This window comes from Paenibacillus sp. FSL R7-0179 (assembly GCF_038002265.1).
Classification (GTDB): Bacteria; Bacillota; Bacilli; order Paenibacillales; family Paenibacillaceae; genus Paenibacillus_AQ.
Map to the genome: position 1 here is coordinate 2,497,373 of NZ_JBBOCC010000002.1, position 57,671 is coordinate 2,555,043.

At 52.7% G+C, this 57,671-nt stretch carries 46 protein-coding genes and 1 pseudogene (2 of these 47 running past the window's edge); 37 read left to right on the forward strand and 10 right to left on the reverse strand.

Features of this window, described 5'->3' with window-relative positions; all coding sequences use genetic code 11:
- The 3 genes in view from MKX63_RS27340 to MKX63_RS27350 are tightly spaced (at most 43 nt apart) and all read left to right on the forward strand, a layout consistent with a single transcriptional unit that may run on beyond the window.
- Nucleotides 1-1,172, forward strand: partial view of a hypothetical protein gene (locus MKX63_RS27340; RefSeq protein WP_341021619.1) — the 3' portion only. It extends 163 nt beyond the left edge of the window; the window shows 1,172 of its 1,335 coding nt (coding positions 164-1,335); its start codon lies beyond the left edge, outside the window; its stop codon occupies nucleotides 1,170-1,172.
- 43 nt (nucleotides 1,173-1,215) lie between these two features.
- Entirely contained in the window at nucleotides 1,216-1,458 is a 243-nt protein-coding gene (locus MKX63_RS27345; protein WP_341021621.1) for a MerR family DNA-binding transcriptional regulator, read from the forward strand.
- Nucleotides 1,424-1,897 carry an alpha/beta hydrolase gene (locus tag MKX63_RS27350; RefSeq protein WP_341021623.1) on the forward strand — a complete coding sequence of 158 codons (474 nt, stop codon included), beginning with the start codon at nucleotides 1,424-1,426 and terminating at the stop codon, nucleotides 1,895-1,897. Before MKX63_RS27345 ends, MKX63_RS27350 begins: the two co-directional genes overlap by 35 nt.
- On the opposite strand, the gene MKX63_RS27355 is transcribed toward MKX63_RS27350, so the two are convergent.
- From MKX63_RS27355 to MKX63_RS27365, 3 genes are all read right to left on the reverse strand, one after another.
- Nucleotides 1,877-2,203: an AzlD domain-containing protein gene (locus MKX63_RS27355; RefSeq protein ID WP_341021626.1), complete on the reverse strand. Its 327-nt coding sequence runs from the start codon at nucleotides 2,201-2,203 to the stop codon at nucleotides 1,877-1,879. The two genes, MKX63_RS27350 and MKX63_RS27355, sit on opposite strands and share 21 nt — an antisense overlap.
- Nucleotides 2,194-2,913 (reverse strand): AzlC family ABC transporter permease, encoded by a 720-nt coding sequence (locus tag MKX63_RS27360; protein WP_341023310.1) that lies wholly within the window; start codon nucleotides 2,911-2,913, stop codon nucleotides 2,194-2,196. The genes MKX63_RS27355 and MKX63_RS27360 overlap by 10 nt, the downstream gene beginning before the upstream one ends.
- Before the next feature lie 646 nt (nucleotides 2,914-3,559).
- Entirely contained in the window at nucleotides 3,560-5,623 is a 2,064-nt protein-coding gene (locus MKX63_RS27365; RefSeq protein WP_341021628.1) for a beta-galactosidase, read from the reverse strand.
- A 144-nt stretch (nucleotides 5,624-5,767) separates the two neighbouring features.
- Here MKX63_RS27365 and MKX63_RS27370 point away from each other — a divergent pair, with 144 nt between their 5' ends.
- From MKX63_RS27370 to MKX63_RS27390, 5 genes and pseudogenes are all read left to right on the forward strand, one after another.
- A complete protein-coding gene (locus MKX63_RS27370) occupies nucleotides 5,768-6,601 on the forward strand; it encodes a helix-turn-helix transcriptional regulator (protein ID WP_341021629.1) in 834 nt (277 codons plus the stop codon).
- Between the two features lie 184 nt (nucleotides 6,602-6,785).
- Complete coding sequence (locus MKX63_RS27375) at nucleotides 6,786-9,404, forward strand: hypothetical protein (protein ID WP_341021630.1); 2,619 nt, start codon at nucleotides 6,786-6,788, stop codon at nucleotides 9,402-9,404.
- A gap of 47 nt (nucleotides 9,405-9,451) precedes the next feature.
- Nucleotides 9,452-10,117, forward strand: a pseudogene (locus MKX63_RS27380) (ABC transporter ATP-binding protein); the annotation flags it as partial.
- 257 nt (nucleotides 10,118-10,374) lie between these two features.
- A complete protein-coding gene (locus MKX63_RS27385; RefSeq protein ID WP_341021631.1) occupies nucleotides 10,375-11,763 on the forward strand; it encodes an ABC transporter permease in 1,389 nt (462 codons plus the stop codon).
- Nucleotides 11,764-11,790: 27 nt separating this feature from the next.
- On the forward strand, nucleotides 11,791-12,891 hold the full coding sequence (locus tag MKX63_RS27390; RefSeq protein WP_341021632.1) for an efflux RND transporter periplasmic adaptor subunit: 1,101 nt from the start codon (nucleotides 11,791-11,793) through the stop codon (nucleotides 12,889-12,891).
- 154 nt (nucleotides 12,892-13,045) lie between these two features.
- Here the strand turns inward: MKX63_RS27390 and nagZ are convergent, their stop codons facing one another.
- Complete coding sequence (nagZ, locus tag MKX63_RS27395) at nucleotides 13,046-14,386, reverse strand: beta-N-acetylhexosaminidase (RefSeq protein WP_341021633.1); 1,341 nt, start codon at nucleotides 14,384-14,386, stop codon at nucleotides 13,046-13,048.
- 123 nt (nucleotides 14,387-14,509) lie between these two features.
- Between nagZ and MKX63_RS27400 the strand changes: the two genes are divergently transcribed.
- The 12 genes from MKX63_RS27400 (at nucleotide 14,510) to MKX63_RS27455 (ending at nucleotide 26,344) form a co-directional block, all read left to right on the forward strand.
- Nucleotides 14,510-15,013: a ferritin gene (locus tag MKX63_RS27400; RefSeq protein ID WP_036694058.1), complete on the forward strand. Its 504-nt coding sequence runs from the start codon at nucleotides 14,510-14,512 to the stop codon at nucleotides 15,011-15,013.
- A 379-nt stretch (nucleotides 15,014-15,392) separates the two neighbouring features.
- Nucleotides 15,393-16,256 carry a cation diffusion facilitator family transporter gene (locus MKX63_RS27405; protein ID WP_341021634.1) on the forward strand — a complete coding sequence of 288 codons (864 nt, stop codon included), beginning with the start codon at nucleotides 15,393-15,395 and terminating at the stop codon, nucleotides 16,254-16,256.
- Between the two features lie 187 nt (nucleotides 16,257-16,443).
- Nucleotides 16,444-17,349, forward strand: coding sequence for an NUDIX hydrolase (locus MKX63_RS27410; protein WP_341021635.1), 906 nt, complete (start codon nucleotides 16,444-16,446; stop codon nucleotides 17,347-17,349).
- Between the two features lie 120 nt (nucleotides 17,350-17,469).
- Nucleotides 17,470-17,883 carry a bacteriohemerythrin gene (locus MKX63_RS27415; protein ID WP_341021636.1) on the forward strand — a complete coding sequence of 138 codons (414 nt, stop codon included), beginning with the start codon at nucleotides 17,470-17,472 and terminating at the stop codon, nucleotides 17,881-17,883.
- Between the two features lie 16 nt (nucleotides 17,884-17,899).
- A complete protein-coding gene (locus MKX63_RS27420; RefSeq protein WP_341021637.1) occupies nucleotides 17,900-18,406 on the forward strand; it encodes an HIT family protein in 507 nt (168 codons plus the stop codon).
- Nucleotides 18,407-18,802: 396 nt separating this feature from the next.
- Nucleotides 18,803-19,993 carry a metallophosphoesterase gene (locus MKX63_RS27425; protein ID WP_341023312.1) on the forward strand — a complete coding sequence of 397 codons (1,191 nt, stop codon included), beginning with the start codon at nucleotides 18,803-18,805 and terminating at the stop codon, nucleotides 19,991-19,993.
- Between the two features lie 169 nt (nucleotides 19,994-20,162).
- On the forward strand, nucleotides 20,163-20,615 hold the full coding sequence (locus MKX63_RS27430) for a MarR family winged helix-turn-helix transcriptional regulator (RefSeq protein ID WP_341021638.1): 453 nt from the start codon (nucleotides 20,163-20,165) through the stop codon (nucleotides 20,613-20,615).
- A gap of 55 nt (nucleotides 20,616-20,670) precedes the next feature.
- Nucleotides 20,671-21,486 carry an SDR family oxidoreductase gene (locus tag MKX63_RS27435; RefSeq protein ID WP_341021639.1) on the forward strand — a complete coding sequence of 272 codons (816 nt, stop codon included), beginning with the start codon at nucleotides 20,671-20,673 and terminating at the stop codon, nucleotides 21,484-21,486.
- A 718-nt stretch (nucleotides 21,487-22,204) separates the two neighbouring features.
- Nucleotides 22,205-22,882: a response regulator transcription factor gene (locus MKX63_RS27440; protein WP_341021641.1), complete on the forward strand. Its 678-nt coding sequence runs from the start codon at nucleotides 22,205-22,207 to the stop codon at nucleotides 22,880-22,882.
- 17 nt (nucleotides 22,883-22,899) lie between these two features.
- A complete protein-coding gene (locus MKX63_RS27445; protein WP_341021643.1) occupies nucleotides 22,900-24,270 on the forward strand; it encodes a sensor histidine kinase in 1,371 nt (456 codons plus the stop codon).
- A gap of 275 nt (nucleotides 24,271-24,545) precedes the next feature.
- A complete protein-coding gene (locus tag MKX63_RS27450) occupies nucleotides 24,546-25,670 on the forward strand; it encodes an ABC transporter permease (RefSeq protein WP_341021645.1) in 1,125 nt (374 codons plus the stop codon).
- Entirely contained in the window at nucleotides 25,667-26,344 is a 678-nt protein-coding gene (locus tag MKX63_RS27455; RefSeq protein ID WP_341021647.1) for an ABC transporter ATP-binding protein, read from the forward strand. Before MKX63_RS27450 ends, MKX63_RS27455 begins: the two co-directional genes overlap by 4 nt.
- Before the next feature lie 36 nt (nucleotides 26,345-26,380).
- Here the strand turns inward: MKX63_RS27455 and MKX63_RS27460 are convergent, their stop codons facing one another.
- The 3 genes from MKX63_RS27460 to MKX63_RS27470 form a co-directional block, all read right to left on the reverse strand.
- On the reverse strand, nucleotides 26,381-26,788 hold the full coding sequence (locus MKX63_RS27460) for a hypothetical protein (RefSeq protein WP_341021649.1): 408 nt from the start codon (nucleotides 26,786-26,788) through the stop codon (nucleotides 26,381-26,383).
- Between the two features lie 135 nt (nucleotides 26,789-26,923).
- Nucleotides 26,924-27,778 carry an SDR family oxidoreductase gene (locus MKX63_RS27465; RefSeq protein WP_341021651.1) on the reverse strand — a complete coding sequence of 285 codons (855 nt, stop codon included), beginning with the start codon at nucleotides 27,776-27,778 and terminating at the stop codon, nucleotides 26,924-26,926.
- 47 nt (nucleotides 27,779-27,825) lie between these two features.
- The gene (locus tag MKX63_RS27470) at nucleotides 27,826-28,518 is read right to left on the reverse strand and encodes a GntR family transcriptional regulator (RefSeq protein WP_341021653.1); all 693 of its coding nucleotides are present in this window, start codon (nucleotides 28,516-28,518) and stop codon (nucleotides 27,826-27,828) included.
- 154 nt (nucleotides 28,519-28,672) lie between these two features.
- On the opposite strand from MKX63_RS27470, the gene uxaC reads away from it, so the two are divergent.
- Nucleotides 28,673-30,082 carry a glucuronate isomerase gene (gene uxaC / locus MKX63_RS27475; RefSeq protein ID WP_341021654.1) on the forward strand — a complete coding sequence of 470 codons (1,410 nt, stop codon included), beginning with the start codon at nucleotides 28,673-28,675 and terminating at the stop codon, nucleotides 30,080-30,082.
- 522 nt (nucleotides 30,083-30,604) lie between these two features.
- On the opposite strand, the gene MKX63_RS27480 is transcribed toward uxaC, so the two are convergent.
- Complete coding sequence (locus tag MKX63_RS27480; protein WP_341021655.1) at nucleotides 30,605-31,438, reverse strand: AraC family transcriptional regulator; 834 nt, start codon at nucleotides 31,436-31,438, stop codon at nucleotides 30,605-30,607.
- Between the two features lie 158 nt (nucleotides 31,439-31,596).
- Here MKX63_RS27480 and MKX63_RS27485 point away from each other — a divergent pair, with 158 nt between their 5' ends.
- Genes MKX63_RS27485 through MKX63_RS27500 form a run of 4 tightly spaced genes read left to right on the forward strand, consistent with a single transcriptional unit; the run spans nucleotide 31,597 to nucleotide 35,730 of the window.
- A complete protein-coding gene (locus MKX63_RS27485; protein ID WP_341021656.1) occupies nucleotides 31,597-32,760 on the forward strand; it encodes a Gfo/Idh/MocA family protein in 1,164 nt (387 codons plus the stop codon).
- A 53-nt stretch (nucleotides 32,761-32,813) separates the two neighbouring features.
- Nucleotides 32,814-33,590, forward strand: coding sequence for a sugar phosphate isomerase/epimerase family protein (locus tag MKX63_RS27490; RefSeq protein WP_341021657.1), 777 nt, complete (start codon nucleotides 32,814-32,816; stop codon nucleotides 33,588-33,590).
- Nucleotides 33,587-34,675 (forward strand): Gfo/Idh/MocA family protein, encoded by a 1,089-nt coding sequence (locus MKX63_RS27495; protein WP_341021658.1) that lies wholly within the window; start codon nucleotides 33,587-33,589, stop codon nucleotides 34,673-34,675. Before MKX63_RS27490 ends, MKX63_RS27495 begins: the two co-directional genes overlap by 4 nt.
- A 38-nt stretch (nucleotides 34,676-34,713) precedes the next feature.
- The gene (locus tag MKX63_RS27500; RefSeq protein ID WP_341021660.1) at nucleotides 34,714-35,730 is read left to right on the forward strand and encodes a Gfo/Idh/MocA family protein; all 1,017 of its coding nucleotides are present in this window, start codon (nucleotides 34,714-34,716) and stop codon (nucleotides 35,728-35,730) included.
- Between the two features lie 182 nt (nucleotides 35,731-35,912).
- Here MKX63_RS27500 and MKX63_RS27505 read toward each other — a convergent pair whose 3' ends face one another.
- Nucleotides 35,913-36,473: a TetR/AcrR family transcriptional regulator gene (locus MKX63_RS27505; RefSeq protein WP_341021661.1), complete on the reverse strand. Its 561-nt coding sequence runs from the start codon at nucleotides 36,471-36,473 to the stop codon at nucleotides 35,913-35,915.
- Nucleotides 36,474-36,833: 360 nt separating this feature from the next.
- Between MKX63_RS27505 and msrA the strand changes: the two genes are divergently transcribed.
- A complete protein-coding gene (gene msrA, locus MKX63_RS27510; protein WP_341023316.1) occupies nucleotides 36,834-37,349 on the forward strand; it encodes a peptide-methionine (S)-S-oxide reductase MsrA in 516 nt (171 codons plus the stop codon).
- Nucleotides 37,350-37,552: 203 nt separating this feature from the next.
- Nucleotides 37,553-38,923, forward strand: coding sequence for a glycoside hydrolase family 64 protein (locus MKX63_RS27515; RefSeq protein ID WP_341021662.1), 1,371 nt, complete (start codon nucleotides 37,553-37,555; stop codon nucleotides 38,921-38,923).
- On the opposite strand, the gene MKX63_RS27520 is transcribed toward MKX63_RS27515, so the two are convergent.
- Nucleotides 38,904-39,959 (reverse strand): hypothetical protein, encoded by a 1,056-nt coding sequence (locus tag MKX63_RS27520; RefSeq protein ID WP_341021663.1) that lies wholly within the window; start codon nucleotides 39,957-39,959, stop codon nucleotides 38,904-38,906. The two genes, MKX63_RS27515 and MKX63_RS27520, sit on opposite strands and share 20 nt — an antisense overlap.
- A gap of 116 nt (nucleotides 39,960-40,075) precedes the next feature.
- Here MKX63_RS27520 and MKX63_RS27525 point away from each other — a divergent pair, with 116 nt between their 5' ends.
- The 10 genes from MKX63_RS27525 to MKX63_RS27570 form a co-directional block, all read left to right on the forward strand.
- Complete coding sequence (locus MKX63_RS27525) at nucleotides 40,076-40,744, forward strand: HAD family hydrolase (protein ID WP_341021666.1); 669 nt, start codon at nucleotides 40,076-40,078, stop codon at nucleotides 40,742-40,744.
- A 447-nt stretch (nucleotides 40,745-41,191) separates the two neighbouring features.
- Nucleotides 41,192-43,105: a threonine--tRNA ligase gene (gene thrS, locus MKX63_RS27530; protein WP_341021667.1), complete on the forward strand. Its 1,914-nt coding sequence runs from the start codon at nucleotides 41,192-41,194 to the stop codon at nucleotides 43,103-43,105.
- Between the two features lie 60 nt (nucleotides 43,106-43,165).
- A complete protein-coding gene (locus tag MKX63_RS27535; RefSeq protein ID WP_341021669.1) occupies nucleotides 43,166-43,762 on the forward strand; it encodes a GNAT family N-acetyltransferase in 597 nt (198 codons plus the stop codon).
- A gap of 585 nt (nucleotides 43,763-44,347) precedes the next feature.
- Nucleotides 44,348-45,427: a hypothetical protein gene (locus tag MKX63_RS27540; RefSeq protein ID WP_341021671.1), complete on the forward strand. Its 1,080-nt coding sequence runs from the start codon at nucleotides 44,348-44,350 to the stop codon at nucleotides 45,425-45,427.
- Nucleotides 45,424-46,929: a hypothetical protein gene (locus MKX63_RS27545; protein WP_341021672.1), complete on the forward strand. Its 1,506-nt coding sequence runs from the start codon at nucleotides 45,424-45,426 to the stop codon at nucleotides 46,927-46,929. The genes MKX63_RS27540 and MKX63_RS27545 overlap by 4 nt, the downstream gene beginning before the upstream one ends.
- Nucleotides 46,930-46,941: 12 nt before the next feature.
- Complete coding sequence (locus MKX63_RS27550) at nucleotides 46,942-47,700, forward strand: DUF6063 family protein (RefSeq protein ID WP_341021673.1); 759 nt, start codon at nucleotides 46,942-46,944, stop codon at nucleotides 47,698-47,700.
- Nucleotides 47,687-52,210, forward strand: coding sequence for a hypothetical protein (locus MKX63_RS27555; protein WP_341021674.1), 4,524 nt, complete (start codon nucleotides 47,687-47,689; stop codon nucleotides 52,208-52,210). The genes MKX63_RS27550 and MKX63_RS27555 overlap by 14 nt, the downstream gene beginning before the upstream one ends.
- Nucleotides 52,211-52,249: 39 nt before the next feature.
- A complete protein-coding gene (locus MKX63_RS27560; protein ID WP_341021675.1) occupies nucleotides 52,250-53,080 on the forward strand; it encodes an aldo/keto reductase in 831 nt (276 codons plus the stop codon).
- Between the two features lie 127 nt (nucleotides 53,081-53,207).
- Complete coding sequence (locus MKX63_RS27565) at nucleotides 53,208-54,710, forward strand: TPM domain-containing protein (protein WP_341021677.1); 1,503 nt, start codon at nucleotides 53,208-53,210, stop codon at nucleotides 54,708-54,710.
- A 201-nt stretch (nucleotides 54,711-54,911) separates the two neighbouring features.
- Nucleotides 54,912-57,671, forward strand: partial view of a hybrid sensor histidine kinase/response regulator gene (locus MKX63_RS27570; protein ID WP_341023318.1) — the 5' portion only. 363 nt of this gene lie beyond the right edge of the window; 2,760 of the gene's 3,123 nt are visible here — the first part of the coding sequence; the start codon lies at nucleotides 54,912-54,914; its stop codon lies beyond the right edge, outside the window.

Below are 57,671 nucleotides of genomic sequence, written 5' to 3' on the forward strand. Positions count from 1 at the left end.
CCGCAGCTGGTGTACTGCTGCGGAAGCTATGCAACCGCCGCTGGAAGCAGCTGCTGGCTGCACTGGTTCTCGGAGTTATAGCAGCTGCACTAACCGGTACGCTGACACTTATAGGTCTGCCGCTGGCAGCCGGAGCGGCAGTATCCGCCTTCCTTGGCATGACAGCAGCTACAAGGGCGAACCGGCTGTGGCTGTATATCAGCGGGATTATACTTTATTTTGTTGCTTCTATTGTCTTCTCGCGTGTACCCGGTCTCCAGCCGAGTGCAGCGGTGCTCACCTGGAGCGGCAGCTTGTGTCTGATCCTGGCACTGCTGGCTACGAATAGCACCCACCTGCGTTATAGCTCCTTGAACGGAGGTGCAGGAAATCTGCCTCAAGGCCTGCGGCGGCATAACAGGATGTTCGTGGGCGGTTTCATTATACTGGCAGCACTGCTTGCAGCGGGGGGCGGCAAGGCGGCAGGAATGCTGCTATGGAATATGACACGGGCATTCTTCGCCTGGCTCAGCCGGTTATCCTCCGGTTCTGAGGAGACACCGCCAGCAGAAGCACCGCCTGAGACCATCCCTTCCATGCCTGCTGCGGAGCCGGGTGAACCGGGCCTGCTGTCGATGATTCTAAATATAGGCTTCTATATTCTGGGAGCGGCAGCCATTCTTGCGGTACTGTATTTTATCCTGCGTTGGTTATACAGAAATACAGGCGGTATCCTGCGCAGAGCGATGGACAGGCTGTTGTCCCTGCTGCGCAGGGAGACGCCAGCAGTTTCGGGGTATCAGGATGAGGAGACCAGCCTCTTCAACTGGGAGCAGACTGTTCAGGACTTCCGGCAGTACGTGCGTTCCAAGCTGACACCAGCCAGCCGCCGGGACCGCTGGGAGGGGATGGACGGAAGCCGCGAACGCATCCGTTGGCTCTACCGGCACTGGCTGCGGGCCAGACATGCGGAAGGGTATGAGGTGAAGCCCTACCTGACTCCGCAGGAGACAGCTGCGGATGTAGCTGCCTGGTCGCAAGGCCAGAAGCGTACGAACAAGCACCCTCGCAGCGGTCAACCCATTCAAGACCGGCTGCTCGGTCTATATAATAAGGCCCGTTACACCGAGGAGGAGCTGCCTGAACTAACTGCCGCTGAGGTGGCAGCGCTTAAGGAGCAGTTGAAGCTGTAGCTGAATCATCTCATTCAGCGAATATGGGAGAGGAGCGGCAAGGATGACCCCTTATCTGCGCAGTGAGCTGGCAAAAGAGGCTCAGCTTAATATGGAGACGCTCAGGTTCTATGAGAAAAAGGGGCTGATCCCGCTGCCGCAGCGTTCAGCAGGCGGGTATCGGCTGTATCCGGAGGAGACGCTTCTCCGGATTGCTTTTATCCGTAATGCCAATACTCTGCGGAGATTCCATCGGAGCCACGCTTGCGCTGATGACCTTAATTACGCTGCGGGAGCAGGGGGATAGGCTCCCTGCTGCTGCCTGCCTTCTATCTCCCCATGCCGATCTTGTTCATTTGGACGGGGAGTCTTATGACAGCTGTGCGGGAACGGACCCGACAGGAAGCCGGGAAGCGAATCAGAAGATTATTCTGGAATATATGGGGGACTTTGGCGGTGCGTGGCCTGCGATATTGTCACCGCTAAGAATGGATCTCCGGGGCTTGCCACCCTTGCTCATACAGGCGGGGAATCATGAGGTGCTGCTGAGTGATGCAGAGCGCTTGGCTGAACAAGGAAGGGCGGCGGGCATCACTGTAGAGCTTCAAGTCTGGGAGAACATGTGGTGCGCCTTTCAGCTGATGGCTGCCATGCTTCCTGAAGCGCAGCAGGCCATCGGAAATATAGGCAGCTTCATTAAGAGAATAGCGTATCAGTCAACAGAGTCAGAACAGCAGACGCAGTAGCATCAGCGTCACAATACCGGTTATTACAGTGGCCAGCAGACTGCGGGTCTTGACGGCTACCCAGAAGGTGGGGAGGGCGGCGATTAGCTCCACATTGGTGGACAGGACTGCGAACCTGCCGCCGGTTACGAGCAGCTCTTGGGCAACCAAAGCAGCCATGACTGCAATCGGCACATAGCTCAGCCAGCGCATGCCCCATTCCGGGATCGTGATCCGGCTTAGCAGCATCAGCGGAAGGACACGCGGAATGAAGGTAACGAACGCGGCTCCGAGAATGATCATAGCAATATCAAGTCTTATTTCCATTGTTCCATCACTACTCCAATCGTTGAGGCTACCAGCGCGGCAGCTATGACACCCATACTGGGTGACCACAGCACAGAGACGAGCACGGCCACCGCAGCAGCTGCTATTCCGACAGTGATATCCCGTCTATACTTGCGCCGTCCCATAATGGTCAGGACCAGCAGTCCGATGAACATAGCCGGAAGGGCGAAATCCAGTCCCCACTTCTCGGGGCTGGATATCCATTGACCGAGAATAGCGCCGGCGATATTGGCCAGGAACCAGTTCAGATAGGCGGTAATATTCAAGCCGTGCATCCATCTCTCGCTGATTTGCTTCCTTGCGGCACTCTTCTGAATGGCTACGCCGAAGGTCTCATCTGTGAGCAATGAGCCGATCAGCAGGTTGCGCAGCGGGGGCAGATGCCGGAAGTAAGGCGACAATGCTGCGCTTAACAGCAGATGACGCAGGTTAACCAGCAGAATCGTAATGACAATCCCGGAGGCGCTGCTCCCGGAGGCAATCATACCAGCGGCAATAAACTGGGCCGAACCGGCATACAGGATAATTGAGATCATGGCGATTTCGGCAAGGGTCAGCCCCGCTGTTTTCTCCACAACTCCTGCGGCGAACCCGATACTGAGATAACCGAGCAGAGTGGGGAGGCAGTCCTTGACCCCTTGCCAGAACGTATCGCTGCTCTCCGGCACACTTGGGCTCTCTGTAACCAGGCTGCCGCCGGATAGCGGCTCCTGATGAATGGATTCTGGCTTCACAGGCATGCTCCTTCCGGGTAATGGAATAATGACTAGAACAGAGTTAGCTTGAAAACTGTAAAAAATGAACCTCAGGGGTGTTAAAGTCTGAGAATGAACAATGAGCTGCTATTAGGACGATCCTGCCCCGTCTGCCGTCTGCTACTCTTACATATAAATAGGTGATTGTATTTCATGCAATAGAAAATGCATAGCTGACCGTGAAATGAGAATCTATTGTATTTCATACAGTAGAATGTTGTGTTTTGGATGAAAAATAGCCCTTTCTCAACATTCAATTGTACAGAATACAGTAGATTCTATTTCAAAGTCTTTTTTACAGTATTCTAATGTACAAAATGCAGTTGCTATCACTCCAGCGCCAACATACAGCATACGAATGACTGCTGCGGGATTAGCACTGGCTCATTAAGGTCCGGTAATGATCATATTCACACGTTTAAATCTATGGATTAGGCGCCGGTAATAAATACATTGTATTAATATCTAATAATTCATAGCGAATTGCAAGGGAATATTAGCTGTAACTGTAAAAACTGTGAAAAGGGTTCCGCCGTCCGCAGAGCGATCTGCGGCAGCGGAACCCTTTTGGAGTTCACGGTTATTTCAACACCAGTACGCCGAATCCTTCCATCGTATAGCTCCCCGACAGGGTCTGGCCGCTTAAGAGATCCGTCTTGGCTGTCTTAAGCACAATCTGTGCCGGTTCTTCGCTGTAGTTGAGCAGGAACGCAACACCGGAAGAGACGTCTTCCCCTGTGGAGCGAATCTGCAATTCAACCTCAGGCGGCAGCTCCGCCCAATCTGCGGCTGGCGAGACCAGACCCAGGCTGCCAAGCATCTGCAGCACAGCAGGCTCATTGAACACAGCCCCGTAATACCACACCTCGCCTTGGCCCCGGGTGTTACGGGTTACTGCCGGTTTGCCGGCATAGTAATCGGTCGCATAGGTTGCCATAATCTCGACACTATCCTCTTCCACCTGCAAAATGTCATTGAAGGCATCTGCACCCGTCAGCGCTTCAGGGTCATGGTTCCACCGGATGGAGGTCGGCTTGCGCGTTCCTTTGACCAGCGTGAATTCTTCAACCGTAACCCCGCACATCTCCTGCGCCGCTCCGGGAAAAGGCCGCATGTAGCATTGTCCGGTAATATCCTTATAGCCTGTGCGGCAGCCGAAGACCAGCTTCCCGCCTTGCTGTACATACTGGTCCAGCAGGGCTGCCGTATCATCGGTCATAATCGCCGGATGCGGGTAGACCAGCACCTCATAGCGGGCAAGCTCTGCAAGGGTGGTATGGCTGCGCAGGTACAGCACGTCATTCGGAATATGCTTCCGCTGCAGAGCCTTGAACCATTCCTTGTTGCTCTGCCACATGAACGGGCCGTGCCAGACATCATATTCCCCGTCCCACTCATTGTCATAATCACGCACGATGGCAATGCTCGCCTGAGTCCGGCTGCCGATGAACTGCGGACCGATGCTCGCCAGCTCGCGGCCGATCTGCTCCGCCTCTCTAACTCTCCGGTTAGGCTGGTTATGGTAGTCGTTCAAGCCATGCCAATAGATCTCATTGCCCATCGTGGCGGTCCGCCAGCGGAAATAGAGCAGCATGTCTGCGCCGTGGGCGATGGACTGGTACGTCCAGAGCCGCATTTGTCCAGGCTTTGGTGAAGGCATGTCCAGCCGGTTAACCCAGCCTCCCGGACCGGATTGCTGCTCCATGACACAGAAGTTGCTGCTGACCGAACGTACAGCCGACAGGGACAATCCCCAGCCGCGGTCAAGCATCGGGTTCACCTCAGCCGGATCGAAGCCGATGGTGGAGAACTGCGGGTACGAGTCATAGCTGAAGAAATCCAGCAGCTGATCATTCAGCTCATGGCTGTCCAGGTGTCCGAACAGACCGTTCGTGGTCACCCACTGATTAGGGGCCAGTTCCCGGAGGATATCAGCCTGGATTGTGGCGAAATGGATGGTGTTATCTGAGATGAAGCGCTTCTCATCCAGAGCCTGGTGAGGGTTCGGCTGGTTCGGTGAAGGGGTAGGCCGGGTGAGGCAGACCTGTGACCAGCTCGTATACGTCTGATTCCAGAACACCGTGCCCCAAGCCTGATTAAGCTTGTCCAGGGTGACATACTTGTCCTGAAGCCAAAGGCGGAAGGCCTGATGATCACTCTCCGAGTAGAACACATTGATCTCACAGTTCAGCTCGTTGTCAATCTGCCAGCCGACAACACCCGGATGATTGCCGTAATGTTCAGCGAGCTTCGTTACGATTCGGGCACAGAGCTCGCGGTATTTGGGACTGCTGTAATTGTAATGGCGGCGCATGCCGTGCTGTAGCGTCACACCTTCATAAGTAACATTCAGAGCCTCTGGGTACTTCTCGGTAAGCCAGGCAGGCGGAGTGGCCGTAGGCGTTCCCAGAATGACCTTCAGCCCGTGGCTGTGCGCCATGTCGACCGCGCGGTCAAACAGATCATATTGAAACACGCCTTCTTCCGGTTCAAAAATGGACCAGGCGAACTCAGCCAGACGTACAATGGTGAATCCGGTTTCAATCATACGGCGGTAATCGTCAGCCCACATGGATTCAGGCCAGTGCTCGGGATAATAGCAGACGCCCAGTTCAAATCGTTCTGCTGCAACAGGTTTCTTCATCATAACCTCCAAGTGTAAAAATATGCTTTATTTAAGCTACCAATCTATTGTATTATCAGCAGTGTATCCACTTATATAACAGAATATTGCTATTATATGATTATATTGCGTGCTTGAGTCAGCGCATGGCAGGAGGAGATTCACATGAGAAAGCACTGGGTTCTGCCGCAGCCCGCTTATGCCCACTATGTATGTTATCCTGAGATGCTGGGGCATTACAGCGACTTCCCGGAGCATGCAGAACGCAGAAGCGAGGGGTTCCTGAACAGCTACAATCTCCACATGGTTTTCGGCGGAGAAGGGTACGTATTTCAGGGAGGGGAGCGGATATCCATGAGGCGGGGCAGCGGGTTTCTTTTCCCCAGGGGAGCTTATCAGCAGTATGGTTCTGATCCCGGAGACGCCTGGGATGTGCGCTGGATGCACTTCACCACGGCGATGCCTCTGACTATGCTGGAGGAGGCGGATCAGACACGCGGCTACTTCTTCACCTTCGATCCCGCCACCGGCTATGAAGCGCTCTTCGAGGAAATGTACCGGCTCAGCGCAGGCTATGAGACCCGGAGTGAACCGCGCCTCTCTACACTGCTCTATGAGATTCTGGTTACGCTGATGCAGAACTCCGAGCCGCTCCACGGCTCCGTTCCGCTGGAGATCCGGCATTCCATCCGGCTTACCGCCGACAGAATCTACAGTGAGTGTGAGCGGTCCTGGACGCTGGAGTCCATGGCCAGCCTTGCCGGTTACAGCAGCTACCATTTTCTCCGTCTGTTCCGCAGCATTATGGGCAAGACGCCGAACCGGTATTTAAGCGATTGCCGGATGGCCCGGGCCAAGCTGCTGCTGGCTTCCACCAAGCTGTCCGTTGCGCAAATTGCGCTGCAGAGCGGTTTTCAACAATCCAGTTATTTCATCAAGGTGTTCAGACAGCTCGAAGGGATGCCGCCGAACCAATACAGACGTTCCTTCAACTCATAGAATCAAGCTTTTTTAGGACCAAGTATCAAGAAAGTTTGTTACATTTATGGCAGTTTTCACACCGTGGCAGCCTTGGTTGAGTAAGAGAAGGTTACAAATGGAAACAAAGGGTTACAAAGTGGATACAAATTCCACGCGCTGAGCAACTATACTATTGCTAGTAAATACATCTGGAGGGAAATAAATGAGAAAGTATAGAGTTACATATGCTGCATTGCTGGTGAGTTCACTCGTTGCCGGCCAGGTGGCTGGAAGTATCACTGCGCCTGCTGCACATGCAGCCCCGGCGGCGAAGCCCCCCGCAGTATCCGCTCCGGCGGCATTCAAGTTCAATTCCGTTCCCATGGGTGCCGGAGTGACCGCAGTACTGGAGAATATCAACATATGGAGCCAGCCTGGCGGGAGCATTTTGTCATACACACTTAAATATACGAATTCAGGCAATTCAAGCGCCAGCTTAATGCACTATTTCTCACGTGTGGTCACTCCGGGAGGTTCAGTGCTTCCGGGTAATCCCTTAGGTGCGGATGCCCTGAAGAAGAAAGTCGGTGCCAAAGAAAGCCTTAGCGTGACCTATTATGTAAATGTGGGACAAACCTCCTCTTTGCAGGGGATTAAAATCTCGATGCTGGTCTGGGATGCCAAGACGAAAGGGTATCTGAAGCAGGCGGGATCTTTTGGAGTGCCCGCTAATTATTCAACTACGGCTGCAGTTGGAACAAGCCTAGGTACAGTCATGAACGACATTCCCGTCGCAGCCAGTGCAGACTCTCTCCAGCTCTATAAATACAGCGGAAAGGTCTATGCCAAAGTAGGAGTCAGTCTAACCAACAAGGGCAATAAGGTCCTCAGTGATCCGGGTTATTCGGCGTATCTGGTATCTGCCAGCGGCACTTCCTTCGAGCTGGCGCTGAGCGGCACACAGGCGGATTACAAAATTCAGCCGCAGGAGAAGCGGAGCATTTATTACATTACCGAAATCCCGGCCTATCTCAAAACAGATAATATGAAGCTGCAATTCACGAAGAAGGATGAAACCGCGAAGCTGGAGCTGGCCAAGTCCTCTTATAAGCTGCCTGCAGCAAGCTCGCCTAATCTGGTTGTCGGCAGCGGGGTAGTCAAAAAGATTGTAGTCAATAACAACACAGTAGACACGCTGCTCCGCAATGCCAATGTGTACGCACAGGATGCAGATGCGGTATGGACGTTCCAGATGCAGCTTAAGAATACCGGCAACAGGGCGGTAACCCTGCCTAGCTACGACCTGGCGGTCAAATCGGTCAAGGGCAAGGTCTTTCCGGTGAGCTCCAAAGGTGTAAGCGGAGTAACCCTCAAGCCGCTAGAGACCAAAATTGTACCGCTTACGGTCAAGGTGCCGCTTGAAGTCGATCAATCCGGGTTGCAGCTTATGATGATAGAGTCGGTAGGTGCTGAGAGCATTAATGTACCTGAATCAAACGGGACCGGCGAGTCAACCGGAAATACCGGTAATACCGGTAATACTGGGACTCCATCCGCTGCGGCTCCTGCAACACCGACTGCCAAAATGATTTTTCCGGTAGCCTACTTTGTCATTCCATATGCACTGCGTACGGAAGTCACGACTGGCCAGGAGTATATGACCACGAATTCATACGGCTCCTTCTCGTACAGTATAGAGTCTCTGCAGCGTTATCCTTGGAGAGATGATGATATGCTGGCTGCCAGACTGAGAATCACCAATACCCAGAACGTATCTCTTACGCTGCCTGAGCTGAAGGGAACCATTAAGCTGGATAAAGAAAGCCTGCCCGTGACTACAGAGCTGTATATGGACAATAAGGATACTTCTGTCCTTGCGCCAGGGAAGTCGGCAGAGCTGTATGTACTTGGCAAAATCGCCTATACGTCAGAGTTCCAGGATATGCGGATTGTCCTGAACGGCACACAGAATTCAGAGACCGCTGCGTTCCTGGATGTCAGTGTCAGCAACTCGATTAACAGTATTCCGACCATCGAGCAGGGCAAGAGCTACACCATTAGCGGCAAAGGCAAAACGGCCAGCGTACAGGAGAACCGGACAACGGTCTACCAGGGAGAAAGCCACAATCTGGTATACACAGAGCTCTATTTGAGCAGTGAAGAGAAAAGACAGAGCAAAATGGCCCGTCTCCAGGCTTACTTTAAGACCAAGGACGGACAGTATTTCGAGGCAGGCACCAGCCAGTCGGAGAACAGCGCGTCTCCGGGCGCCAAGCAGCTCGTGGTCTTATGGGCTAAGGTGCCTAAGGCTACGGACCTCGCGGATGTCTCGCTCTACCTGGGTGCCGGTATCAAAGAAGGCAAGCTGATTGAGGCCAAGGAAGAAGCTACCGGATTCGTCAATGTGGCTGCGCTTCAGCTGAATCCGCAGGCGAATGTACCGAAGAATACACTGGAATCCACGGTATTATATCCTTATACGATTTCTGTTCTGACCTCTGAAGGCAAGCGGATGAAATCATCAGACACTATAGATATTACAATGAATTACAGCCTGAGGAAGGATAATATCTACGATGCAGGGGTTCTGGAGCATAAGCTGATTCTGCAGATTACCGATCCGTTAGGCATCGCTACCGAGAAGGTTCTTACACTGGGCACAGACCTGATCGAAGGGACGAACAACCAGTATTCCTTCTCCCTCAGCAGACCCTTGTACAAGACGATGGACGGCGGCGCTTATAAGTTAGCTTTCTATGATGAATTCCAGGGTGAACGTCTGATGCTGGGCAGCCAGTCCTTTATAGTCACTAACGTGGTTCCGAACAAGACACAGGAATAACCGTCATCCGCTCAACTAAATATACCGCCAAAAAAGGAGCAGCTTCCATGTTGCGTGTTGAAGATATTACGCATTCGTACAAAAGCGGTAATGAATGGACCTCCGTTCTTCATAAAATCAATTTCGCCGTCAAAAAGGGAGAAATGGTTGCCCTGCTGGGCAGTTCAGGCTCCGGTAAGTCAACGCTACTCAACCTGATGGCCGGCTTGATGAAGCCCACCGAAGGTCATATCTACATTGCTGATCAGGACATTGTGAAGATGGGCGAGAATAAGCTTGCCGAGTTCCGCCGCAAGAACATCGGATTTATCTTTCAGGCGTATGAGCTGATTACCAGCCTGACGGTCCGCGAGAACGTGGAGCTGCCGCTCGTCTTCCAGTCAGTCTCTCCCAGGGCCCGTAAGGCCAAGGCGCTTGCGCTGCTGGAACAGGTGGGGATTCCTGACAAGGCAGATCTCTTCCCCTCGCAGCTCTCCGGGGGACAGCAGCAGCGTGTCAGTATCGCCCGGTCACTGATCACAGAGCCGTCGGTCATCTTCGCAGATGAACCTACAGGAAATCTGGATTCCAAGACTGAGGAAGAGATTATCGGCATTCTGCTGAACCTGAACCGTACGATGAAGACGACATTTATTGTCGTTACGCATGAATATAAGGTGGCTGAACAAATGCAGCGGATTTTCACGCTGAAGGACGGCTTCCTGGTCACCGAATCGCAGACAGAACCGCACTCAGTAACAGAGCCGCAGAGCGAACCGCAGCTTGAGCTGCAGACAGAAGTACAGATGGAAGAGCAAATTGCTGAGGAAGCTGAACCGCAGACCATGGTAGAGGTCGAAGAACAATTAGCTGCAGGAGCTGAACAGGAAGCTGTAGAGCCGCAGACAGCAGCAGCGGATGAAGATCCGCCGGCTGAGGAACCTGAACACCAGACCGCTGCGGAAGCTGATCCTCCAGAGGGAGGGAAACCGTGAAGATCAGAGACATTTCACGGATGGCCTGGGAACAGGTCAAACGGCGAAAGGTAGTTACAGGTCTGTGTATGACCGGGATATCCATCGGCTGCGCAGCCATTATCGTAGCCTTGAGTGTGGGCCAGTCGGCACAGGTCTATGTGACTGAACAGGTGAATGCCAACTTCAAAATGGATGAGATTATGGTCTCGCCTGGCGGAGGAATTCCGTCGAACGGTGGCCAGAGCGCAGGCGGCGGATCGGGAGGTGGGGCCGAGAACCTTGATCAGGGCAAGCTGACTGACCAGAAGCTGGAGATTATCCGCGGACTGAACCATGTGAAGGCGGCTTCGCCTTTTCAGGAGGCCGGATATCTCCAGATACTAACGGTAGACAACAAGATCTCGGATGTGAAGATTGTGGTGACTGATCTCCAGAAGCTGACAGCCTATGATCACAAATTCAAACAGGGCGGGGCGAACGACCAGGTTGGAACGGTAGTGCTTAATCACGGGGCTACCCTGGGCCTGATTGATCTGGAGACCCGGGAGAAGCTGTTCGAGCAGATGAGCAGCGGGCCGTATAACCCCGAGCTGTATCAGCAGTATGAGAAATTGTCCACAGTACCGTCCGAGTTGTACCGTAAGCAAGTCCAGATTCAGGCTCAGGATTACAGTTCTACTTCACAGACAATCAAGCTTAGCTCGCCGCTTCAGGTCGGCGGCATTCTGGCGCTTCCCAAGGGAATGGATGATCAGCGGGCCTCTTACGACAAGATTATGTATATGTCGCCGGAGACCGCCCAGCAGCTCGCCAAGGAGCTGACCTTCGATAATTCTACTTCCAGTTCACTCAGTCTCCCGCCGGAAGGAAGCTACAACTCGGTTACGGTCAAAGTAGACGATGTGGCGAACATCAAGCCGGTGGAGCAGATGATTCAGAAGCTGACCCTGAACGCTCAAGATAATCTGTACCAGCAGGAGATGCTGAAGGAGCAATTTGATATGATCAAAATGGCGGCGCTCGGCATCGGGGTATTCATCCTGATCATCGCCTCCATCTCGATCATAGTGGCCATGACCATGTCCACTCATCAGCGGCGGCGCCAGATTGGTATTATGAAGGTCCTCGGGGCTAACATGGGGCAGATCCGCAACATGTTCATTACCGAAGCTGCACTTCTGGGACTGCTCGGGGGTATGCTGGGTGTCGCTTTCTCCTATTTAATTGTCATGGCACTTAACAAGCTGGTAGGCAGCGCAGGGGAGGGGATGAATTTCTTCATTCCGGTGATGAATCTGCCGGTCGGAATGTCCTTTGCCATTATGACCGGTGTGCTGTCGGGGATCTATCCGGCGATCAGCGCCTCCAGAACCGATGCATTAACCGCTATTAAACGTGACTAACCCTAAGCTAGAAAGGAAGCCGAAACGATGAAGAGGACTCTAAAGAAGAGCCTGAAATGGATTATAATCTTAGGTATTATCGGAACTGCGGGTTATTTCGGATATACCAAATTCTTCAAGGCTGATGAGACTGCGGATCTCCCGCCTGAACCGATGCAGGTAATTAGCTTCCCGGTAACAGAAGAGACGTTGACCAGCTCAGTGCAGATCAAGGGCAGATCGCAATACCAGCAGGAGACGCTGGTGTATGCCCCCTTTGCTTCCAAGGTCACTTCCTGGAAGGTGGAGAACGGGGCACAGGTGAAGAAGGGCCAGGTGCTCTTCACTCTGGATCAGAGCACACTCCGTAATGAGATTGCTACAGCGGAAGCGACTGCCCGTAAGGCGAAGCTGGAGGGGGAGCTGAACGCTTTTGTCAGCCAGCAGGAGGATGATTCCTCGGCCCCGGCCGGAACAGAAGCAGAACGGCTAAAAGCCTTGGCTGCCCAGGAAACCGCCCGTCTGAGCGATGAGCTGAACCAGGTGAATGCCGAGATTCAAGCCAAAGAGCTTGCGGAGAAGAAGGCGAAGCTGAACACTGCGGTATACCATGCACCGGAGAACGGGATCTTCCTCTTCGACAGCAGCACGGAGCGGCCGCAGACCGTCACCGACAATCAGTACATTGGTAAGATTGTGGACACGAACAAGGTAGAGTTCATTGCGCAGGTCGGGGAGCAGGACATCTTCCGCATCAAAAAGGGTATGAAGGTAAAGGTGAAGATGACCGCCGTAAAAGATCTGGTCCTGAACGGAGAGGTAACCGGAGTGGCCAAGTTCGCCACAACGACTACCGGACAGAACACAACCGGCCAGCTTCCGCAATTTGAGGTAGTCATCTCCATGCAGCCGGACGAGCATTTGATTGGCGGCCTTAGCCTGAGCGGAGACGTGGAGACCTCGCGCAAAGAGAAGGCGGTGGTTGTATCCAATATCGCCGTCATCCGCGAAGGGGATCTGGCCTTCGTGATGGTGGACAAAGGAAACGGCCAGTACGAACGCAAAGAGATCAAGACCGGAATGGAAACGACTGATAAAACTGAGGTGTTATCGGGACTGAAGGCAGGAGACACCGTGGTTCTGCAATAGTTAGAAGCAGTTGATAGCAGTTGAAAGCAGTTGAAAGCAGTTGAAAGCCCCAAGCCCGGGTGATTTCCGGGTTTGGGGCTTTTCTGCGGATTGTAGCCTGTGTGGAGGACAGTAGCAGGCTGGCCCCACTTATTGCTGAAAGCTTGGAGTATTTTTACTTTCGCATGAACGGCTTGCGCCAAGCCTGGATGTCACTGTTCAAGCCAGCAAGATCAGGCAAGGGCACCGCTTCGTCCGTTAACTGATACTTGTCCTTCAGCGCCAGAATACGATAGACACTCTCGTCAATCCGTGCTTCGGAGATGCTGCCGTTCTTGACACTGTCCAGCAGTGCGGCACGCACGGCTTGCTCGTTCTTGTATTCATGGGCGACCAGCAAGATATCGCTGCCGGCCAATACGGATTCTATTGCTGCAGCAGGGAGGCTGTAATTCTTAATGATCGCACCCATGGTCATGTCATCCGTAATGACTACTCCTTCGTATCCCATCTGTCCGCGCAGCTGCTGGCCGATAATCACTTGAGACAGCGACGCTGGCTTGTCCGGGTCGAGCTTCGGATATAGAATATGGGCCACCATTACAGCATCGGCCTTCTCCCGGATCGCTGCCTGGAATGGCTGCCATTCCAGTTCTGCCAGCTGGGTCTCTGTCTTGTTGATCACAGGCAGCTCCAGATGTGAATCCACCGAGGTATCGCCATGGCCTGGATAATGCTTGACCACGGGAATGACGCCTGCGTGCTCAAGCCCCTTCATCTCGGCAATGCCTAGCCGGGTGACCAGCTCTGCGCTGTGGCCGAAGGAACGGTCACCAATTACCGGATTATCCGGGTTGCTGTTGATATCGAGCACCGGCGCGAAGTCCATATTGAAGCCGGAGGATTTCACCGCCCGTCCGAGCAGCTCGCCCATCTTTCCGGCAGCGTCGGCATCGTCTCCTCTGCCGACAGCTGCGTTCGAAGGGAAAGCGGCATAGTCATCAGGAAGACGGCTGACCTTGCCGCCTTCCTGATCGACACTCATGAACAGCGGCGCGGGATTCCCCGCATTGCTCTGCTTCAAGGCGTTGGTCAGCTGCACCAGCTCCTTCAGGCTGCCGACATTACCCGAATACAGAATGATTCCGCCCACCTTGTCTTCGGCAATCATCTTCCGCGCTTCAGCACCTGCTGATTTGCCTTGGACGCCGACCAGCAGCATCTGCCCGATCTTCTCCTCCAGGGTCATCCCGGCGAGCTTCCGGGAGACGGGGTCAGGAGTGGCCGAAGCCTCAGGTGACGGTGTCGCTTCTGCTTCGGTTGCCGCAGGTGTCTGTGCAGCAGCCGGAGAGGCAGACGCCGCTGCCGGGGCGGAGCCGGTACCGGTGCTGACCTGTGCGGAATTTCCATTCCCCTCACAGCCGCTTGCCAGAAGCAGGCAGGCGGAGGCGGCGAGCGGGAGGAGAGAGCGGCGGAGGGGACTATTGTTTATCTTTTGAAGGCTGAGCCATTTCATCAGGGGAATCTTCCTTTCGATTGCGGTTTGGCGGATAAGGATGATAGAATGAACAAGACATTACATATGAACTGCAGAACTGCTTCAAGCATTATCAATACTATAGGATGAGGTGACCTGTCAATGAAAGAGCAATTAATGAACACGCTTAATGAACAAATGAATTTCGAATTCTATTCTGCGCATGTCTATCTTGCGATGGCTGCGTATTGTTCCGGTGAGAGCCTGGACGGATTCGCCAATTTCTTTTTGGTGCAGGCTGAAGAAGAACGGTTCCATGCCATGAAGATCTACAAATTCCTGAATGACCGTGATTACCGGGCGACCCTTGCGGCGATGCCTGAACCGAACAATGAGTATAGCTCCATGCTGGATGCGTTCGAGCATGCCTTCGCGCATGAGCAGCAGAATACGAAGAAATTCTATCATCTGGCGGATCTCGCCCTGGATGAACGGGAGCATGCGACGATCTATTTCCTGAAATGGTTCATTGATGAGCAGGTGGAAGAAGAGGCGCTCTTCAGCAACATTATCGCCAAGCTCAAACGGATCGAAACTGACAGCAATGCCTTCTATATGCTGGATGCAGAATTTGCAGCACGTTCGTTCACTCCTCCAGCGGAGTAGTAGACAGCCAGTGTAACCAATCATGCGCAAGCTCAGCGGCATTCTCCTTTAAGAGGGGGAGCCGCTTTTTTTGTGCAAATAGATGAATTTATACGGTACCGTCCTTCAAAGGACGGCAATGCCGCTTCCACTTAGCCGGCTTAGGGTCACCGTATAGTTAGACTTCGTTTTGCGGGAAAAGTTACACGGCCTGTCAGCAGCAGAACAGCAGCGAAGTTGAACAAGGGCAAAGAATGTTGGGGGCCGCAACTTACTTCCGGGCTCCCAACTCTATTTAGCGGGGTTAACTCTTACGCTGTCCGGCAACACTGTTTCTCTAGACCCACCTGTAACTCAGCGTGTAGTATGGAACAATACTAATCTTTGGAGGTCCTTTTTCTTGGATAATTACAGCGATATCAAACAAAGTGAAAAAGGAGCATGGCTAAGTCTATTAGCATACATACTCTTATCTGCCGTCAAATTATTCATAGGAACGGTGTCAGGCTCTCAGGCTCTTCTTGCGGACGGGCTGAATAACAGCACCGACATTATTGCTTCTCTGGCCATTCTGACCGGGCTTAGGATTTCCCGCAGACCCCCGGATTCCAACCATAGCTATGGTCATTTCAGAGCAGAGACAGTTGCCGCACTGGTCGCCTCTTTTATCATGATTGCTGTAGGCTTCCAAGTGCTCTATCAGGGTGTGAACAAATTCATTCAGCCTGTGCTGGAGACCCCTGATCTGATTGCCGCGTGGACGGCAGCTGCCTGTGCTGTGGTTATGATTGCAGTCTACCGCTACAACATCAGACTTGCCCGCAGCCTGAACAGCAATGCAATGCATGCAGTGGCGCAGGACAACCGTTCGGATGCGCTGGTCAGCTTGGGAGCCTTCGTTGGCATTATCGGCTCACAGTTCGGAATTCCCTGGTTAGATCCGCTTACTGCCACGATTGTCGGATTGCTGATCTGCAAGACGGCCTGGGATATTTTCCGCAAAGCTACACATGACCTCACCGACGGCTTCGATGCCGGTAAGCTGGAGATGATGAAGCAGACGGTAGCTGAGATTGAGGGTGTGGAGTCGATTAAGGATATCAAAGCCCGTATTCACGGCAATAATGTGCTGGTCGATACTACAGTGCTGGTGGATTCCAACCTGAATGTGGTGCAGAGTCACGATATTACGGAGGAGATCGAAGATCAGCTAAAGGACCGTCATCAGGTCTCTACCGTGCTCGTCCATATCGAACCGATGTGACCAACAAGTGCGCAATAAGAATAGGTTACATGAATTGCCTTGCTTTCGGGTGGGGCAATTTTTTTTATATGGGCAAAATAGTGCTTCTTCCCGGCAGACTTGCCCGCACTCCAGCAACATGTATATAATATCAATATGTTATTAACAACCGTAACTTATTAATTGATTCAAGACAAGGAGAATATCCATGCCAAATCAACCAGTCACCGACCCTAACGGCTTAAACGAGGAGCAATTCCTGAAAAATTATAATGCCGGCAACTACGAACGTCCGTCTGTCACCGTCGATATGCTGATCTTCACGGTAATGGAGCAGGAGCAGGATAACTACCGCAAGCTGGCGGAGAAGTCCTTACAGCTGCTGCTGATTCAGCGCGGGGAGCATCCTTTTCTGGGACAATGGGCTTTGCCCGGAGGGTTCGTAGGGATCAGTGAGAGCGTAGAGGAAGCAGCCCGCCGGGAGCTCTACAGCGAGACTAATATTGATAACATTTACATGGAGCAGCTATACACCTGGGGCGATGTGGATCGTGATCCGCGGATGAGGGTGATCAGCTGCTCCTACATGGCGCTCGTGGACCGAATGGCTCTGGACGTACAGGCAGGGGATGATGCAGCCGCAGCCGCCTGGTTCAACGTCTCGTACCACATATTGGAGACCCGCCGCGAGGTGCTGGAGCAGGACATCCGTCAGGAGACACTGGTGGAGATTATACTGGAGAATGAGCAGGAGAAGCTAAGCGGGGTGGTCAAGCTTACGGAGACTATTCAGGGGCATGTCCGCCAGGTCAGCCGTGAGATCGTGCGCAGCGCGGGGTTTTCTTTTGACCATCTGCTCATGGTGCAGTATGCCATTGAACGTCTGCGCGGCAAGGCGGAATATACGGATATTATCTTCAATCTCATGCCGCCGCTCTTCACCCTGTCCGAGCTGCAGCGGGTATATGAGATCATCCTTGGCAAGGAGCTGCTCGCTGCCGCCTTCCGCCGAAAAATCGCAGAGCGGGTCATTGAGACGGATCAGAGCACCCGGGATGCCGGACACCGTCCCTCGAAGCTGTACCGGTATAACCGGGAGTGGAATTTATTCTGAGACTGCCCTCCTGTCCGGTAATGCCGCCCTGTGATGTTCTTAATAGAACTTTCATAGGGAAAAGCAGACAATTAGTTATATTTTTACTATTGTGTTTATGGCAAAGGACAGGGTGAGCCTATGATTAGCTGGAAAGATTCGTATGATATCGGTGTAGAGAAGATTGACTGCCAGCACAGGCAGCTGCTTGTGAAGCTGAATGATTTTTTTGAAGCTTGCAGCAACCAGCAGGGCAAAGAAAAGATCGAAGAAACGCTGAAGTTCCTCAAGGACTATACCGTGGAGCATTTCGGCAGTGAAGAGCAGCTGATGAAGGATATCGACTTCCCGGAGCTGACGGAGCATCAGAAGACGCACGCAGAGTTCGTGCAGACAGTGTTGGAGCTGGAGGAGACGGTTAAGAGCAAAGGGGTATCCGTATTATCCACAATCAAGCTGAACCGCACGCTCACAGACTGGCTGATCAATCATATTCACAAATGCGACAAGCTAATCGGTGAATGCATCGCTGCCAAGGGGAACCGGGCGGTCTAAAGGGGAGAAGACCAAAGTGGATTGCCTCGGATGTAGAATTGCAAATGGAATAGAACCCGGCCTTAATATCGTCTATGCGAATGAATATATCACCTGTGTACTCGATATCGATCCCTTCAATGAAGGCCATACTCTGATTCTGCCGAAAAAGCACTATTGGGACGTCGATGAGATGGATGCGGAAACTGCTCATGCCGTTATGGACGCTTCACAGAAGCTCTCCGCGCTGTTCAAACGTCTATATCAGCCGGACGGGATTAGAATCATTGCCGATGGCGGTAAATTCAACGATCTGACCCACTACCACATGCATGTGCTTCCCAGATACGAGGGGGATGGCCTACTGTGGGGAGAACCGCTGCATCCGGACGGAGCCGGGGGACGGCTGGGCGAAACCAGACTGAGAATGGTAGAAGCGCTGATAGAGAAAGAGCCGATGCTGAAAAAAGCCATGGACACGCTGGAGTTCCTGAGCCAGGACGCTGCAAGTAATGAGGCTAGTTCAACAAGCAGTAAGGTTTGAAACTGCGTTCGATGTGAATATTCAGGGATTAGTGTATTTGATACAACTAAAAACAGTGAAACGGAAGGCAATTCCCTTCTAACTGTAGTCTGTACAACTAAATCTGCCCGGATGGGTGAAGCTCCTGATAAATAGGCATTTTAATTGCACGAAATACAGCTAAACAGAGATTTGGTGGCAAATCGGGCGATATAGTTGTACAAATTGCAGTTATGCATTCCTGATTTAAGTATTCATCAACGGCAGCCGCAGGGCTGTCTTTCTTTTTTCCAAGGGGAAGCACTCAGGTTTATCACAGGTCGGCGGCACAGTTTATACCTGGTGAATACTTTGTGTTATGATTTGAAGTGGATAAGATAGAAACTTACTTTAAGGGAGTGGGATGAATTGAAAAACATGCGGATGCTGGCCGGGGCTGCGGTCATGGTGCTGGTGCTTGGACTGGTGAATGTCTACATTGGATGGCATCTGTCCGTATTGCTCCAGGCATGGCTGCCGGGGATAAATACTGCTGCGTATTGGACTGTCTTTCTTGTCATTTCCTTCTCTTATATGATTGGACGGGTGCCGCTGCCGCAGGCGCTCAGACCGGTAGGCAGGTTGTTCAAGGTGATCGGCTCATATTATCTGGCTTGTATGGAGTTCGCCGTGATCATGCTGCCGCTGACCGATCTGCTCTATGGTGTGCTGGCGCTCGCAGGCGCGAATCTGTCCGCATTCGTGACTGAAGCCGGGACTACAGTGCTGGTATTGCTCGCCGTCTTCCTGATCTGGGGATCGCGCAATGCCTGGAGTACTGTGGTGCGGACCCACCGGCTTAAGGTGGACAAATCCATCGGAACCAGCGTTCCACTGACGGTAGCTGTAGCCTCCGACCTCCATCTGGGCAACATTGTCGGCAACCGCCATCTGCGCAGAATGGTCAGGGAGATGAACGCGATGAACCCGGATATCATTCTGCTGGCCGGAGATGTGCTGGATGACAGCATTGAGCCTTTTCTCCGCAATGGAATGGAGCAGCAGCTGAAGCAGCTGAAGGCACGTTATGGGGTCTACGCTGTGCTGGGCAATCACGAATACTACGGCGGATCGATTGCGCAGTATACGGAGGTTATGCGGAGTGTCGGCATTCAGGTGCTACAGGATGAAGTGGTAGAGACTTCGGGAGTCTACGTGGCCGGGCGCAAAGACAAGACTGCTGAAGCTATGGAGACAGGTGGACGGCTAAGCGTGGAAGACCTACTTACGGGACTTGACCGCAGCAAGCCGATCCTGATGATGGATCATCAGCCGACAGGCTTCGGCATCGCTTCTGAGGCTGGAGTGGATGTGCTGCTGTCGGGTCATACCCACCGGGGGCAGATTGCACCGAATCACTGGATTACCCGGCGCCTGTTCGAACTGGATTGGGGTTATCTGCTCAAAAACAAGCTGCATGTCATCGTCTCGTCCGGCTACGGAACCTGGGGACCGCCGATCCGGCTGGCCAGCCGCTCGGAGCTGATTAAGCTGGAGCTAGTGCTGGATGGCAGCATGAGCTATGGTGAAGACAAGGTCTCTCCTACGGCTAAGCCTATTTTAATTTAACGGAAACCCGCATGCGGCGTATCGAACCCTCTGCCTTCCTTAAGAAGGATAGGGGGTTTTGTTTCGTTACGGAGGAGCTGTGCGTTTTCTTTTGACAATCCTGACAGGATCAGATAATCTATCTGTAAATATAGTTAAGCCATTAACTAAATGGAGCTGAAATTAACAAATGGATGATTTACAAAAGGTTGTGCTTGAGCTGCCGCTGGAAAATAGGGTCTTCTTCGCCTTGGTGGGAGCGACAGCCGGCACGGTGGCCGTCTCCGAGAAATACTGGCAGGCGCAGGGGCTGAACGGGGCAAGAATTCGCGTTCTGGTTGAGATTGCGAAGCACGGGGGATCGATCCTTCCCTCACTGCTTGCTGAGCGAATCGCGGTAACCAAAGCCAATATCAGCCTGCTGCTGACTCCGCTGGAGAAGGATGGCTATATTACGCGGGCGGCTCATGCACAGGATGGCCGTAAGACCGTCATTTCGCTGACCGAAGCAGGTAAGCGACTGCTGATGGAACAGCTGCCGGGGAACCGGGAAGCGGTTGCGGCGGTAATGAAGCGGCTAGATGAGCCGGAGCTGCACCTGCTGCTGGAGCTGCTGAATAAGCTGGGCCGGGAACAAGGCTAGCAGAACTGGCAATTATTCGTTACCCGAACCCGATAAGATTGAGGAGGAATTACTTATGAAAATCATGATTACAGGGGCCACTGGTCAGCTGGGACGTCTGATTATTGAACAGTTAAGTCAGCGCCTGCCGGCCCGGCAGATCGTTGCCGGGGTCCGCAGGATGGAGCAAGCGCCTCTTTTCTTGGAGCCGGAAATAGAAGTCCGCAAGGTGGATTACGACCTGCCGGAAACACTGGATGAAGCCTTCCACGGAATTTCCCGGCTGCTGCTGATTTCCAGTTCGCATACAGACGACGATGTACGTCTCGCCCAGCATAAGCGTGTTATTGATGCAGCGAAGCGAGGCGGGGTCCGGCATCTGCTTTATACGGGTTTTGCTTTTCCGCAGCACAGTACGGATCGGAGTACGCCAGGGAATGTGCATACTCTGACGGAGCAGGCAATCATAGAGTCCGGTATGGGCTATACTTTTTTGCGTAACGGATTGTATATGGATTTCGTAGGAGTACTTGGCCTGAAGGAGGCTATCTCCACTGGACAGCTGGCAACAGCGCCGGGAGACTGGAGGTTCAATTCGGTAACACGCGCAGACCTGGCTCTGGCTACGGCTGCTGTGCTTGGCAGTGGAGAGTCCGGCAATCAGGTGTATGAGCTGGCTGCTTCCCGAACCTGGGATTTCGCAGTTCTGGCTGAAGTGTTGACTGCGGTTGCCGGGAAGCCTGTTGTACATGTTCAGGACGCGAGTGTACAGCACTGGATCTATACTTGGCTCCGCAAGCTGGATACGGCTTCCACCTCCGGGGATTTGGAGCGGCTTATGGGCAGACCGGCCACCCCGCTGAGGGACAGTATTTTGTATTTTATAGTGTAGAACGTAGTGGGCTAACACAGCATCAGATTAAAAAGGATGGATAAGCTTGTTAAACCCTATCCACCCCAAATCTAACGGACCAGCGAGATCTTATCCCCGCGAAAACGCCACTTTTTGCAGCGTAACGGACTCAGTGGACCTTAGAGTCTCTCTATGAGACGTTTCGGAGCTGAAGTGCAAAGGATAAAGCCTGTGGAGTCCGTTACTCGCCCAATTGGCGACGTTCTTCCCAAAGAAGAGCACCTCAGTCCGTTACGCCAAGCCAAACGCCCCTGAAGAACAACGCCCACTAACGAGCCAGCGCCTCATTCCCGCAGCAGTTATACAGATGCTGTAGGCGCTGGAACGATAGCAACTGTAGTTTGTACAATAGAATACGTAAAAAAAGGCTTCGAATTACAATCTATTGTATTCCGTACAATGGAATGTTGAAAAAAGGCCATTTTTCACCCAAAACACAACATTAGACTGTATGAAATACAATAGAATCTCATTTTTCGGTCAGTAATGCGTTTTCTATTGCAGGAAATACAATTACCTACTTAAAGTCGGTAAAGGGTGCGGTATCAGCCAAATATTAACTCGATGTTCATTCTTACCGTTTTAAAGCTGATTATGTACTAGTAGAGCTCGTTGGGGTGGAGTCCTATTGTCTTAAGTAACGTTTGTTGCTAGTATGATGACATTAATCAGGCAAGCCGGAGGGAGCGTATGTAAGTTGAAAAAGATACTGGTAGCCGACGACGATGTTCATATCCGAACGCTGCTGCGGCATGTTCTTACGAGAGAGGGATACCAAGCAATCGAAGCCGGAGACGGGCTGGAAGCGGCGGCACGGATGAAGGAGCAGACGGTCGATCTGGCGGTGGTGGATGTGATGATGCCGCATATGGACGGATTGGAGCTGTGTGCATACATAAGGGAGAACTATGATATTCCCGTCATTCTGCTGACGGCCCGTCAGCAGCTTAGCGATAAGGAGCAGGGGTATCTGCACGGCACGGATGATTATGTGACCAAGCCTTTTGAGCCGGAGGAGCTGCTCTTTCGCATTAAGGCCTTGTTCCGCCGTTATTCCATCGCCTCAGATGACCGGATTCGCCTGAATTCGCTTGTGATAGACCGTAAGAATTACGAGATCAGTGACGGAAATGAGGTGCTGCTGCTGCCGGTAAAGGAGTTCGAGCTGCTGGCCCAGCTGGCCCAATATCCTGGACGCCTGTTCACGCGCGGTGAGCTGATTGAGCTGGTCTGGGGGGCAGACTATGAAGGGGACGAGAGGACGGTGGATGTGCATATCAAGCGTCTGCGGCAGCGGTTCAGCGAATATCAGAATGATTTTACCATCCGCACGGTTCGGGGAATTGGCTACAAAGTGGACATGGTGAACTCATGAGATCGCTCTATGTAAGGATGAGTATCATCTTCTGCTCGGTGATTATGATCAGCAGCGTGCTGGGGTTTCTGGTCTCTAACCTGTATTACCAGTCCCAAGTCAAGCCGAAAAATGATGCTAAGCTGACCCGTATGGCCATAGGTTTGCAGCAGTTCATCGAGGATCACCCGGATGCGGTGGAAGAATATCTCCTGAGTACAGCATCCCTGGGGTATAAGATGTATCTGGTCAACGCTGACGGGGAAGAACGCTTCTACGGCCTGCCTTTCCGCAAAAATGACCTCAAGGAGGAGGCGCTGCGCAGTGTGCTGGCCGGCGAGATCTACCATGGGGTGGGGAATTTCCCCGGCCAGCTGTTCGTGACCGGCTTTTTCGATAACCAGCTCAGCAATTCCATTGGGGTGCCGGTCCATATTAACGGGGAGACCTATGCCTTGTTCATGCGTCCGGATGCCCAGGTGCAGTTCGGGGAGCTGCGGATCTTTTTTGTCGTGATTATCGGGGTCATTATTCTGCTAAGCCTGTGGTTCATGCTGATTACTGTATTTCATGTGGTGCGACCGATCACCCGGCTGACCGAGGCCACGCTTCTAATCTCCAAGGGGCGCTACGACATCAAGCTCTACACCGCACGCCGCGACGAGATTGGCCAGCTGGCTTCCCACTTCATGACGATGAGCCGCGAGCTGGAGCGCACGAACCGGGCAAGACAGGAGTTTGTCGCTAATGTCTCGCATGAGATCGAGTCGCCGCTAACCTCTATTCAGGGCTTCGCCCATGCGCTCCAGGACGGTACTCTGCCGGAAGCCCAGCGTCTGGAGTATCTGTCCATTATCGGGGATGAGAGCCGGCGGTTGTCCATGCTCAGCACGCAGCTGCTCACCTTGTCCTCACTGGATTATGACGAGCATGCTCTGCAGAAAAGAAGCTTCGATCTGCGCGCCCAGCTGCGGCAGGTGATTCAGATAATGGAGTGGCATCTTACGGAGAAGGAGCTGGCGGTACGGCTGCATGCAGAAGACATCACGCTTACGGGCGATTCCAATCTGCTCTATCAGGTGTGGATGAATCTGGTGACGAATGCGATCAAATACACTCCTACAGGCGGGACCCTCAGCATTGCAGCACAAGTGGAGGGCCAGCAATGTATTGTAACAGTGACCGACAACGGTGCGGGCATTCCGGCAGAGCAGCTGCCGATGATCTTCGACCGGTTCTACAAGGTGGATCAGTCGCGATCCCGTGAGCCGGGTAGCAGCGGGCTGGGGCTGGCCATTGCCCAAAAGATCGTCCAGGCGCATGGCGGAACCATCGAGGTGACGAGCACAGTAGGGGAAGGAACTACGTTCACTGTTTCTCTGCCCCGCTACCCTAACGATATAGATTGATTAGTCATTCATAAAATAGATGAAAGCAACGGAGGGGAATTTGGAACTGTAGGAGCTAAGCGTACGCCTTTGTTACCGGATTTCTACCGCGAAGAGCGGTAGAAATCAAGAAATCTGGGAACAACAGCGGCCGGAAGTCCAATATTCACCGCAGTTGCGCCTGCCATCTGTTTTGGAAGCGGCTATGTTCAATCTATATAGTGTAATTCTTTATTCATACTCCGTTCATCTTCACTCTCTAAACTGTGATTATACAGATTAGAAGGAGTGGTACTATGTTCTTGGCAATTCGGGAGATGAGGCACTCCAAAGCGCGTTACGGCCTCATTATGGTAATTATGCTGCTGGTTTCGTTCCTGGTGCTGTTCGTCACCGGACTGGCCAGAGGTCTGGCTTATGCCAACATTTCAGCGCTGAAAAATATGCCCGCTAATTATTTTGCCGTGCAGAGCGACGCGGATCATACCTTCAGGCGTTCACAGTTAACAGATACGGAGCTTGCGGCTACCCGGTCGTTAGCCGGAGAGGCGAACGCGACTCCGCTGGGGGTACAGACCAGTACAATTACAGCGGCCGGTGCGGATGTGAAGGCAGATATTACGTTTTTTGCCGTAGATATGACGGGGATGCTGGCTCCTGATGTAACGGAAGGTGCCGGATTCACCAATGAGGTTCAAGGGAGCGCGGTTGCAGACTCCAAGCTGGAACAGTCCGGCGTTACCATTGGCAGTACGATCCGTGATCAGGCCTCCGGCATGAGCTGGACGGTTACCGGCTTCGTGAAGGACAGCTCCTACAGCCATACGCCGGTGGTGTATATCAATCAGCTGGACTGGCAGGCGATGAAGCAAGGAGCGGTTAAGGAAGGCGACAGCTCAGGCAATACCAATGCCCCGTACAATGTGATCGCGCTGGATGTAACGGTGGCTCAAGCTGCGCAGCTTGCAGATCAGCAGCAGTCTATAGAGGTAATTACGCAAAAACAGGCAATCTCCAGTGTTCCCGGTTACTCCGCCGAACAGAATTCGCTGCTGATGATGATTGTGTTCCTGTTCGTGATTGCTGCAGTAGTTCTTGCTGTATTCTTCTATGTCATTACGATCCAGAAGACCAGCCAATTCGGTATCCTGAAGGCAATGGGGACCAAGATGTCCTATCTGGCCTGGAGTGTAGTCGGTCAAGTCATGCTGCTGTCTGTCATCAGTCTGGCGCTGGGCATTCTGCTTACGCTTGGGATGAATATGGGCCTGCCCGACACGATGCCGTTTGAGCTGGACGGACAGACGATGGCAATGACCAGTCTGCTGTTCGTAGGGATGTCCCTGCTGGGCTCGTTAATTTCGGTAGCAAGAGTAGCCAAAGTGGATGCTTTGGAAGCGATAGGGAGGACTGGAGCATGAGTGCGAAATTAGTGATGAAGCAGGTAAGCAAGACTTACGGGGATGGGGAGGGGGCGATGACTGTTCTGAACCATCTGGACCTTACGGTGAACGAGGGCGAATTCATAGCAGTACTGGGGCCATCCGGCTCCGGGAAAAGCACATTTCTCTCCGCAGCCGGTGCGCTGCTCACGCCTACCAGCGGAGAGATTCTGCTCGACGGCGAATCGCTTCGTGACAAGGACAAGGGGGCACTAACGGAGCTGAGGCTGAAAAAAATCGGCTTCATGTTCCAAAATGCGCAGCTGCTGCCGTTCCTGAAGGTAGAGGAGCAGCTGCTCTATGTCGCGAAGCTGGCTAAGCTCAGCCAGAAGGAAGCGAAGGTGCGCGCCGCCTATCTGCTGAAGCGTCTGGAGATCTGGGAACGCCGCAACCATTACCCCGAACAGCTGTCGGGGGGCGAGAAGCAGCGGGTGGCGATTGCCCGGGCATGGATGAACAAGCCGGCCATTCTGTTCGCGGATGAACCTACAGCCAGCCTGGATTACAGCCGCGGCCGGGAAGTGGTACGAATGATCGCCGAGGAGGTGCGGAGCGAAGGCAAGGCCGCCGTAATGGTGACTCATGACGAACGGATGCTGGACTGGTGCGACCGGGTGCTGCATCTGGCGGATGGAGTGCTGGTTGAAGCTTAGGGGACGGGATGATCCTGCCTTGCGGGTGAAGGATGTTTAGCATCCTAAGCCCCACAAGCCTGGCATAATCACCTTCGTGGTACTAATTGTATTCGTTTCCACATACATCCGGTCTATATGGCTGCTTGCGAGCACAATGTACTTGGTCCGCAAGGCACCATCCGGCGCAATGTAATCGGTTTTTCGATTACATTTGTTCCGCACACCACCATCCGGCGTAATGTAATCGGTTTTTCGATTACATTTGGTCCGCACACCACCATCCGGCGTAATGTAATCGGTTTTTCGATTACATTTGGTCCGCACACCACCATCCGGCGCAATGTAATCGGTTTTTCGATTACATTTGGTCCGCACACCACCATCCGGCGTAATATAATCGGTTTTTCGATTACATTTGTTCCACACGCCGCCGCCACGCCCAATGTATTCGGTTTTCCACATACATTCGGCTCATATTGCTTCTCGGTACCTATTCTATTCGATTTTCCACATACATCCGCCTTGTCACTTCGCAGCTGAACAAAAACCTGGACCTGTTTTCTGAGGTCCAGGTTTTTTATTATTGATATCTCAGGCTCACACGCCCGAGTAGGCCATAAACCCGCCGTCTACGGGGATGGTCACCCCGGTCACGAACCCGGACATGCACTCATCGGCCAGCCAGAGCAGGGTGCCGAGCAGATCCTCCGGTGTGCCGAAGCGGCGCATCGGGGTCTGGGAGATGATTTTGAGCGAACGGTCGGTTAATTCACCCTTCGGGTCCTTCAGCAGCTGTTCATTCTGGGCAGTGACGAAGAAGCCGGGAGCGATGGCGTTCACCCGTATGCCAGATTCTGCCAGATGAACCGCAAGCCACTGCGTGAAGTTGTTGATGCCTGCCTTAGCCGCGCTGTAAGCCGGAACCTTGGTGAGTGGTGAAGCGGCGCTCATGGAGGAGATATTAATCACCGCAGCTCCGGGGCGTCCGAGCATCTGCTTGGCGAAGATTTGGGTTGGAATTAATGTTCCGGTCAGATTGAGGTCGAGGACCGTGCGGAAGCCGTTCACGGACAGATCGAAGAAGGAGACAATATCGGGGTTCTCTAAATCTCCCGGCTCCAAGGTCTCCTTGGTGGTAATCGCCGAAGGCTGATTCCCCCCGGCTCCATTGATCAACAAGTCGCAGGGACCCCACTGCTTGCAGATCTCATCCGCTGCCTGCCGGACACTGCCGGCATCCATAACATCGCAGGCCAAGGCCAGGGACTGGCCGCCGCCGGAAGTGATCTGTGCAGCCAGAGCCGCTCCCTTGGCCTCGGTACGGTTCAGGATGGCGACCTTCATGCCTTGGCGGGCTAGCTCCAGCGCCATGGCGCTGCAGAGCGCTCCCGCTCCTCCGGTAATTACGGCGGTCTTGCCTGCCAGCGCAGGCTGTAATGCCAACTCGGTCATAGTGATCCAACCCTTCTTGGTGAAAGTATGATTAGTGTCAGGTTCTGTCAGTCTGCGGATCTTTGCTTATAATACTGCGGATATTTCTCCATCAGCATCTCCTGGTCGGCGATTGTCAAGGCCATATGCTCCTGCATAATCTGATCCCCTTGCTGAATATTATGCAGCTCAATAGCTTCATATAGACTATAATGCTGCCGGTACAGATGCTCCCAGTTGTGATCTGCCGTGAGCTTGAGCATCCGGCTGCGGTTCAGGTGAACCTTGATCTGCTGGATGACCTCCCAGGTGTTCTTTTTATTGCAGCCCGTGAAAATCACATGATGGAACTCTTCGTCCAGCATGAACATTTCTTTATAGTCCTGGTCCTCTATGCAGAGCTTCTGCTTGTCCAGATTGGCCTTCAGATCAATAAGATTCCTGGCCTGGAAGGTGCTGCACGCTTCCCGGATGACCGCCCGCTCCAGATGCTCGCGCATGAAGCGGGCTTCTTCCACGAGTTCGGAATCAATCAGGGAGACCACCGTCCCCCGCTGGGGATATACGGCAAGCAGGCCCTCCTGGGCCAGACGGACGAAGGCCTCCCGGACCGGGGTGCGGCTGACGTTGAATTTCAGCGAAATCTCTTTCTCCGAAATGCCGGTTCCGGGCGGCAGCTCCAGCAGCAGAATCTGATGCTTCAGTGAACGATACACGATGTCCCTTGTGGAGAGCGCTTGTGTACCTATAGTGTATTCCATCGTGTAACCCTCCTGCTATAGTTATTGTAAGCACTACCATACTACCATACAAGTATGGTAGTATGGTAGTGCTTACGGGCAGAAACGTCTGCCGTTCGTTTCAAGACGGTATCCGTAGCCCGCCAATATCATAGACGAGAGGCAGGAGAACAATATGAGTACCTCATCTTTTATTCATGACGACTGGCTGCTGTTAAGTTCAAGTGCACAGAGACTGTATCACGATTATGCCGCCGCAATGCCGATTTACGATTTCCACAGTCATCTGAATCCGCAGGAGATCAGCAGTAACCGCAGGTTCCGCAATATCGCTGATCTCGCCTTATCCGGGGACCATTACAAGTGGCGGGCGCTTCGCTGGCTGGGTGTCGACGAACAGCTAATTACCGGGAATGCGCCGGACAAAGACAAATTCATGGTCTGGGCGCGCTCCCTGCCGGAGATGGTGGGCAATCCGCTCTACCACTGGACTCATCTGGAGTTGAAGCGCTACTTCGGGATCGACGAGCTGCTCTCCGGGGAGACAGCAGAGAGTGTGTGGGAACGCTGCAATGAGCAGCTCCAGGGAGATGATCTGACTACGCAGGGCATTCTCAAAAAGCTCAATGTCAATGTGGTCTGCACAACGGATGATCCAATTGATTCACTGGAGCATCACATTCAGCTTAAGAAGGATAGCGCACTTCAGACGGTAGTTGCCCCCACCTTCAGACCGGACCGGGTGCTGAACATCCGTGATGAAGGCTTCACCGGATATGTGGGCCTGCTTGGTGAAGCGAGCGGTCTTGAAATCCACGATTACGCCGGGTTCCTCCAAGCTGTGACGGCGCGGATCGATTATTTCCATGAGCATGGCTGCCGGCTGTCGGATCAGGCCTTCGGCGAGCTGCCACATGCCCAGTCCACAGAGCATGAAGCGGCCTACATATTCTCCCGGGCCTTCAAGGGGGAAGAGATCAGCCCGCAGGAGGAACAGAAGTTCCAGAGCCATACGCTGATCAAATTAGGCAGACTCTATCATGAGCGGGGCTGGAGCATGCAGCTGCATATCGGAGCGCTGCGCAACAACAACGCACGGATGTTCAGTACCCTCGGCAAGGACAGCGGCTTCGATTCAATTCTGGATTTCAATATGGCACGAAGCCTCAACGCGCTGTTGAATGAGCTGGATGCCAGCGGACAGCTGCCGAAGACCATCGTCTACACGCTGAACCCTTCGCAATATGAGATGATCGCCACCGCGATCGGCAACTTTCAGGGGGCCGGCATCAAGGGCAAGGTGCAGATGGGCTCCGGCTGGTGGTTCCATGATCAGAAGGAGGGGATGCTGCAGCAGTTGAAGGCGCTCGCAAGCATCGGCCTGATCAGTCCTTTTGTCGGCATGCTGACGGACTCCCGAAGCTTCCTCTCCTTCACGCGTCATGAATACTTCCGGCGCATTCTCTGCAACCTGTTCGGAACGTGGATGGAAGAGGGAGACCTGCCGAGAGATTATGCCTTGATCGGCCGGACAATTGAGAATATATGCTACAACAATGCGGATGCGTATTTCGGGATCAAATAGAGATCGGGAGTGCACCATAGCATCCGTTGTTTGAAAAAGCATAAAAAAATCAGCAGGTCTCCTAGAGAGGCGTGCTGATTTTTTTATTGTTCAGAAACTATGTCTTTCAAGGCACAACACCAGCATAAAAATGAGCAGCGTACCTAAAAAAGAACGTCGTCTGTCCATTTGATTAACATATTATTACAGAGAGCAAACGCGATTAGACCGGGTGGGTAGCGTAGTCCAAATGTAATCGAAAAACCGATCACAATTGGACTGGGGGCGCTGCGTAAGCCAAATGTAATCGAAAAACTGATTACAATTGGACTGGGAACGCTGCGTAAGCCAAATGTAATCGAAAAACCGATCACAATTGGACTGGGAACGCTGCGTAAGCCAAATGTAATCGAAAAACCGATTACAATTGGCCGTTACAGCGAATATGGACCAATGTATGTGAAAAAGAACATACATTGTGTTCGCGTGAAGGTAAGCTTTTTCACTCGCAGGGTGATTACGTTCTGATACTTCCGGTACATTCTACCTCGTGCTGCTCCGGTAAGCAGAAGGGGAGACGCCGGTCGACTTCTTGAACACCTTGGAAAAATGGGCCAGCTCCATGCCGACCTGCTCGGCAATACTTGAGATGCTGAAATCGCTATAGGAGAGCTGTCTCTTAGCCAGCTCCATCCGTTTCAGCTGGACATACTGCATCGGCGGAACACCGATGAATTTCTTGAAGTAGGGAATGAAATAGTTCGGATGCAGATGGACCCGTTCTGCCAGCTCCTCCACCGTCAGCGCCCGCATGAGCCGTTGATCGATGTAGCCCAGCACATTTGCCAGCTTCCCCTGGTCGCTTGTATGCGTCAGATCGTCAAGGAAATTACTGTATCCTCCAGATTCCAGACAGAGCGACAGCAGCGTAAGCAGTGCAGCCTGCGTCCGCAGGGTGGCGAGGAAGCCGGTATCCTGGAACCATTCTATCATCTCCGCGAACATCGTCCGGGTGGCCTCCGGGTCAGGCACATCACAGATGTAGAGCTTATTCGCAGAATGAAACAGCGGCCATTCTCCGATCTGTGCATCGAAGTGGCAATAGTAGCGCGTATAAGGATCATCACGTGAAGTATCTGTAGTCTGGGTGGAACCGGCAGGCATAATCATCAGCTGTCCGGGTCTCGGGTAGTAGTCCACTCCATTGATAATCACCTTGCCTTCGCCGGAATCAATATAATAGAGCCGGTTGAAGGCAGGGGTCTCATTCGTCCGGTTCCATCCCGGATATCTGCTGGTTAATTGGGCATGGGTAACGGTAACCGTCAGGTTGTGCAGCAGACGCCCGGTCAAATTGCCATTTCCAATCATATTCATCTCTGAGCTCCTCCATTAAGGACATAAATCTATTATAACGCTTTCATTTATCTATTACATCTTATTTATATACAAATAAACCTTAATTACAGTCATGTTCACCGTCGGCAAATAGGGTTATCCTCATATCATAAACTGTTTCAGGAAGGGACTGGGAGATGGATAAGGTACGATATGGAATTATCGGAGTAGGCAATATGGGACGCGCTCATGCCCAAAGTCTGCTGAGTGATATTAAAGGGGCTGAGCTTACAGCGGTATGCGACAGCAGCCCTGAGCGGCTGGATTGGGCAGAGGAGCATTTGCCGGACAGCGTGCAGCGCTTTTTGTCGCCGGAGGAGCTGTTCAAGTCTGGTGCTATTGATGCTGTATTGATCGCTACCCCCCATTATGATCATCCGCCGCTGGCGATTGAAGCGCTGGGCTACGGGCTGCATGTTCTGATTGAGAAGCCTGCCGGTGTCTATACCAAAGCCGTCCAGGAGATGAATGACGCCGCAGCGAAATCTGACCGCAAGTTCGGCATTATGTATAACCAGCGGACGAACCCGCTTTATCAGAAGCTGAGAGACTTGATCCGCTCCGGGGAGCTGGGAGAGATCCGGCGCACGAACTGGATTATCACCAATTGGTACCGCTCTCAGAGTTACTATGATTCTGGCGGCTGGCGGGCGACCTGGGGCGGGGAAGGCGGCGGGGTGCTGCTGAACCAGGACCCGCATCAGCTTGACCTCTGGCAGTGGACTACCGGGATGATGCCTAAGCGGGTACGCGCTTTTTGCCAGTTCGGGAAATACCGGAATATTGAGGTTGAGGATGATGTGACTGCCTATGTGGAATATGAGAACGGCGCAACCGGGCTGTTCATCACCACTACAGGGGAAGCGCCGGGGACGAACCGGTTCGAGATTACAGGCGACAACGGTAAAATCGTCATTGAAGACGGCAAGCTCACCTTCTTCCGCCTTCGCACCCCGGAGCCGAAGTTCAATGCGGAATTCACCGGAGGCTTCGGTGCACCGGAGTGCTGGAAATGCGAGATTCCGGTGGCACCCGGAGACGGGGATCAGCACAAGGGCATCATGCGTAACTTCACCAATGCGATTCTGCACGATGAGCCGCTGCTGGCCCCGGGGGAAGAGGGCATTCATGGCCTTACCCTGTCCAATGCCATGTATCTGTCCGCGTGGACCGATAACTGGGTAGACCTGCCGATCAACAGTGAGCTGTTCTATGAGAAGCTGATGGAGCAGGTTGAGAAGTCTACTTTTCACAAAGCGCCTGTCAGCCAGAAAGCCCTGGATGTATCGGGCACCCACTAGGCCAACCTTACTCTCTTACGCAACTCAAACTTAACTAGGAGTGGATGAATACAATGAATCGTTCAACGATTGCCGCCCAAATGTATACTCTGCGTGAATATACCCAGACGCCGGAGGCCTTGCGGGAGAGCCTGCGGAAGGTGAGCAGCATCGGGTACCAGGCTGTCCAGATCTCCGGCATCGGTCCGATGGACCCTAAGCTGGTGAAGGAATATGCAGATGAATTCAATCTGAAAATATGTGCGACACACGTTCCCTGGGACAGGCTGGTGAATGATTTGGATGCACTCGCCGCCGAACATAAGCTATGGGGCTGCAAATACATCGGTCTTGGCTCACTGCCTGCGGAATATCAGACCAGCCAGGAGGGCTACCGCACCTTCGCCAAGCTGGCCTCCGGCATTGCACGTACGCTTAAGGAAGAGCATGGCCTGCAATTTGTGTATCATAATCATGATTTTGAATTTGAACGTTTTGACGGTCTGACGGGCATGGATGTGCTGCTGCAGGACAGTGATCCGGAGGTCTTCGGCTTCGAGCTGGATCTGTACTGGGTGCAGGCCGGGGGCGGAGATCCCGTAGAGTGGATTCACAAGGTGAAAGGCAGAATGCAGGCTGTACACTTCAAGGATATGACTATTCTGAACCGCAAGGCAGTGTTCGCTGAGATCGGTGAAGGCAACATGAACTATGGAGCGATTATTGAGGCCTGCCGTAAGACGGGTGTGGAATGGCATATCGTGGAGCAGGATGTGTGCCAGCGTGATCCGTTTGAGAGCCTGGAGATCAGCCTCCGGCATCTGCATTCCAGATTGGAGGTGCAGGCATGAGCCGCAAGGATGGAATGATGTATGCTCCGGTACATGAGGCGAAGCCTGTGGTGGGACCGGGTGAATTCGTGATTGCCGCGCTGGCGCTGGATCATGGGCATATCTATGGGATGTGCAACGGGCTGGTAGAAGCGGGAGCCGAGCTGAAGTGGGTATACGATTCTGACCCCGAGAAGGTAAAAGCGTTCCAGAACAAGTATCCCGGCGTCAGAGCCGCACGCTCTGCTGAAGAGATTCTTGAAGATCCTGAGGTCCGGCTCGTTGCAGCGGCGGCCGTTCCTTCGGAGCGAGGTCCGCTCGGTCTGCGGGTGATGGCACACGGGAAGGATTATTTCACGGACAAATCTCCGTTCACTTCGCTGGACCAGCTTGCGGCGGCACGCCTTCAGGTAGAGAAGACGGGGCGGAAATACATGACGTACTACAGTGAGAGACTGCATGTAGAGAGCGCTGTCTATGCCGGTCAGCTGGTGCAGCAGGGGGCGATTGGCCGTGTGCTTCAGGTGATGGGGCTGGGGCCGCACCGGTTAAATGCACCAAGCCGGCCGGAATGGTTCTTCCAGCGTGACAAATACGGCGGCATTCTCTGTGACATCGGCAGCCATCAGATTGAACAATTCCTCTTCTATGCGGGCTGCCGGGATGCCAAGGTGCTGCACAGTAAGGTCGCCAACTATAACAATCCGTCTTATCCTGAGCTGGAGGATTACGGGGATGCTACACTGGTTGGAGACAACGGGGCTACGCAGTATTTTCGCGTTGACTGGTTCACTCCGTCAGGACTCGCAACCTGGGGCGACGGCCGGACGATCATTCTCGGTACGGAAGGCTATATTGAACTGCGCAAATACAGCGATATCGGCCGCTCCAGCACACCGGACCATGTCTACTGGGTAGACGGCGAGGGAGAGCATTATGAGCATGTGGCCGGGAAGATCGGCTTCCCGTTCTTCGGTGAGCTGATTCTGGACTGCCTGGAACGGACGGAGAAGGCGATGACCCAGGAGCATGCGTTCAAGGCGGCTGAGCTGTGTCTGGAAGCGCAGCGGCAAGCGGTGAATCTGACCCCGGATACGCTTAAATAGGTGCAGGACAGCTAGCAGAAGATCGGAAGGTGGTTAAGATGAATACTAATGGAGCAGCGATTATCGGCTGCGGGGCGATTGCCCCGCTGCACGCCAGAGCCATTGCTTCCATCGACAATGCGCGGCTGGTAGCCGTGGTGGACAGTGACCCTGTTCAGGCAGCACAGTCTGCTCAGGATTACGAATGTGAAGGCCTGACTGATTACAGGGAGCTGCTGGAGCGAGCAGATATCAGCATCGTCCATCTGTGCACGCCGCATCATCTGCATGCCGGAATGGCGGTGGAGCTGCTGAAGGCCGGCAAGCATGTGTTAACTGAGAAGCCCATGGCGCTGGATGTGCCTTCAGCCCGCATGATGCAGGAAGCGGCGGAGCATTCTGCGGGACAACTGGGTGTAGTATTCCAGAACCGCTATAATGAACCTTCGGTGAGGATCAGACAAGTGATTGATTCCGGCAGCCTGGGCAATCTCCTCTGCATGAAGGGCCTGGTGACCTGGACCCGGACTGAGGAGTACTACACGAACAGTCCCTGGAGAGGCCGTTGGACTACGGAAGGCGGAGGGGTATTGATCAATCAGGCTATCCATACCCTGGATCTGCTGCAATGGTTCGGCGGTGACATTGATTCCGTGAAAGGCAGTGTCAGTACTGATGTACTGAACGATGTCATTGAGGTCGAAGACAGCGCGCATGCGTGTATCGGCTTCAAGAACAAAGTGCGCGGACTCTTCTACGGAACCAATGCGTATCAGGCTAATTCACCGGTGGAGCTGGAGCTTGTCTTCGAGCAAGGGACTTTGCAGCAGCGCCGGGACAGCCTCTATCTGTGGAAAAATGGTCAGGAGACGCTGCTCTATGAGCCGCAGAGCATCAGCAGCGGAGGGAAATCCTACTGGGGCAGCGGGCATTCCAGGTTAATTCATGACTTCTACGCCCATATCCGTGAAGGCCGCAGGTTCTGGATTGACGGTGCTGAAGGCATCAAAGCGCTCACGCTGATTGCAGAGATCTACAAGTCCTCGGGGAGCCGGAATCTGGTCCCGCAGGTCTAGTATTCATCAACCGGCCGGTGCCGGAATAGAGGCTGTCTCTTAGGCAAAGCTTTGCTTAAGGGATAGCCCTATTTGAAATATAGAAGTTATATGTTTCACATGATAGCTTACCCTTCTATTTCTCGCTGAAACGGTACCGTCCTTTAAAAGGACGGCAAAGCCGCTTCCACTTGTGTTAGCTGCTACAGCTTAATCGCAAGCCAGCATGCTTCAATGGTCTGCTGAATCTGTTGCTCGTTAAGCGGGTACTTTCCGTCCAGATAGCCTTTGATCACAGCAATTAATATTCCGTAGATCAGCTGATAGCACAGGCAAACATTCATTTCCCGGATAATTCCCTGCCGCTGGCCTTCATCAATGATGGAGAAAATCTCTAAGGTGGAGGGAGCAGGTGTGTTCCGCAAATCCTCGGCAATATAGGGCGAAGAGCCATAGTTCTCTGTGAAATCAACCTCTTTGGGGTAGTGAAGCGAGTAGATGGCTGTATTCTTCAGAAGACTTTTTACACGCTCATAGATCGTTAGTCCAGGATCATAGCCGTTCATGACGAACTCATTTTTATGTATGCGGACCTTTTGGTACAGCTCATTGACCAATTGCTCTTTGTTCTCAAAATAATGGTAGAATGTGCTGGAGCCGACATTGGCTCTCTTAAATATTTTGGCAAAAGTAACAGATTGTAAGCCCTCTTCAGTAATCAAATCAAGGGTTGCCTGAAGAATATCATCGCGTTTACCCATCATTACACCTCGCTAGCGGAAAAATCATTCTATGAAATAGTACATCCCCTGCAAGGAATTGTCAATTAACAGAATATGTATTCCTCTATAAAGTATCAAAAAGATAGATTTCATGGTGAATTTGGCCATAAAAAAACTGGTTTCATGACAAAAATATGAAAAATAGAATTTTTATTCTGAATTAATTTGAGATTTAATTCTCTTTGTTTTGGAATATAAATAGAATAAATATTCTATTTCTTAAGTTTATGGATGAATGGTTAAGTAAGCGATCAAATTGACTTTCAGACCATTAGGCATTATCTTCAAGTACAGGGTTTAAGGAGAGCCAGCAGATGAGAAACAGGGAGTGAAAAGATGGCTATGGAACAGGCAATGTTTGCCGGAGGCTGCTTCTGGTGTATGGTTACACCATTCGAAGAGCTGCCCGGCATTCACGGAATTGTATCAGGATACGCCGGAGGAACGGTAGATAACCCTACCTATGAGCAGGTGAAGACAGGGACAACCGGCCATTATGAGGTGGTACAGATCACTTATGACCCGGAATTATTTCCTTATGAGCGGCTGCTTGAGCTATTCTGGCCGCAGATTGACCCGACGGATGACGGCGGACAGTTTCAGGACCGGGGAACACAGTACCGCACGGCGGTATTCTATTATACGGAAGAGCAGCGTCTGGCTGCGCTGGCTTCCCGGGAGCAGGTGGCGGTTAGCGGCCGGTTCGAACAGCCGGTAGTGACGGAGATTCTGGCTGCGCCGGTATTCTATCCGGCAGAAGACTATCATCAGGACTATCACAAGAAGAATCCGAAGCACTATAAAGAGGACCGCGAGCAGTCCGGGCGGGATACCTTTATTTCGCAGCATTGGGAGTAGCGAATAAGAAGTTGAAGCGTAAAAAAGCCTTTAATGACCAGGCATCTGGGAATTAAGGGCTTTATGCTATTTATGCAGCACCAAACCAAAATATGGGAACCGAAATCCGAAATTCTGTGCCTACTAAATAGTTACCAGAGCTACTATAATCAGATTTGTAAACGGATACAGAAATGCCAATATCATTCAGGAGGAATGTTAGGATGTCCAAAAAATGGCTAATGACGATGCTTGCGTTCGTGCTTTTGCTCTCATGCCTGCCCTTGTTCAATTCCAAAGCAGCCGCTGCAGACTTTACCCAAGGGGTAGACCTGTCAGGAACCTCGGCAACAATCTGGTTCAAATCTTCAGTAAATACCAGTTGGGTGGACGTCCATTACAAGGTGAATTCGGGGACTCAAAGCAATTTCCGCTCAACGTATAACAACAGCAAAGCGCGTTATGAACAAGTGGTTACAGGAATCGCCAGCGGCACAGTACTCACTTACTTCTTCACCTACAACAACGGCACTCCGGCATATGACACCGGCTGGTTCAGCTACACGGCAGGAACCGCACCGACAACCGGGCCGACAACTCCGCCGTCCGGCTCCTCAGGCTCCATCTATTCCATTGCTGCTTCTTCGATTCCGGCACCGCCCGCAGGCTCAGTCTCCGTCAAAGTCATGAACGGAACAGGCGGCGCTTATCCTGATAGCCAGATTTACTGGGGGGTGCTAGGCATCAACCCGGCCAATGGCAAATGGAGTTATCTGGACCTCAGCGGCAACCTGGTTCCGATCTCGAATGCACTGAACAATGCTTCCGGCCATCTGACCAAGAGCGGTGTGAATTATGCCAACATCTATCACACGATTAATCAGGCTTCGTGGGTAACGCTGCCCAAAATCACCTCTGGCCGCATGTTCCTCAGTGTAGGCACGCCGCTGTATATCAAGACTTATGACGATGGCTTTGCCGGACCGGATATTGATAATCCGACCGATCCTAACCGTAATCTTTATTTCGACTTCGTAGAATTCACGGTGGATGCTACAGGCTATCATGGCAATACCACCCGTGTCGATGCCTTCGGCTTCCCGATCCAGCACCGGCTGGTCGGCTTGTCCGGCGGCTATGACAAGACGGTAGGCGAGCTGGAATCGGAGACACGGGCAGGCCTGTTCACCAAATACCAGAATGAAGTTCCGTCTGCGTTCAAATCGCTGGCAACCGATCAGGCACCTTACCGGATTATTGCTCCAGTCCATGGATCGTTCAAAGCTGGCGGAGCCAACGCGAATTACTTCGCAGGCTATTCCAGCTACAGCACCCAGGATATTCTGCGCAATGACGGTTCGCTAATCGATGCCGCCACTTCTGCTGCGATCAACCGCCATGTCTACACCACCAGTAACTGGAACAACGTAGCGAACTATTACAATGCGGCTCCTGCGAACTTTTATGCGAAATTCTGGCATGATCACAGCATCAGCGGACTGGCTTACGGCTTCCCGTATGACGATGTGAACGGCCAGGCAGCCTATCTGGAAGTCGGTGACCCTAAGGGCCTGATTATCCGCGTGGCCTGGTAAGCATAGAGCCGATGGTCTCCAGCAGCGCAGCTTCCTCAATCATCAGCAAATGAGGGATTTCGTGTAGAGAGCCGGTCCTGAATATAAGCAGGCTGCCGACTCTCTCACACGATTGAAGCTGGGAGTACAGGGAAGGATCATCATCCAGTGAAGGGAAAACTACACTCGCAGGCACAGGCTCATATCCGGTAAAAGCCCACTCACCAATCCGCTCCATCGTTCCGGGATCAAACAGAAAGAAGCGTTCGTTCGTATTTTGTGTGATGACTTGACCGTTCTGAAGATAGAGCATGCCATACCCCGGATAATGGTCTTCTTCCTCACACTCGTCTTCGTAGTCCCCATCGTGCGGGCCCTGTTCCTGAAGCAGCTCCAAGGCTGGATAGGAGAACCGGGCATACACCTGCGCATCATTCTCCAGGGTGAACAGCTGACTGCCGTCAGGATGCCAAGCCGGCGCAATATAACATCCCTGCGGGAACATCTCCCTGCTATGTAACCCGTCCTGCTGAATAGATAATTCGTACACAGATATACCATCCTGACCAGCAGCAAGCTCCAGTGTTACAGCCTCCGCCCCTGGAATATCCATCAGCCGCAGCACACTGTCACCGAACGGATCTTCCAAATCTAGTGAATGTGCCAACGTTCCGTCCCCGCTATGGAACACCGAAATCCGCAGATGCTCCCCGTCCAGCCTGGCTACAGACCAGATTAAACCCCCATCACGCGAGAAAAGAACACATTCATACGCCCCGGCTTTGCTCCACAGCAAGCGGCCCGTAAAGTCCCCTGCGCCGATTGCCGCATCCTCCATAATGAAAGCCGCCAGCTCCCGCTCAGGATGAAACGAAAGGGAGTCCAGGTTAAGCGGTTGCAAGTTATAGAGCTGTCCGACTGCAAGAGGCGTGAAGTCTTCGTCCAGTTGATACACTCTGCCTTCCTTGTCATATACAACAACTTCAGGTCCGGCATTGTTTCTTGGGGCGAATCGGTAGTCGCCTACAAGTATTGTGGCGGGATTCAGTAGTATCATCTTTTTCCTCCTGCTCCTCGAATTGCCCTGAATTATAGCATCCTTAGGATGGAAAATAAACAGGAAGAAAGGTATGATAAAATAGCAATTGCACACGAAGGGAGCATCCGGGAGAGATGAAGAACGGCTTGAAGCACATCTTGTTTGATCTGGACGGCACATTGACCGACCCCAAGGAAGGCATTACCAAAAGCGTAGAGTATGCGCTTAACCAATTCGACATAGAGGTGGAGCATCCTGACCTGCTGATTCCATACATAGGTCCGCCGCTATATGATTCTTTTGTCGAGATTCAGGGCTTCTCTGCGGAGGCAGCGGCACAGGCGGTGGAATTCTACCGGGAGCGTTACCGGACACTGGGGATGTTCGAGAACCATGTGATTCCGGGCATACCTGAGCTGCTGGAGAGCTTGAGAGCCATGGGGTTCGAGCTGTATGTCGCTACCTCCAAGCCTATTGTATTCGCTGAGCAGATCCTCCGGCATTATGAGCTGGACAGGTTCTTCAAGTATGCAGCCGGCAGCAATCTGGACGGAACACGCTCGAAGAAGCGAGAGGTGATTCAGCACGTGCTGGATGAGAATAATCTGCTTGCTTCGCAGTCGCTGATGATCGGGGACCGGGAGCATGACATTATTGGGGCCAAAGCCTGCGGTGTAGCCTCAGTGGGCGTGTTGTTCGGCTATGGTTCCGAGGAGGAGCTATCGGCAGCCGGAGCAGACTATATTGCGCATACGGTGGAAGAAGCGGGGGATATAATTCTGCGGTTGCAGCGGAATGATTAAAGATTTAAGCGGTCAAGCGGAAAGCGGATTTTAAGTTTTTTGCTGCGCAGTATTGACTTCCGGCGAAGACCGTGCGTATTATGTAACCAGCAACACCATAACCAAGGCAATGACCAGAGACAGGATATCCCGTGAGGACTGACCAGAGAGAGAAGTGCAAGGTGAGAGCTTCTTACAGAGACCAGCCGGATGTTACCCCTCTATAGCTGTGACACTGAACCCTCCTGCTGTTAGCGAGGCTGTAAATGTCACCGCCCCATCCCCGTTAACGGATGCCATGAGGATTGTACTGCTCACATTTCCGCCGAACAGCCGGGGGTGAAGTGACGTATAGTCGAATTAGGGTGGAACCACGAGCTTAAGACGCACTCGTCCCTTTCCGGGATGAGATGCGTTTTTTTGTGTTTTTATATACGAATATACACTCAAGAAATGGAGGCCATAATCATGGAAATTCAAGTGCAGTTGCCGGATGGAGCAAATAGGAGGTATTCGCGTAACACCACAATTGCGCAGATTGCGGAGTCGATTAGCGTAAGTCTGAAGAAGAAGGCGGTCGCCGGCAAAATCGACGGCAATCTCGTTGACCTTGATTGTCCGGTTGAAGGGGACAGCCTCGTGGAGATCGTCCTGGAGGACAGCAGTGACGGGCTGATGATTCACAGACACAGCACAGCCCATGTGATGGCCCAGGCGGTCAAACGGATCTATGGAGAACGGAACGTGAAGCTGGGCATTGGTCCGGTGATCGAGGACGGCTTCTATTACGATATAGATATTGCCCAGCCTCTGTCCAGCGAGGATCTTGCTGCGATTGAGCGGGAGATGGGGAAGATCATCAAGGAGAACCTGCCGATCCGGCGCCGGGTGGTTAGCCGGGAGGAAGCAGTGCAGTTCTTTGAACAGCTGGAAGAGCCGCTGAAGCTGGAGCTGATCCGGGATCTTCCGGAGGACGCAGTCATCAGCCTGTATGAGCAAGGCGAATTCACGGACCTGTGCCGGGGGCCGCATCTGCTCTCCACTGGCCGGATTAAGGCGTTCAAGCTGCTTAGTGTAGCAGGTGCATACTGGCGCGGAGATGCTGACAATCAGGTGCTTCAGCGGATATACGGCACAGCCTTCCTGAGTGCTGCGGCACTTGAAGAGCATCTGCACCTGCTGGAGGAAGCGAAGAAACGGGATCACCGCAAGCTGGGCAAGGAGCTGGGCTTGTTCATGTTCTCTGAGGAAGCGCCTGGCATGCCGTTCTACCTGGCCAAAGGGATGCTGATCCGCACAGCGCTGGAGGATTTCTCCCGCAAGCTGCAGCGTGCCGACGGGTACGAAGAGGTCCGCTCGCCGCTGATGATGAACCGCCGTCTGTGGGAGCAGTCCGGACATTGGGATCATTACAAGGATGAGATGTATTTCACGAAGGTGGATGAGACAGATTTTGCGCTGAAGCCGATGAACTGTCCGGGACACATGCTGATCTACAAGAACAGCCTCCGTTCCTACCGGGATCTGCCGATCCGCATTGCGGAATACGGCCAGGTGCACCGCCATGAATCCTCCGGCGCGCTGAACGGGATGATGCGGGTCCGTACCTTTTGCCAGGATGACGCCCACTTGTTCGTGCTGCCGGAGCAGATTGAATCCGAGATATCGCGGGTGCTGGAGCTAATCGATCAGTTCTATTCTATCTTCGGATTCGAGTACAAGGTCGAGCTGTCCACACGCCCGGAGGACTATATGGGTTCTGAAGAGCTCTGGGATCAGGCAGAAGAGTCGCTTGCGCGGGTGCTGAAGAAGAATGGAATCGAATACCGGGTCAATGATGGAGATGGCGCTTTTTACGGACCGAAGATCGATTTCCATGTCCTCGATGCCCTGAAGCGGAGCTGGCAATGCGGTACCATTCAACTGGATTTCCAGATGCCCGAGAAGTTCGACCTGACTTATATTGGCGAAGATAACAACAAGCATCGTCCGGTTGTCATCCATCGTGCGGTATTCGGCTCCATTGACCGGTTCATGGGTATTCTAACTGAGCACTATAGTGGAGCGTTCCCGCTGTGGCTGTCTCCGGTGCAGGTCAGGCTGCTGCCAGTCTCTGCGGTTCATGACGAGTATGCCGAGCGGGTCAGAAGACAGCTGGCAACAGCCGGACTGCGGGTGGAGGTGGATTCCCGGAATGAGAAGCTGGGCTACAGAATCCGTGAAGCTCAGCTGGAGAAAATCCCTTATATGCTGGTGCTGGGAGATCAGGAGCAGAATGACGGTACAATTTCGGTACGAAGCCGTGCGGAGAACACATTTTTCACACTGGGCGCCTGGGAGTTCATCCAGCAGCTGACTGCTAAGATTGACGGATGGGAATAAAACGCTTCATATTTAATAGGTGAGAAGGATAACCGACAAAAAGATATAGGGGGAAATCAGTTGACAGCAATAGAAGCAGGCCAGCTTACAGGCAACGTAATCCGGCTTGTGCCTTTAACGGCGGAGCATAAACCTGAGCTTACCAAGGTGCTGCACAATCCGCAGATCTGGGAGTACACCTGGAGACGGATCAGCTCAGAGGAAGAGGCAGGACAGCTGGTGAATACGGCCCTTTCGAATCAGGCAGCAGGCAAGGATATGCCCTATGTAATGGTGGAGCAGGCATCCGGCCGGATCGTAGGGACTACGCGGTTAATGCATCTGGACCTTACGCATCGTAATGCAGAGATCGGCTGCACCTGGATCTCCCCGGATTACTGGAGAACAGCAGTGAATACGGAGTCGAAGCTGCTTTTGCTGCAATATGCCTTCGAGGTGCTGGGGCTGATCCGGGTAGACTTCTCCATTGTCAATGACAATCTGCGCTCACGGCGGGCCATTGAGCGGATTGGAGCGGCCTTGGAGGGCATCCTGCGCAAGCACCGGATCACCGCTGACGGTACTGTTATGGACAATGTGCTGTACAGTATTATCGATGAGGAATGGCCTGCGGTGAAGCAGAATCTGCTATATCTAGTGAATGAGAAATACAAATAGTAGAGCATCAGATTAAAAAGGATGGATAAGGTTGTAAAGTCCTATTAACACAAAATTTAACGGACCAGAGAGATCTTATCCCTACGAAAACGCCACTCTTTGCAGAGTAACGGACTCAGGCGACTTTATAGTCTCTCTATGAGACGTTTCGGAGCTGAAGTGCAAAGGATAAGGCCTGTGGAGTCCGTTACTCGCCCCAATGGCGACTTTCTTCCCGAATAAGTGCACTTCAGTCCGTTACGCTAAGCCAAACGCCCTGAAGAACAACGCCAGTTTGGAAAAAAGATGTAATTTGAAGGGGTGTTTCGTCTGATCCACTATTTTAAATCTGATAAGATACTAGCGCCATGCTGTGAATTCGTGCCATAACATAGAGGGGTCCTGACATGGGCTCCTCTATTCATTTTGTAAATAGCCATATCTATGAAACATTGTTATAATAGAAAGACATGAGAATAGAAACATACATTCCCATTATTTCTGGGGCCTGAGCATTTATACAACGTCTATATCTCTGTAGGTTCTGGCCCATATTTCACCCTGCGGTGCGGATTTGGGTTTATGTTATGTTGTGAGGGTGATGGGATGAAACAGCGGATTCAGGAAGTTATTGAGTGCAAGTTCAGGAAATCTCACCGGGCCAGAAGACGATTTAAGCTGGCGGAGCTTGAAAAAGCGATAATTGAATCCTTCGAGTATCCGGGAGATTATAACGAAGCAGATGGTCGATCAGCGCTTAAATACGGAATTGAAGCATTGGTGGCAGACGGATACCTGATACCTATAATCAAAAAAGTAAAATTTTCATCCACAGATTTGGAAGAAGCCTATTGGCTGACTGTACCTGCTTCCTCTCAGGCTAAATGGAGCGAGACGGCCATGATGCGGGTCATCGGCGCGAAAGGGCTGAATCTGGATTATTACAGGAATCATCCCGAAGCGCAGACGGCACACACATGGGATTACATAGAACGGATTTATGAATTTTTGCTTACAGCAGAAGACAGGAAGCTAATTACGCGTGAGGAACGCTCGCTGGAGCTTTTTGATCAGGAGAAATATTTGGCTGGGCCAGAAGGCAAGCAATTGCTATCCAGAATGGGCATGAATCTGGAGCTGCTCCGAGCCGAGATTGTACGTGAAGATTTCGGGTCATTCCGTATGCCGGGCAGGCCTGTAGACCGTATTCTCATCTCAGAGAACCTCTCTTTCTACCACTCCGCCAAAAACCTGATACAAAATGGGCTTACGGTATGTGGAATGCACCCCGATATGCTGATCTATGGTAAAGGCTGGAAGGTCGTCAGCAGCCTGCATTTTTTGGAGGAACAGGGCATTGATCCCCTTGAACCAGCGCTGTTCTATGTGGGCGATATGGACAAGAAGGGCTGGGAGATCTACGGCAAACTGAAGCTGGACTACCCGGAGCTGAACATGAAACTGGCATTGCCAGTGTACCTTTCCATGCATAGCAACGCCAATCGGCGGTACGATTATGTCAAAGAACAAACAGACTGTCCTCTGCCTTATCTGGAGCGGGTGCGTCAGGAGTTCTCAGCTATTCCCGAACTGCTGCTGTGTATGAATACCCTGCTGACTGAGAACAAGAGGATTCCGCAGGAAGTCTTAAATTATGAAGTGATGGCGAGGTTGGCAAGAGCATGAACTGGAATGATTTCGGAGAACGGAACAAGCGGCTGAACCCCTTATGGAGTCTGGGTGCAGGCATGAATCTGGGTGAGCTGCAGCCGTATAAGGAAATGATTGCCCTTAGTGTGCTGCTGCAGGTCTATTATCTGGAGCTGGAATCCAATGAACAGCGGGCCAGGGAGGATCTCGTGGATCTGGCCTGGAGCTCGCTGGAGCGCTTCGGCATAGCGAAGTCAGGCAGCCCGGAATCGGTCGAACGGCTGATAGACGGACTTCTGTGGAGCGGCAGCGGCGGGGATTTCGAGGCCCATTATTACGATGACAACTCCCGGCAGATCGGGGTCCAGAAATACAAGTATTTCACCGTGGATGAGGATGCCACACGTATCAGCTGGCAAGAGAACGGGACGACCATCTACCGGCTCTCCGAGTATGCGATGGAGCTGATCTTCATGAGCCACGAGATTATCGACGAGTTCCAGGTCAGCATCAAGCTGCTGGAGATTCAGATGCATATCAAGCATGGTCGGGTTACCCGGGCGATGCAGGATGTGAATGAGCTGATCTCCCGCGTGCGCAAAATGACCCAGCAGCAGCAGGAGTACCGCAACGCGCTGCGCCGTAATCCGAAGCATATCTTCAGCGAATACGGTAACCAGCGGCATGAGCGGCTGGAGGAGATCCACCGGCAATTTGACGAGGAACGCAAGCATTTCGATAATATCCACCGCTCGCTGGCCCGGCTGGCCAATGATGAGAAGGATGTCATTGATTTCAATGAGCTGCGTCAGCTCTCCGAACGGGTCGAGCTGTCCCGGCGGGTGCATGATGAGCTGGCCGAGGTCGTGCTGAGCATCTTCGAAGCGGAGACGAATCTGCGGCTGAACTTCCCGGAGCTATTCTGGGGAGCAGCGGGCTTCAACTTCCGCACTCATGTATGGGAGGAATGGGTGAAGCCGGAAGGGCTGCGGGATGGGGATAGCCTGGAGACGCTGATCAGCGGGCTGTTCTCGCCCAGCCAGGATTTCATCTATCCGCTGGCCTGGGCCTGGGAAGAGCAGGAGGTCGGCTTCCTGCCGGAGGATACCCAGGATGCGCCGGAGGAAGCCGGAGAAGAAGAGGATATCCATTATGTGCCCAGAGATATTCCCTGGACCGAGGTATGTGAGCTGTGGCTGCCCGTCATAGCCGGAGTGGCTGCGCAAGGCAGCTTCACCTTCACTGCGGAAGCGTTCACGGAGCAGGAGCAGCGGCGCTGGGCGGATTGTCCGGATGCCGTGGATTTGTGGGTGCAATTTTTCCATACCGTAATTACTGTCGAGGAGCAGGAAGCGGAGGGCCACGGCGTGGCAGACGAATGCCAGAAACTACTGCAGCGGCTGATGCTGGAACACCCGGAGCTTGCGGTGCTGCGCGGCACAAGGCTGCGGACCACCATCTCTGCACAGCAGCAGGGCAGCATACGTATCCCCGGCCTTGAGATCAGCCCTTATACCATTAATATAGTAGAGAAGTGAGATGATTCGGATATGAGTTATTCCCTAGAGCAAGTTCAGCAGGCTTCCCGGCTGTTCTTCGACCTGCTTCGCCGCAAGGTGATTCCGCTGGATGATCCCGCTGCCGCCGAATGTCTGCAGGATACCGCTGCTTATGATGCCCTGCAATATGTAGCCAAAGAAGCCGGCTGCCGGATTATGAATTCCGGTCACCGCCTGCACCTGCTCGTGAGTCCGATCGGCTCCGGGTTCGCCAGCAACTTCACTCAGCTGCGCAATAAATATTCACGGATAGAGCGCAAGACGCATCTACATATCATTAACGTTATAATCCTCGTCTTCCTGGCGGAGATGGATCAGGATGAGCAGCACTTCAAGCCGGGACAGCACAGCATGTCCTATATTCAGTTGTCGGATCAGGTATCCGAGCTGTTCCAGGGCTGGATCGGCATGGATGAAGACGGCAGCTTCAGCAAGCAGTGGCGGCTGGATATCCAGGCGATGCACAGAGTATGGACCAGTCTCTATATGCAGACCCGCAGCCAGGAGGAGGGCGATTCGCTGACCCGCGGCGCAGGCTCCCGGATTGGCCTCATTCACGAAGGAATGAAGCTGCTGGAGGAGGAGCATCTGGTGTTCATTTCCGAGAATGAGAAGCGCATTTTCCCAAGAGAAGAGCTGTATGAGCGGATGCGTTATCTCTACCATGATGTGGACCGGTACAAAGAACTGAAGGCTCTGGTGGGCCGGACGCTTAGCGAACAGGAGGGTGAAGCCCATGCCGCGCATTGAGCGAATCCGCATCGCCGGACTCAAATACGAGAAGATGCTGAAGAAATATGAGGATATGATCCTCGATCTGTGTAATGAAGAAGGCCCGGCCAATACCCTGATTACGCTGATGAACGGCGGGGGAAAGGGCGTGCTGCTGCAGTCGATTTTCCAGTTGCTGATGCCCAGAGCCGCCTGGGGTAAGGATAATGAGAACCAGGTCGAAGCCTTCTTCCATAATCACAAAAAACAGCTGAAGCCCTACACCTTCCATGTGGCCATCGAATGGAGGCTTGACGATAAAGAGCGGACGGAGTATATCACCACCGGGATCGCGATGACGGCCCAGCATTCCATGGACCAGCTTGAGATCAAAGTGGATTATCTGCTGTACGCCTTGCTGAAATATGAGGAGACGGCTGAGCTTACACTCTCCACCCTGCCCTTATATGATCATGAGCTGAACACGCCCGCGAGCTTCGAAGCGGTTCAGCAGTTTGTGCGGGAACGGCGGGGTGAGATTAATGTCTATGGCAGCAGCAGCTCCGATCTGAAGAAATACTATGCCTACCTGGCTGACCATGATATCCATATCGATGAATGGCGCAATATGCGCAGAATCAACGGGGAAGAGGGCGGCATCAAGGGCTATTTCCAGAAAAATGACGCCTTCACTAATCATAATCTTTTCGAGCGGCTGATTATTCCAGAGATCGGTTCCAGTCTGGGAGGGAGCCTGCGCGAGGATGAAGGCTCGCTTCAGCGGATGTTCGTGGATACCGCTACGGTTGCCCAGCGGCTGCCGATGCTGGAGCAGCGCGAGCGGGCTTTTGCCGAGTTCACCTCTCTTGCGGCTCCTCTGTATGAAGCGGTGAAACTTGGAACGGAGGCGGACCTCAGCTTCCGGGAGACTGAACGGCTAGGCGCGCAGCTCTATACTGTTATTCATGATGAACTGAAGCAGGCGGAAGACAAGCGCCGCAAAGCGGCGGATGAGCTGGCCGGACATTATATGGAAGCGAAGATGCTAAGATTCGAGAGTGATAATCTGAAGTACCTGCGGCTGAAGGAAGAGCATGACGGCAAGCAGGAGCACTTCAGAGCGGTCTCGGACAATCAGACACGGGCCAAGCAGCGTCTGGAAGAGTCGAAGCAGAGAGAGAAGTCGCTGGAGGTCGCCCACTATCTGGCCCGGCGCAAGCTGCAGCTCCGTCAGATGGAGCAGTGGCAGAAGGAGATTGAAGCCATCGAGGGTTCGCTTGCGATGAAGGAGCGACAAGAGGTCATTCAGGGAGCCAAGCAGGAACTGCGGGTACAGTGGGAGCAGGTATACCGGCTATGGCAGAAGAAGAGTCTCTTCTACAGCGCGCAGCAGCAGTCCCATGCAGCGGAAGAGCAGATTCTGCGCAAGGGCCGGGAGGAATTACTGCTGGAGCTTGGCAGACTGGATGGAAAGCTGCAGGAATTAACAGCCATGATCCGTCAGTACACAGAGGATCTGGGTGTGTTCGCTTCCCGCCACGGACAGGAAGCCGCCCACTCACCGGCCGCCGCTCTTCAGCGCGCGCTGATTGCGGCCAGAGGACTCAGTGAGCAGATGGATGCTTTGAACGAACAGCGCAAGACCGCTGAGGACCAGAAGCTGCTTCTGCATACGCAGCATACCCGGCTGGCCGAGAAGCTGCTGGGGGCCGAGGTTCAGGCAGAGGAGCTAACCGGGCGAATCGAAGCCCAGATGAACAAGGAGTCGCAGCTCTGGTCACAGCTCGTAGTGCTGCTGGAGATGTATGAGGAGCATCAGCTCTTAGGCGCGACAGCTCTATTTGAAGCGAAGCCTCTAATCCAGGAGCGGTTCATCCGCAGGCTGGAGGACACCGAGCAGCAGACGAAACGGCTGCGGCGGGATTATTATCAGCAGCTGCTGGATGTCGAGCTGCAGCACGAAGCCTACTGGCTGCCTAACCATGATATCGTAACGGTGAAGGATACGCTGGATGCCCTCAAGATTAGCTCCATGACCGGTACCATGTATCTGAACGATCAGCCGTATCTGGTCCGTGAGGAGGAGCTGGAACGACATCCGCTGCTTCCATACGGCCTGATTGTCACGAAGCGTGAAGCGGCTAAGCTGAAGCCGGAGCTGCTTAAGGAGCTTTTGCTTAAGGCTCCGGTCCCGATCTTCGTGCGCGAGGAGATGGCGGAGGGCGGTACAGACGCCTTCCTGCTGCTGGCGCATCAAGGGCCGCAAATGGTCTTGCAGCCGGATCATTTCCAGGATTGGAAGCGGGGGATGGCCTCCAGACTCCGTGAGCAGGAGGAGGAGCTTCAGGCGCAGGAAGCGTATCTTGCCAAGCTGAGATCCGCCCGGCAGGAATATGAACGTCTCCATCAGGGCGAGCATACCGCAAGTCTGCGGGCCAGACAGAAGAGTGCGGAAGCTCTGCTGCAGGAGCTTCGCAGCCAGCTGAATGAAATGAATGCAGAACAGGCACGCTATGAGGAGGTTCTGGCTGGAATTTCCAGAGACCTGTCAGCCTGCGAAGCGGATAAGTCCGAGCAGGAGGCCCGGGCGGCGGCGCTGCGGGAGTGGAATGAGCGGAGCCGGAAGCACGAGCAGAACTATACAGACAAGCACAAGTCTGTGGAACAGAAGAATAATCTCAGCAAAGACATTGCAGTGAAGGACCAGCAGCTCGCCCGGCTGAAGGCGGAGATGGACAGCCTCGCCTTGCAGCGCGAGAAATGGATCGGGGATGCCCGTTATTCCGTATTCCCGCGGCTGCAAAACTGGTTCCCGGACATCGAGTTCCCCGGTGAATCTGCGGGTGCCAAGGTTCAGGGATCTGCTGCGGAGGCGGATGCTAAGGCAGAAGAAGCTGCTGCCGATGAAGTGCTAAATGAGACGGTACAGGACAAGCTGCTGCAGCTGCTCAGTACGGCCGAGAGTCTTCAGCAGTCACTAAGCCAGAATGAGCTGGAGATCCGCACAAGAACAGCCCAGATCAAGGCGGCCAGAGAACAGCTGGCAGAGCTGGAAGCTGCTGTGCAGCAGGTAGATGCCGGATGGCCGTCTTCCCCTGAGCCGCAGGATTCGCCGGACATGATTCAGTCCGCCAGAGTCCGCCAGAAGAGCGACACGATGATTCTGGACGAGGATTATCAACAGCTCCGTGACTCCTTCATCCGCTGTCAGACCGAGCTTGACAGCCTGCACAAAGAGCTGGGCAAGTCCGAGAAGGCGATTAAGGAGAAGCATGAGCGGACGGTAGAGCTATGGCATGATCCGCTGGAACAGAAGGAGGAAGAGATCAGTCTGCGGGTCCGGGAGAATGAGCATCTGCTGAATAACAGTAAGCAGGCGCTGGCTTCCTTGGATCAATGGCTGCTCATTCTCGGCAATCAGAGCCGGATCATGGATACCCATGTCGAGCACCGTGCGCCACTCCGGGAGGTGCCGGAAGAATTGCAGCTGAGTGTGCGGGAGAGCTGCGAGACGCTGGTGGAGGATTGGCTGCAGCGCAGCAAGGAGAGCCGCAGCCAGCGGGCAGAGGTCTCCCGCAAGGTCAAGGAAGAGAAGACTGGGCTGAGCGGCAAGGTAGCCAAGTCCGGCTGGAATGCGGAGCTTGAGACGAAGATTCAGGAACGCCTGAACAATGTTCACTGGGATGATTTCGCTATCGCCTTACAGGTGCTGGATTCTATGCTTCAGAGCTCGCGTGATCAGATGGAGAGCATCCGCAGCGATAAAGAGGATATGGAGCTGTCCCGCAAGCTGTGGGTAGGCCGGGCAGCCAAGCGTGTGGTGCAGATCGTTGATATTCTGAAGCGGATGGAACGCCGGATGATCATTCACAATGAGAACGGCCATGCCTTCCCGCTGGTTAAGCTGAATTACAAGAATATTAATGTTCCACGGACGACTGACGACATCGAACCGCTGGTCAGCGAATACTTCAACCGCTGCATCAGCAGCCTGCTGGAGCGGTTCCCGAAGATGGAGCAGGTTCCTGCTTCAGCCGTCAGAGAGCTGATTAACGATGGACGCATGGTATACGCGGCGCTGCAGAACCGCTTCCCGGTATTGCAGGTGTATAAGCCGGTGACGGAGAATTACTTCCTGTATGCCGCTCCCGAGGACTATCACTATTCCGATTGGGAGGTTATCAACCGCGGCGCACTGGATGAGGCGGTGGGCAGCGGCGGACAGCGCCAGTCTGTTCAACTGCTGGTGGCGATGATGATTATGACCCATAAGCGTGTTAACCGGGAAAATAAAGGCTGGACGGTCTTCCTGTACGATAACCCGTTCGGAGAGATGGTCTCGAATAACGTGCTTGATCCGGTCTTCGAGATCTCGAAGGCGCTGAAGTTCCAGTGGCTGATCGTCACGCCGCCGGAGCTGGTCAAGAATGATGTCAGCATCCGCTTCGGCGTGTACTGGCAGCTGTATTTTGGCGGAGATAAAGGGGATGCCCTGGATTCGACCCTGGTCAAAGGCGGGCGCAAGCTAATCCCTGCTTCATTATTCTAGTTAATCCAACAAATCCATTAGACAGGTGGTAGTGTGAATATGATGAACTTAAAATCGGCAACGAAATTAGCTAACGGTGTAGAAATGCCATGGTTCGGGCTGGGTGTGTTCAAGGTACAAGAGGGCCAGGAGGTTATTGATTCGGTCAAAGCAGCCATCAAGGCGGGTTACCGGAGTATCGATACTGCATCCGTATACGGAAATGAAGAAGGGGTCGGGCAGGCTATCCGTGAATCGGGAGTAGCGCGTGAGGAGCTGTTCATCACCACCAAGGTATGGAATACCGAGCAGGGCTATGATTCTACGCTGGCCGCATTTGACCAGGGCTTAAGCAAGCTGGGACTGGATTATGCCGATCTGTATCTGGTGCATTGGCCGATCCGGGCCAAATACAAAGACACCTGGCGGGCCATTGAGAAGCTGTATGCGGACGGCAAAGTCCGTGCCATCGGGGTATCCAACTTCCAGATCGATCATCTGAAGGATCTGCTTACTGTGGCCAAGGTGAAGCCGATGGTCAATCAGGTAGAGCTGCATCCGCTGCTTAACCAGCAAGAGCTCCGTGAGTATTGCAAGGCGCAGGGCATTCAGATTGAAGCCTGGGCCCCGATGGCTCAAGGGCATCTGCTGGACAATGAAGTGCTGGCCGAGATTGCAGCCCATCATAACAAAACGCTGCCGCAGGTCATCCTGCGCTGGGATCTGCAGAACGGAATCGTGACGATTCCGAAGTCGGTCAAGGAGGAGCGGATTATTGCGAATGCTGATATTTTTGACTTCGAGCTGTCTGAAGAGGAGATCAGCCGGATCAACGGCCTGAACCGCGATCAGCGCTTCGGCTCCCATCCAGACCGGTTCAATAACGAGTAAGCCCCGGCAGACTCTTTTGAATAATTACTAGATTCGGACATACACATAAGAGAGATGGAACTATACGTCCATCCTGTACGTAACCGATATAGTAATAGAAGAGATACGAGAAGCCGGAGGGGATTTAATGAAGCGTGCAAGAATACTGCAAACAGTGCTGGCCGGTATGCTGTTAATGCTGCTGCTGCCGTTCATTCCGGGGAAGGCGGAGGCGGCAGTGCCGGCTCATTCGGAAGCCTTTTATGTGAATGACTTTGCGAACGTGATTGATGAGAAGACCGAGAATTACATGGTCAACTATGGGGTGAAGCTCTATCAGGAGACCGGGGCGCAGGTAGTGCTGGTTACGGTGAATTCGACGAACGGCGTATCTATGGAGAAATATGCGACCTCGCTGTTCAATTCATGGGGGGTCGGCTCGGCAGACAAGAATAATGGGCTTCTGCTGCTGCTCTCCATTAAGGACGATGATTACTGGGCCGTTCCCGGCAAGGGACTGGAGACTGAGCTGAACAGTGGCGTTATCTCGAAGATTCTCTCGGCATCATTGGAGCCGGACTTCGCAGCCAAGAAGTACAGCGCAGGTGCTAATAAAACCTATGGCGCTTTCATTCAGAAGCTCGGCGGAAGCTACTCGGAAACACTAGGCACCCGCAATTATGTCTCGGACAATGCCGGAATCCTCCCGCAAGTTACCAAGGATTATCTGAACCAGTCCAGCAACCGTTACGCGGCTACCACCGGGAGCGGAATCTATGTGGTAACTGTTAAGAATACTGGAGGCAAGAGCCTGCAGGATTACACCTATGCGAAGTTCGCCGGGGTTGCTGCCGGGCCCAGAGATGTGATGCTCGTACTGGATATCGGCGGGGATAACTATCATGTGCTACAGGGTAAATCGATCGACGGAGTGCTGACGAATAATCGGATCAGCGGGATTCTGGATACGGTGCTGGAGCCCAAATTTGCGGCAAAAGATTACGCAGGCGGCGTGGTGGGGACGGCGAATGCCTTCTACGGCTTCTTCCTGGCCCGGGTGGATGCTGCATCGGGGAAAGCCGCAGGCAGCTCCACATCTGCAACAGCCTCTACCGTCAGCAAAGCACCTGTGGCAGCGAAAGAACCTGTGGAGCTGGTGCCTGTCTCCAGATCGAAGGGGATGCTGATTCTCGGGATTTTCCTGGTTCTTGTCGCACTAATCAGTCTCGCCGCCAGCGCGCGCAACCGCTATGTTGCCCGTTACGGGATACGGATCAATCCGCATAACCCGCGCAATATCCGGCGCTATGGCGCCTGGACCGGCCAGCCCGGCTATGGCTACAGCCAGAGAAGAAGATATCGGCGGCCGCACCATCACAACCATTCCTCTGCGGGGAGCAGCTCCTCATCCAGCTCCAGCAGCTTCTGGGGCAGTAACTCCGGGGGCGGCGGTTCTTCGAGCGGAGGGGGAGCGGAGCGGTATTCCTCTCATGACGACGATGATGATGACGACCGGAATCACGGCGGTGGCGGATACTCGGGCGGCGGCGGAGCTGGCCGGTATTCCTCCCGTGATGATGACGATGATGATAGCAATTCCGGAGGTGGCGGCAGTGCAAGCAGCGGCGGCGGTGTGGGGAGACATGGGTGAGATGAAGTACCGAAGTATGCGTATCAGCAAGTTTTTGGAGGATGAACACGCAGAAGGCTGTACTGCATCATAACAGACATAGGAAATGCAAAGCTTACACCGGTGTGGTTGGTCTTCTGCAGATTTATGGGTGCTGCCAGATAAAGAAAGCACCTATGTAGGAGAGGGACATTCTTGGCTAATTTATCAATAAGATATCAAATGAAGTGGAAGTACTTCTTTTTATTGCTTGGATTACTATTAGCTGTTCTATCTGGTTCGCGCTTATTGTGGATGGAGGTGTTTGGTAATCTGCAACAGGATTCTATCCACAACGGCGAACTCGATTTACGTGATTGGAATGCAGAAGACGGGAAGATCATTTTGCTGGACGGGGAATGGGAGTTCTATCCTTCACAATGGATCTCAGAGGGAAGTAAGCAGCTGGAGCTGGCCGGGAGTGAGCCAAGAATGACTCAAGTACCGGGGGGATGGAATACAGCTGTGCAGACGGGCACCTCAACTCCATACGGATTTGGCTCTTACCGTTTGCGATTACATGTGAATCAGGAGCAGGGTTTGAATTATAGTATTCATGTACCAAGTATCCGCACTTCATCCAAAGTGTATGTCAACGGTCGTCTGCTGGCTCAATCCGGGCGGGTGGGGGAGTCGGAAAAGGTCTCTATCGCTAACAATCTTCCGTATTCGGCGACCTTTACGGCAGACAAAGACGGCGTAATCGAGCTGATGGTTCAAGCGTCTAATTATGTGGATAGCCGTAGTGGTGGCATTGTCCGGTCTATTAAATTCGGTTCAGAACAAGCGATAATCCAAGAAATGAAAATTTCGGTTTCTATGCAGGTTCTGACAACGGTTATTTTTCTGATTCATTCTGCCTATGCGCTTATTTTATTTATACTGGGCAATAAGGAGAAAAAGCTGCTATATTTCTCGCTGCTTACCTTCTGCTTCACACTAAGCAGCGGTTTAAGCAATGATGAAAAGCTGCTCCACCAAATTTTTTACATCGGCAATGCTTGGGATTTTCGGTTATCCAATGCAGTTTTTTTGCTTGGAGCCTATGCCCTTTTGGAATGTACTAATCATCGTGAACTCGCTTTGTGGTACAGGATCTATCCTGTATTCAGGGTTATCATTTTGGGGAGCGCAGGAATTACACTGTTCTTAAATACATATCAGATAACCAGGATCTTTCCCTTGTACTATCTGCTAGGCGGTATGGTCGGCGTCATTTCGATCATCGCAATCTTTAGAACCCTGGTCAAGGATATGAGAGGAAACCTATTGTTTTTCTTTTCCGTTCTTGCGTTAATCCATCATTTCATTTGGACACTTCTCTGGCGGGAGGGCGGCTATAGCGTTGTCTATTATCCTTTTGATCTGATTATTTCAATGGGGTGCTTGGCCTCAGTATGGTTTAGAAATTATTTCAGCATGTACCAAAATACGAATGAACTTGCAACTGCCTTGCAAAGAATGAATGACCATAAGGATCAATTTTTGGCGAATACTTCTCATGAATTCAAAAACCCGCTTCACAGCATACTTAATCTTTCGCAATCCGTTCTAAAACGGGAACAGCATTTGATGCAGGATAGAAGCATTAAGGAACTCGAAACTATTTTCTCGGTAGGGCGCCGGTTGACCTTGATCTTAAACGATTTGATTGATGTAATGAGTTTGCGTGAGGGGACCCCCCGTATCTTTCCGAAAGTTATATCGATTCAGCCGATTGTGACAGGCGTACTGGATATGCTGCAATTCAATGCAGAGGTGAAATCTGTAGAAATAATAAACCGGATTCCTGAAAAATTCCCTTTGGTCTACGCAGATGAGAACCGGATGATTCAAATAGTCTTCAATTTGCTTCATAATGCTGTGAAATACACCAATAACGGCGTCATTTCGATTTCGGCTTATGATCAGAACGGGCGCGCTTATATCGCCGTTGCTGACACTGGAATTGGAATGGATGAGGAAATGCTTAAACGCCTGTTCCGGCCTTATGAGCAAGCTCAGACAAGTGACACCATGATTGAAGGCGGCTTTGGGTTAGGCTTGAGTATTAGCAAACAACTGGTTGAGCTTCATGGGGGCAGCTTAGAGGTGACTTCTACCAAGGGAGAAGGCTCGCAATTCATTTTCTCTGTAGAGCTGTCTGGCTTGGGAGCGGAAGCGGAAAGTGCAGGGACGCACGCTGTTCAGCCAGTACCGGCATCTTCTGCGGCAACTCAAGCATCTGTTCTTGGGAACATGGACGATGCGATTATCCAAAGTGCTGAGACAGCGGCGGCATTCGTCAGCATGGATTCCGTCCGTCCGGTACTCTTAATCATCGATGATGATCCCGTGAACCTTCAAGTGCTGGAAGCCATCCTCCCTCCAGATGAATATGACATTACACTGGTAACCAGTGCCAAACAAGCTTTGGCCATTCTGGATACTAAGGACTGGGATCTGGTGATCTCCGATATCATGATGCCGGTCATGTCCGGCTATGAGTTAACCCGAAGAATCCGTGAGCGCTATACCTTCACAGAGCTTCCGGTGCTGCTGCTTACAGCAAGAAGTCAGCCGCAGGATATTCAGAGCGGTTACCTGGCAGGAGCGAACGATTATGTAACCAAACCAGTCGAGGCATTAGAGCTTACACTTCGAATCAAAGCGTTAACGACGATTAAGCAATCCATCCGGGAACAACTTCGTTTAGAAGCTGTATGGCTGCAAGCGCAAATTCAGCCTCATTTTTTGTTCAATGCATTAAATTCTATATCCGCCTTAAGTGATATTAATTTGGAGAAGATGCGTGATCTGCTTGATGAGTTCACTAATTATTTGAGGAACAAATTCAAATTTCAGAATATGGACAGTCTTGTGCCCATTGAAGAAGAGCTGAGTCTAGTGCGCTCTTACGTGTATATTGAACAGGTCCGGTTCGAGGACAGGCTGCAGGTGATT

Excerpts from the sequence above, each read along its gene's own strand:
- MKX63_RS27455 (WP_341021647.1), top strand. The coding sequence starts at position 25,667 with ATGAGTGCGAAATTAGTGATGAAGCAGGTAAGCAAGACTTACGGGGAT.
- MKX63_RS27345 (WP_341021621.1), top strand. The coding sequence starts at position 1,216 with ATGACCCCTTATCTGCGCAGTGAGCTGGCAAAAGAGGCTCAGCTTAAT.
- MKX63_RS27480 (WP_341021655.1), bottom strand. The coding sequence starts at position 31,438 with ATGAATATGATTGGAAATGGCAATTTGACCGGGCGTCTGCTGCACAAC.
- MKX63_RS27500 (WP_341021660.1), top strand. The coding sequence starts at position 34,714 with ATGAATACTAATGGAGCAGCGATTATCGGCTGCGGGGCGATTGCCCCG.
- MKX63_RS27470 (WP_341021653.1), bottom strand. The coding sequence starts at position 28,518 with ATGGAATACACTATAGGTACACAAGCGCTCTCCACAAGGGACATCGTG.
- MKX63_RS27370 (WP_341021629.1), top strand. The coding sequence starts at position 5,768 with ATGAGAAAGCACTGGGTTCTGCCGCAGCCCGCTTATGCCCACTATGTA.
- thrS (WP_341021667.1), top strand. The coding sequence starts at position 41,192 with ATGGAAATTCAAGTGCAGTTGCCGGATGGAGCAAATAGGAGGTATTCG.
- uxaC (WP_341021654.1), top strand. The coding sequence starts at position 28,673 with ATGAGTACCTCATCTTTTATTCATGACGACTGGCTGCTGTTAAGTTCA.
- MKX63_RS27505 (WP_341021661.1), bottom strand. The coding sequence starts at position 36,473 with ATGATGGGTAAACGCGATGATATTCTTCAGGCAACCCTTGATTTGATT.
- MKX63_RS27490 (WP_341021657.1), top strand. The coding sequence starts at position 32,814 with ATGAATCGTTCAACGATTGCCGCCCAAATGTATACTCTGCGTGAATAT.
- MKX63_RS27460 (WP_341021649.1), bottom strand. The coding sequence starts at position 26,788 with ATGTGGAAAACCGAATACATTGGGCGTGGCGGCGGCGTGTGGAACAAA.
- MKX63_RS27390 (WP_341021632.1), top strand. The coding sequence starts at position 11,791 with ATGAAGAGGACTCTAAAGAAGAGCCTGAAATGGATTATAATCTTAGGT.
- MKX63_RS27450 (WP_341021645.1), top strand. The coding sequence starts at position 24,546 with ATGTTCTTGGCAATTCGGGAGATGAGGCACTCCAAAGCGCGTTACGGC.
- MKX63_RS27560 (WP_341021675.1), top strand. The coding sequence starts at position 52,250 with ATGATGAACTTAAAATCGGCAACGAAATTAGCTAACGGTGTAGAAATG.
- MKX63_RS27365 (WP_341021628.1), bottom strand. The coding sequence starts at position 5,623 with ATGAAGAAACCTGTTGCAGCAGAACGATTTGAACTGGGCGTCTGCTAT.
- MKX63_RS27525 (WP_341021666.1), top strand. The coding sequence starts at position 40,076 with ATGAAGAACGGCTTGAAGCACATCTTGTTTGATCTGGACGGCACATTG.
- MKX63_RS27400 (WP_036694058.1), top strand. The coding sequence starts at position 14,510 with ATGAAAGAGCAATTAATGAACACGCTTAATGAACAAATGAATTTCGAA.
- msrA (WP_341023316.1), top strand. The coding sequence starts at position 36,834 with ATGGAACAGGCAATGTTTGCCGGAGGCTGCTTCTGGTGTATGGTTACA.
- MKX63_RS27465 (WP_341021651.1), bottom strand. The coding sequence starts at position 27,778 with ATGACCGAGTTGGCATTACAGCCTGCGCTGGCAGGCAAGACCGCCGTA.
- MKX63_RS27555 (WP_341021674.1), top strand. The coding sequence starts at position 47,687 with ATGCCGCGCATTGAGCGAATCCGCATCGCCGGACTCAAATACGAGAAG.
- MKX63_RS27355 (WP_341021626.1), bottom strand. The coding sequence starts at position 2,203 with ATGGAAATAAGACTTGATATTGCTATGATCATTCTCGGAGCCGCGTTC.
- MKX63_RS27545 (WP_341021672.1), top strand. The coding sequence starts at position 45,424 with ATGAACTGGAATGATTTCGGAGAACGGAACAAGCGGCTGAACCCCTTA.
- MKX63_RS27495 (WP_341021658.1), top strand. The coding sequence starts at position 33,587 with ATGAGCCGCAAGGATGGAATGATGTATGCTCCGGTACATGAGGCGAAG.
- MKX63_RS27435 (WP_341021639.1), top strand. The coding sequence starts at position 20,671 with ATGAAAATCATGATTACAGGGGCCACTGGTCAGCTGGGACGTCTGATT.
- MKX63_RS27565 (WP_341021677.1), top strand. The coding sequence starts at position 53,208 with ATGAAGCGTGCAAGAATACTGCAAACAGTGCTGGCCGGTATGCTGTTA.
- MKX63_RS27350 (WP_341021623.1), top strand. The coding sequence starts at position 1,424 with ATGACCTTAATTACGCTGCGGGAGCAGGGGGATAGGCTCCCTGCTGCT.
- MKX63_RS27520 (WP_341021663.1), bottom strand. The coding sequence starts at position 39,959 with ATGATACTACTGAATCCCGCCACAATACTTGTAGGCGACTACCGATTC.
- MKX63_RS27515 (WP_341021662.1), top strand. The coding sequence starts at position 37,553 with ATGTCCAAAAAATGGCTAATGACGATGCTTGCGTTCGTGCTTTTGCTC.
- MKX63_RS27410 (WP_341021635.1), top strand. The coding sequence starts at position 16,444 with ATGCCAAATCAACCAGTCACCGACCCTAACGGCTTAAACGAGGAGCAA.
- nagZ (WP_341021633.1), bottom strand. The coding sequence starts at position 14,386 with ATGAAATGGCTCAGCCTTCAAAAGATAAACAATAGTCCCCTCCGCCGC.
- MKX63_RS27415 (WP_341021636.1), top strand. The coding sequence starts at position 17,470 with ATGATTAGCTGGAAAGATTCGTATGATATCGGTGTAGAGAAGATTGAC.
- MKX63_RS27430 (WP_341021638.1), top strand. The coding sequence starts at position 20,163 with ATGGATGATTTACAAAAGGTTGTGCTTGAGCTGCCGCTGGAAAATAGG.
- MKX63_RS27445 (WP_341021643.1), top strand. The coding sequence starts at position 22,900 with ATGAGTATCATCTTCTGCTCGGTGATTATGATCAGCAGCGTGCTGGGG.
- MKX63_RS27375 (WP_341021630.1), top strand. The coding sequence starts at position 6,786 with ATGAGAAAGTATAGAGTTACATATGCTGCATTGCTGGTGAGTTCACTC.
- MKX63_RS27485 (WP_341021656.1), top strand. The coding sequence starts at position 31,597 with ATGGATAAGGTACGATATGGAATTATCGGAGTAGGCAATATGGGACGC.
- MKX63_RS27540 (WP_341021671.1), top strand. The coding sequence starts at position 44,348 with ATGAAACAGCGGATTCAGGAAGTTATTGAGTGCAAGTTCAGGAAATCT.
- MKX63_RS27425 (WP_341023312.1), top strand. The coding sequence starts at position 18,803 with ATGCGGATGCTGGCCGGGGCTGCGGTCATGGTGCTGGTGCTTGGACTG.
- MKX63_RS27550 (WP_341021673.1), top strand. The coding sequence starts at position 46,942 with ATGAGTTATTCCCTAGAGCAAGTTCAGCAGGCTTCCCGGCTGTTCTTC.